The sequence below is a fragment of the Archangium lipolyticum genome, assembly GCF_024623785.1.
Lineage (GTDB): Bacteria > Myxococcota > Myxococcia > Myxococcales > Myxococcaceae > Archangium > Archangium lipolyticum.
On record NZ_JANKBZ010000008.1, the window covers coordinates 285729 to 343399 of the forward strand.

Consider the following 57671-nt stretch of genomic DNA (forward strand, 5'->3'; position numbering starts at 1 on the left):
GTGTACACGCGCGGCAGCATGCGCCTGTTGCGCTACGCCGCGCCCCGGCGCCGCCACCGCACGCCCATCCTCTTCGTCTACTCGCTCATCAACCGCTGGTACATCCTCGACTTCCTGCCCGGGCGCAGCCTCATCGAGTACCTCACCCGCCAGGGGTATGACGTCTACGCCATCGACTGGGGCACCGCCGGCCCGGACGAGCAGAACCTCAGCTGGAGCGAGCTGCTCGGCGGCCACCTGCGCACCGCCGTGCGCTGGACGCTGCGCGTGAGCGGCAGCGAGGACCTGACGCTCTACGGCTACTGCATGGGTGGCACCATGGCGCTGGCCTACACGGCCCTCTACCCCGAGGGCGTGCGCAACCTCGTGGTGCAGGCCACCCCCGTGGACTTCAGCAAGGGCGGCATCTACTCGCTGTGGACGCAGCAGCGGCACTTCGACGTGGACTCGCTGGTGGACGCCTACGGCAACGTGCCCACCTACGTGCTGGAGAGCGGCTTCTTCATGGCCGGCCCCGTCCAGCGCATCACCAAGTGGCTCGACGTGTGCCGGCAGATCGATGACCCGGGCTTCGTCACCACCTTCCTCGCGCTGGAGCGCTGGGGCTCCGATGCCGTGCCGTTCCCCGGTGAGGTGTACCGGCAGTACATCCGTGACTGCTACCAGCAGAACCTCTTCTGCCAGAACCGCATGGAGGTGGGGGGCGAGCGCGTGGACCTGGGCAGCATCCCCTGCCCCGTGCTCAACATCATCGCGGAGCAGGACAACATCGCTCCGCCGGCCATGAGCGAGCCGCTGCCGGACCTGGTGAAGGAGTGCGAGACGATGCGCTTCCCGGTGGGCCACATCGGCCTGTCGGCTTCCAGCAAGGCGCCGGTGAAGGTCTGGCCGCGCATCGCCGCCTGGATCGGGCAGCGCTCGCGGCCGATGGAGGGAGGAGAATGAACGAAGTGCGAGCACGGGAAGACGGAGCCCGGGTCCGGGAAGGTTCCCTCCGGCTGCGCGATGGGCGCCGGCTGGCGTACGTCGAGTCCGGGAACCTGGAGGGCCTTCCCGTCATCTTCATTCACGGCAATCCCGGCTCCCGCTACATGCGGCACCCGGACGACGAGCTCACGGCGAGCCTGGGCGTGCGGCTCATCACCCCGGACCGTCCCGGCTACGGGCTGTCCGACTTCCAGCGGGGACGCACGCTGCTGGACATGCCGTCGGACATCGAGCAGCTGGCCAACGCGCTGGGGCTGGGCCGCTTCGCCGTCATGGGCGTGTCCGCGGGAGGCCCCTACGTGGCGGCCTGCGCGTACCGCCTGGGCGAGCGGCTCACGGGAGCGGCCATCATCTCCGGCTCCGCGCCCTTCAACCGCAGCGGGGCCGTGGAAGGCGTCAACCGGGACTACCGCACCGCCTACGCCCTGGCCACCTGGCCGCACTGGCTGCTACAGCCCATCATGACCCTCCACGACAGGTCCGTGCGCCGCCGGCCGGACAGGGCCCTCGCGGCGGTGCTCGCGCACTGCTCCGCGGATGACCGCGCCGTGCTGTCGGACCCGCTCATCGGCGCGCAGGTGCAGGGCTTCCGCGTCGAGGCCACGCGCCAGGGCGTGCAGGGCATGGCGCGGGAGGCCCGGCTGCTCACCACCCCCTGGGGCTTCCCACTCGGGGACATCCGCGTGCCGGTGCACCTCTGGTACTGGGAGGGAGACTCCATCGTGCCGCAGCAGATGGGGCGCTACCTGCACGCGCGTATCCCCCACACGGTGCCCCACTTCCTGCCGGGTGGAGGGCACTTCTCCATCTATACGCATTGGAAGGACATCCTCAGGGAGCTCGTCCTCCGCTAGCGTAGGGGGCGTGAGCGACGACACTTCCCTGCCAGCGTTCCGCACCGTGCCCCGCACGGGCGTCATCTACGTCACCGCAGAGGCCATGCGCCGGGGCTACCGAGGTGGAGACCCCGAGTGGTGCAACCTCGGCCAGGGCCAGCCCGAGACGGGCGAGCTTCCCAACTCGCCCCCCCGCGTCAGCAGCGTCACGGTGGACGTGAACGACCTGGAGTACGCCCCCGTGGCCGGCCTCTGGGAGGTGCGCGAGGCCATCGCCTCCCTCTACAACCGGCTCTACCGGCGCGGCCTGCCCAGCCAGTACAGCGCGGAGAACGTCTCCCTCTCCGGCGGTGGCCGGGCCGCCCTCACCCGCGCCGCGGCCAGCCTCGGTTCCGTCAACCTCGGCCACTTCCTCCCGGACTACACCGCCTACGAGGAGCTGCTGGACGTCTTCAAGGCCTTCACCTCCATCCCCATCCTCCTGGAGGGCGAGCGCGGCTACGCCTTCACCCACGAGGATCTGCGCCGTGAAATCCAGGGCCGGGGCCTGTCCGCCCTCCTCTTCTCCAACCCCTGCAACCCCACCGGCAAGCTGGTGCAGGGCGAGGAGCTCGCGCGCTGGGTGTCCGTGGCCCGGGAGCTGGAGTGCGGCCTGCTCATCGACGAGTTCTACTCGCACTACATCTGGACGGGCCGCCCCGGCCAGCTCCCCGTGGAGAGCGCCGCCCGCTACGTGGAGGACGTCAACAAGGATACCGTCGTCCTCTTCGACGGCTTCACCAAGAACTGGCGCTACCCGGGCTGGCGCATGACGTGGACGATTGGCCCCCGCCAGGTCATCGACGCGGTGTCCAGCGCGGGCAGCTTCCTGGACGGCGGCGGCAGCCGGCCCCTGCAGCGCGCGGCCATTCCCCTCCTGGACGAGCAGGCGGTGGTGAAGGAGACGCTGGCCATCAACCACCACTTCCGCGAGAAGCGCGACCGCTTCCACTCGCGCCTGGAGCGGTTGGGCATCCGCACGGACCGCCCGCCCGATGGCACCTTCTATGTCTGGGGCAATGTCTCCGGACTGCCTCCGCCCCTCAACGATGGCATGGGCTTCTTCCGCGCCGCGCTCGACCAGAAGATCATCACCGTGCCCGGCGAGTTCTTCGACGTGAACCCGGGCAAGCGGCGCGCCCGCCCCTCGCGCTTCCGCAGCTACGTGCGCCTGTCCTTCGGCCCCTCCATGGAGGTGCTGGAGAAGGCGCTGGGCCGGCTGGAGGCGATGGTGCTGCGCTACACCGCCGGCTGACCCGCGCGTGTCCTCCCGCCCGCTGACCGGGCGGGCCTGGACCCGCATCACGTTTTTCGTCCGTCACATCTTCGCCGCCCATCACAAAAATCAGCTCGGGAACTCCAATCCTGACGAGTGGCAAGGAACGCATCCCGCGCCGGCCACTCATCAATCCCACACAATTGGAGCATTCCAAGATGAGTATGATGAGGTGGAACGAGGACGAGGCTCGGCGGCTGGTCCTCGGGCAGCTGGTGTCGCTGGTGGACGGTGTGCGGACGCTCGCCATCCGCACCCAACAGGGCAAATTCCGCAAGCACGAGCCCATCACCGTCTTCCGCCCCCAGACGCTCCAGGAGCTGATGGGCCAGGTGGAGGAGGAGCTGAAGAAGCTCGCCACCGAGCACGGCGAGCTCCGGGACTTCGCCGACGCGATGCGCGCCCTGTTGCACCGGCTCCCCGACACCAGCCCCCGCGAGATGTACGACGCGGTGATGGACGCCTCGGAGCAGTGGCTCGGCGACGTGGCGGACGAGGACACCGATGGCCTGCGCTCCGACTCGCAGCACCCCACGCAGCTCGAGGAGGTGTCGCTCCTCATCGACGACCTGCGCCGCGAGCGCCGCAAGCCCACCCGGCGCGAGAAGCTGGCCATCCACATGGCGCACGAGGAGCTCGCCAATGGCTCCCGGTTGCAGCTGCCCTACAAGCCCCTGCCCATCCCCGGCTTCGGCGACACGCAGACGTACATGTCCGTGACCGACCCGGGCGAGGGCCACATCGCGGGCACCACCACGCGCGAGGAGTGGATGCGCGGCGTGCTCGTGCACGTGGAGCACCTGGAGCGCGGACACCAGGACCGCGAGTCGGTGGAGTCCTACCGGATTCCCCGCATCCTCAACGTGGCCAAGGTGCGGCTGCACGTGGCCGGCCGCGCGCCCGTCACCAGCTTCATCGGGCGGCCCATGTTCGACAGCGGCAAGTTCCACCTGGACCTGTGGAAGACGGTGCAGACCATGGCCGGCACCTGCACCGCCATGTTCCAGCTGGGCGTGGCCGAGTGCAAGGTGGCCATGGAGCGCATGACGGCCTCGCAGATCATCGAGTTCATGCGCGGCCTGCGCGGCAACATCCTGCGTGACGCGCGCACCCAGCTGCTGTCCGCGGCCTTCAACCTCAACTCGCCCATCCTGGATGACCGCGACGGTGGCACGCGGCTCGTCACCGGCCGGCGGGAGATCGGCCTGCTGGGCATCGAGCTCGTCAAGGCAGGGGGCTTCGACAAGGTCACCTGGGACGGCTCGACGGACACGTACCCCAGCGTCCCGGTGATGGAGCAGCTCACCCATGCCGAGGCGCTGGAGCTGGTGCACCGGGCACACGAGCGCGGGCTGCGCACCTACTTCTCCGCCGGCTTCCGCTTCCCCCACATCCCGCTGGCCGTCTACACCGGCGTGGACGGGGTGGGCATCGGCGGCGCGCAGATCCTCCGGTACATGGACTCGAGGACCGGCTACCACGGCCCCTTCCAACCGGAGAACATCTCGCGCATCCTCGCCATCCGCGACGAGGCCGCCCGCAGCCCCCTGGGCCGCGCCGCCGCCCAGCTCGCCCGGCTCGACTGGCTGTCCTCCCAGCGCCGCCTGGATGACCGCCAGGAGCAGTTCCGCATCGAGCTCTACGAGGCCCTGTCCCGCCAGCAGGTGGACGGCCTCCTGGAAGACACCGACGCCCGGTCCGCCGCCTGAGACGCCCCACTCCCCCTTGAAGAACCGCAGTGCCCGCCGGGCGCGAGCCCGAGCAACTGGTCCGATGATCGGACCAGTTCGCGCGAAGCGCGCCCGGCGGGCGCATCCCCCTTTCAAGAGCACCCGAGGAGGGCGCTCATCTCCCTGGAGAGACACCCGATGCAGACCGCCGCCGTGACCCTGGAGGAGCCGCGATATACGGAAGCCATCGCTACCGTCCGGGCCGAACCGTGCACCTTCGTGCTCTTCGGCGCGTCCGGAGACCTGGCCCGGCGCAAGCTCCTGCCCGCGCTCTATCACCTCGCCCTGGAGGGGCACCTGCCCCCGGAATCCGCCATCATCGGCGCGGCGCTCCCAGTAATGAGCACCGAGCAGTTCCGCGCCAGCATGCGCGAGGCCATCGAGTGCGCTCCCGGGGCCCGCCCGGTGGACGAGGCCGCCTGGCGCACCTTCTCGCGCAGGCTCCACTACCTGTCCATGGATCTCTCCAGCGCCGAGGACTACCGGCGCCTGGGGCACATGCTCGAGCGCGTGGACCGCGAGCATGGCACGCACGGCAACCGCGTCTTCTACCTGTCGCTCGCGCCCACGCTCCACGCGCAGACGGTGCACCACCTGGGCGAGACCGGGCTCACGCACGGCCGGGGCTGGGCGCGGCTCGTGGTGGAGAAGCCCTTCGGAACGGACCTGGAGACGGCCCGGTCCCTCAACCGGCACATCCACCGCTACCTCGACGAGTCGCGCGTGTACCGGATGGACCACTACCTGGGGAAGGAGATGGTCCAGAACCTGCTCGTGCTGCGCTTCGCCAACCGCATCTTCGAGCCGCTGTGGGACCGCGGGCACATCGACCACGTGCAGATAACGAACGCCGAGACGGTGGGCGTGGAAGGGCGTGGCGGCTACTACGAGAAGGCGGGCGTGGTGCGTGACATGCTTCAGAACCACCTGCTCCAGGTGCTCGCGCTCGTGGCCATGGAGCCCCCTTCGAGCCTTTCGCCGGAGGCGGTGCACGACGCGAAGATGGAGGTGATGGCGGCGGCGCGTGCCTTCTCGCCCGAGCGCATCCGCACCGAGTGCGTGCGCGGCCAGTACGGCCCGGGGCTCCTCGGTGGACAGCTCGTGCCCGGCTACCGGCAGGAGCCGGGCGTCGCCCCCGACTCGCGCACCGAGACCTTCGCGATGCTGACGATGCGCTTCGACAACCCACGCTGGGCCGGCGTGCCCTTCTACGTGCGCTCCGGGAAGCGGCTGTCCCAGCGGCTCACCGAGGTGGTGGTCCAGTTCAAGGAGGGGCCGCTGGGCCGGGGCTCTCCCAACCAGCTCCACCTCCGCATCCAGCCCGACGAGGGCATCGCCCTGCGCTTCGCCACGAAGGCACCGGGACGGGCTGCGCACCCCCATGAAGTGGCCCTGGACTTCCGCTATGGGAACACCTTTGGCACCCGGCTCGCCGAGGCCTACGAGCGCCTGCTGCTGGACTGCATGCTCGGCGTCTCCACGCACTACGTGCGCAACGACCTGGTCGAGCGCGGCTGGGAGCTCATGATGCCCCTGCTGGAGGCCTGGGGCTCCAAGCGCGACGAGGTGCCCCTGCACACCTACGCCGCGGGAACGTGGGGCCCCACCGCCGCGAGCGGCCTGTTGGAGGCCAACGGCCGGCGCTGGAGCGGATGCTGAGCCCCTCAGCGCTTTCGAGGGCGTGCGAGAGCCAGGCGATGCACGGCCTCGCGCAGCTCCTGGGGAGCCAGCGAGGCGAAGCCCAACCGGAAGGCGGAGGGGCCCCGCCCCTCGAGCGCGAAGGAGCGGCCCGGAGTGACGTGCACGCCGTGGGAGGCCGCGCGCGCCGCCCAGTCCGCCGTGTCGAGCGTCTCGTCCACCCGAGCCCAGAGCGCGAGTCCCCCAGCGGGAATCTCGAAGTCCACGGAGCCGCCGAGCTCGCCGCGCAGCGCCTCCACGAGCGCGTCCCGGCGGACGAGGTACTCCCGGCGGGCCTTGCGCGCGTGACGCTGAAGCTCGCCCTCCTGTAGCAACTCCGACAGGGCCCGCTCCAACGGCGCATCGCCCTGGCGATCCACCACCGTTCGCAGGGCCGCCAGGGCGCTCACCAGCGGCGCCGGGGCCACCACGTAGCCGAGCCTCAATCCCGGAGCGACCAGCTTGGAGAGCGAGCCCACGTAGACGATGCATCCGGCGCGGTCCGAGCTCGCCAGGGGCAGCACGGGCCTGCCCTCGTAGTGGAACTCGTGGTCGTAGTCGTCTTCCACCACCGCCACGCGGGCCTCGGCGGCCAGGCGCAACAGCTCCATCCTCCGGGCTGCGGTGAGGGTGACGGTGGTGGGGTACTGGTGGTGCGGCGTCACATAGACGGCACGCACCGGCCGCTTCGCCATCAACGCCTGGAGCGCGTCCACCTTCACCCCCTGGGCATCCACCGGCAGGCCCACGAGCCGGGCTCCCGCCAGGCGCAGCGCGTCCCAGGCCGGCCGGTACCCAAGCCCCTCGACGGCCACCACATCCCCCGGGCGGATGAGCGCACGCGCCACGAGGAAGAGGGCCATCTGGCTGCCCCGCGTGACGAGCACGTCGTCCGCTCCGGCGGCGAGCCCCCGCGTGCGGCTGAGCATCCCGGCGAGGGCCTCGCGCAGACCGGGCTCTCCGCGCGCATCTCCCACGCCCAGCGTCGTCCGGGCCCGGCTGGTCAGCACCCGCCGGAAGGCACGCGCCAGCGCCACCGAGGGAGCCAGCCGCACGTCGGGAGCACCATCGTTGAACTCCAGCGTCCCCCTGGGTGGCGGAGCCCCCCGCTCGGGAGCCACCTCCTCTTGAGGAAAGGAAAAGCCCGGCCGCGAGGGCATCCGCTGACGGGGCGTGCCACCAAACCCCTTCGGTGCCGCCACCGGGAGCGCCGTGGAGACGAAGGTGCCGCGAGACGGCTCGGCGGAGGCCCACCCCTGGTGGATGAGCTCGCGATAGGCCGCGTCCACCGTGTTGCGGTGCACCCCGAGCGACTGGGACAGCGCCCGCGTCCCAGGGAGCGCATCGCCCGGGGACAACCTCCCCCGCTCGATGTCACGGACGACGGCGCGCGCCACCTGGACGAAGAGCGGCACGGACGAGGATGGATCGACCTCCAGGGTCAGCTTCCAGGTACGCAGCACCGGCCCAGTGTACTTCGCCAAACCGGCTCTTTCGAGGGTGCCGGCCGCTCTCTACCTTTCGCCTCGCTCGACGCGCGGAAGGAACCGCGCCAGCCACACGAGGAGGCCATTCCATGAGCCAGAGCAGCCATGCCCAGGTCACGAAGTACCACTCCGCGGATTTCGACAAGACACCACCCCGCCCGCGCGTGGTGATGCCCGACAAGCTCTTCCACCCGGCCGTGGAGGGCGCCGGCCAGAACGAGGGCTACTCGAAGGAGCGCAAGCACCCCGTCTTCTTCGTGGACCTGCCCTCGCACGCCATCAGCATGACGATCGGCTGGCTGGAGCCGGGCCAGTCCTCCAACCGGCACCGCCACACCTACGAGACCGTCCTCTACGTCCTCGAGGGCGAGGGGTACTCGGACATCCACGGCAAGCGCATCCCCTGGAAGGAGGGCGACGCGCTCTACATCCCGGTGTGGGCCTGGCACAACCACGTCAACACCCACCCCACGAAGCGCGCGCGCTACCTCGCCTGCGAGAACGCCCCCATGCTGCAGAACATGGGAGGCATCGCCCTGCGCGAGGAGGTGCCCGAGAAGGGCCACACGCTCGCCCACGCCGACGGGGAGGAGGCCTGACATGAGGCGCAACGTCCCGCTTCACGGCATCATCGGCTACACCATCACCCCCTTCCGGAGCGACGGGAAGGTGGACCTCGACACGCTGCGCACGCTCACCACGCGCATGGTGGCCTCGGGCGTCCACGCCATCGCGCCGCTCGGGAGCACGGGCAGCCTGCCCTATCTGGATGACGAGGAGCGCGAGGCCGTCGCCGCGACGACGGTGAAGGCCGTCGCGGGCCGCGTCCCGGTGATGGTCGGCGTCTCGAGCCTCACCACCGAGCGGACCGTCCACCACGCCCGCTTCGCCGAGCGCGTGGGCGCGGACGCCGTGATGATCATCCCGATGAGCTACTGGAAGCTCACCGAGGAGGAGATCTTCCGGCACTTCGACACGGTGGCGCGGGCCACGTCCCTGCCCATCATGGCCTACAACAACCCGGCCACGGGTGGGCTGGACATGACGCCGGAGTTCCTCGGGCGGCTGCTCGAGATTCCCAACGTCACCATGGTGAAGGAGAGCACGGGGGACATCGGGCGGATGCACCGCCTGCGCCAGGTGGCCGGTGAGGAGGTGGCCTTCTACAACGGCTCCAACCCGCTCGCCCTGGCGGCCTTCGCCGCGGGAGCGCGGGGCTGGTGCACCGCCGCGCCCCACCTCATCCCCGGGCTCACCCTGGAGCTGTACCGGGCGGTGGTGGAGAAGGCCGACCTCGCGGAGGCACGGCGGGTGTTCCAGAAGCAGCTCCCGCTCCTCCAGTTCATCGTGAAGGGAGGTCTGCCTCGCACGGTGGCGGCGGGGCTGGAGCTGCTCGGGACCGAGGTGGGGCCCCTTCGCGCGCCCCTGCTTCCGCTCCCCAAGCAGGAGGTGGAAGCCCTGCGGCGCATCCTCACGGCCCTCGAGGCGTGAGGAACGCGCGCCTCACAGCCACAGCCGCCAGAGCAGACCGAGACGGGTGGTGTAGCCGACGACCGCCCGCTCGACGCGGCCCTCGGAGGAGAGGAAGAAGGTGGTGGGGAACTGGTCGACCTGGAAGGCCCGCATGCTCTCCGGACCCCCCAGGTACACCGGATAGTCCACACCCTGCTCCCGCATGAACCGGCGTACGTCTTCCTCGTCCTCGTAGGCCACCGCCACGGAGACGACGTGCGCCGAATCTCCCGCGGTGCGCCGGAGCGCCGAGACGTTCGAGGACTCGACCTTGCACACGCCACACCAGGGCGCCCAGAAGGTGAGCACCACCGGCTTGCCGCGCAGCTCGGACAGCCGCACCTGCTCACCAGAGAGGGTCCGCAAGGCGAGCTCCGGCGCGGCGGTTCCCGCCTTCGGCAGGCGCCGCGTCTGCCAGGCCGCCACCGCCACCATGACGAGCACCACCAACGTCAGGTCCACGGTCCAGCGCACCCACCAGCGGGTGCGTACTCGATTCCAGGATTCCCTCAGGCCCACCCGTGTCCGTCCTCGGTTCCGGTTGCGACGGAAGCACTCCGTCCTCCGGACAGTCTACGCCGGGAAAGGGGCCAACGGGCCCACCACGGACCCCTCCCCCACCAGCCGGCCAGACAGCCGGGTGAGCAGATAGGCTCTTCCATCCGCACCCTCCTCGGAAAAGAGGACCGGATTGCGATACCCGAAGCGCCTTCTTCATCCCAAATACCTGTGGGACCTCTTCGTGACCTCCGACCCGGATCTGGGCCGGTTGCGGATGGGGCTGCGCTCCGTACTGGGCGCCGGCCTGTCCGCCCTCATCATCTCCCAGCTGGCCAGCCTGCTGGGCGAGCCGCCCACCGTCACCATGGTGGGAATCATGATGGGGATGATGGGGTCCCAGCTCGCGACGGACCCATCCCCTCGCGAGCAGCGCCGCACCACCCTCCTCATGGCACTGCCGGCCATCGCGGCGATCCTCCTGGGGACACTCACCTCGCACATCCCCCTGCTCGGCGCGGCGGCCTTCGCGGTGACGATCTTCATCGCCACCTTCGTGCGGCGGTTCGGGCCCCGGGGGCTCGCGCTCGGGATGATCGGCTTCTTCGCCTTCTTCAACGCGCTCTACTTCCACGCGCAGGCGGCGCAGGTGCCGGCCCTCGTTGGCGCCATCGTGGTCGCGATCTGCATCGCCTACGCGGTCCGGTTCGTGCTCATCCGTGACCGCCCCAGGCTCGACCTCCACCGCTTCGTCCGCTCGTTCCGCAAGACGGTCGGCATCGTGCTCTGGGAGCTCACGGACGTCCCCGCCCACCCGCGATTGACCCGTTCCCTCATGCGCCGGTTCCGCCGAGAAGCCGATCGCCTGAACGACGCGGCGCTCGCGGTGGAGGATCTGCTCGCCCGCTGCCAGCCCGCCCTCCGGCTGCGGATCTTCGATCTGGAGCTCGCGACCGACCGGGTGATCGCCGCGGTCCGCCAGATCGTGGAATCGGGCGCGCTGGCGCGGGAAGCGCGCAAGGAGGTCCGAGCGGCCCTCGTCGCCGCGCACACCGCCGTGCGGAATGGAGACCCGGCCGCGCGGCGCTTGATGGAGGAGCACCTCGAGCACCTGCGTGCGTTCGTGCCGGGCGCGGCCGACCCCGAGCAGGCCCTGGCGGATGCCCGGCGCTTCGGCACCTCCATCACGGACCTGGTGGAGGCCGCGGCCAATCTCCCGGACGAAATCCCCCGGCTCGCACCGGGACAGACCGCCGCCCCGAATGCCCCCATCCCGAAGGCGGGCACGGGCCCGGCAACGGCGCCTCCGGAGAATGGCTTCCATCCCTCGACGCGCCAGGCGATCCAGGCCACCGTGGCGAGCGTGCTCGCAATGGTGGTGGGCCATGCGGTGTCCCCCGAGCGCTGGTACTGGGCGGTCATCACCGCGTTCGTCATCTTCACCCGGACGAGGACGCTCGGAGAGACCCTGCTCCGAGGCTGGTCCCGGGTGCTCGGGACCTTCCTGGGGGTCATCGGTGGGGTGCTGCTCGCGGGGCTCGTCAGCGGACACCGCGTCGTCGAGCTCGTGAGCGTCTTCGTCTGCGTCTTCTTCGGCTTCTATCTGATCCGCATCTCGTACGGGTGGATGGTCTTCTGGTTCACCATGATGCTGTCGATCCTCTACAGCCTGCTCGGCCGTTTCACGCCCGACCTCCTCTACCTGCGCATCGAGGAGACGGTGATCGGCGCGGGCCTCGGGATGCTCATCGCCACCTTCCTCTTCCCGGAGCGGACGACGGTGTACATCCACGCAACCGCGAAGCAGGTCCTGTCCGCGGTCAGCGACTACCTCGAGGAGGCCGTGGTGAACCGCTCGACGGACTCCGACCCGGCCCGGTTGATCGACTCGGCGCGGACCCTCGATGCGCGCCTGCGCGATCTACGCACGGCGGCACGTCCCCTCACCGGGCCCTTCGTCCGGTTCGCGCCAGGGACGGCGCGCAGGGTCCATTCGGTGTCCGAGCTCGCCGTCTTCGTCCGGCACCTCGCGATGGGCAAGGGCGTCCTGCAGGTGCACGAGGAAGTGCGCGGATTGATCCGCGAGGCGGGGGCCAGGCTCGCGGGCAATGCGCGTGCGCTCGCACAGTCACTGGGCGAGGATGAACAGCCCGCGTTGGAGTCCGCGGCCGGGCTGCTCGCGAAGGCCCGGAGCTCGCTCGTGGGAGAGGAGACACTCCGGAAAGGTCCGGCGAGCCCGCCCGTCCTGCTGCACTGGCTGGCGCGCGTGGATGACACCCTCAACGTCCTGGCCAAGACCGTGGGCCCCCTCCCCAGGGGCCCCGTGCCACAGCGGGCATAGAACGTCAGAGTGACTTCAGGTACTCGAGCAGGTCGCGCTTCTCCTCGTCGGACAGGGAGGTTCCATACTCGTGCCCCGCGTTGCCGTTGCCGGGCATCGACACGTCGAAGACGAAGCGCGGCGTGCCGGAGACCTCGGTGACGTAGCCGACCCGCTCCGGGTCGTACTCCTGCTGGCCGACGGGGAAGCGCGCCGGACGCGCCGAGGCTGGCTGGAGCAGGTGCCACAGCGTGGGCACGGAGCCGTTGTGCAGGTACGGCGGAGTCGCCCAGACGCCACCCAGTGGCCGGGCCACGTACCCCTCGGGAGCGCGCCAGTAGATGAGGCCAGGGTCCAACGGTTGGATCTCCTCGGCCTTCATCCCCTCGCGCGCATACGCCCGTTGCTTCACCCGCGCGAGCAGGTCCTGCAGCGCGGAGGGGAACGGCAGACCCTCCACCTCCGCCCCGAAGCTCCGGGCCCGGTTCCCATCGGTGCGCACCTCGGTGAGGGGCACCACGCTCCCCGTGGGGCCATGGCAGCTCTGGCACTCGCGCGCGAAGAGCTGGCCGCCGCGCTCGATGCGCGCCGGGTCCAACCTCCCGAAGACGTCCCCAGGCCACCGGGGCGATTCAATCTTGCGCGAGAGCCGCTCCAGCTCCGCCAGGTTGCGCGGAAGCACGGAGGACGCGAAGGTCTTCGGATCGACCGTCGCGCCCATGCCGAGCGCCTGGCCGATGTTGCGCTCCATCATCGCGTTGGTGTTCCCGTCCCAGTGCAGCCACGGCTGCGTCTGGAACTCCCAGAGGCAGGGGAAGCTCACCGGGGACACGAGCACCCCCGCCGCCCTGGGCCCGAAGAGCACGCCGCGCGCCACCCCGAAGGCGTCGACCCGGCCAGGGCCCGCGTAGGTGCCGAACTTCAGCTTGCCCAGGCGCATGAAGTACAGCAGGTGCCCCCGCAGCAGACGGATGGCATCCGGAACGGTGCGAACCTGCTTCTGGCTCAGCTCATGGACGTACTGCGTGAGCTGTTCATCGAACTCCCGCACACGCTCCGGCTCCGGCCCGAGCGTCGGAGGCGCACAGGGCGACGGCGTCTGGGAACCGCAGTACCACTCCACCTGGGCCACGAGCTTCTCCTGGGCGCTCGAGTCCCCATCCGGCGTCAGGTCCGTGTCGGGATAGGCCGCCTGCAACCGCGCGGCGTCCACCGGTCCGCCTCGCTTCTGCCCGGGCAGGTGCAGGGCCAGCCGCTGGAGGAAATCCAGGAGCCGCGTCCGCTCCGCGAGCGTCCTGGACATGACCTCCACTGCTTCCCGGTTGAAGTCCTCCATGCTGAGGAGGCCCGGCGCACCATCCACCCTCACCCGGGCCCCCCGGTAATGGAACTCGCCCACGTGGCAGGCGGCACAGTTGACGCCCACGCGCGCCGCGGGCTGACGCTCGCTGGCCGGGACGAGCGCCATTCCCACCGGCAATCCCTCGGGGTTGTCGGGGTCCGCCAGCAGACCGAAGCGCTCGGGCTCATCCAGGAAGGACTGGAACCCGTTCACCCTCCCCTCCAGGGTGCCGCGGTTCGGAAGCGCGCGGAGGACCGCGAGCCAGAGCAGCTCGTTGCCCTGGGGCAGGTGGTAGAACTCCTGGCGCTCGCGCCGCGACAGCCCGCCCTCTCCGCTGCCGCCCGTTCCCGTACCGGGCCCGGGTGACGGAGGTGCGCGTGGCGCCGAGGCACAGCTCCCCATCACTCCCGCGAGGACCAGCCAGACGAGCACCCCCCGGACCTTCTTGCCGTCCATACCGCCACCTCCGCGTCTCCGCCGAGTGAGAAACAGGCCCGCCCTACTTGGGAAGTCCCTCGACGCGGTTCAAGTGAGAAAGGGGCCACCCAGACCCGGGAACGATGGAAGGCCCCAGTGTCCGACAGTGGCGTGGTCCAGAAGGGAGGCTTGCCCGGTTCGATTCCGCTCGAGCCACGCGGCTCAGGGTCCCGTGCGCGACGGTGGAGCACCGAAATCCAGCGTGTACTCGCGCGTCACACGGGAGAGCTTGCGCTCCAGACGCTCGATGCGGCGCCGCGATGCGTCGGCGCCCTCGGCGGACGCGGCGAGCCGCGCGTGTTGCAGGGCTCGCGGGAGATCCTTGAGGTCATGCTCGTACAGCTTGGCCAGCGAGAGGTGCAGCGGCGCCGCCTTCTCCCCCCGGGCCGAGGCGAGCGCCTTGTGCAGGTTCTCCGCCGCCGTCTGGTCATCCCCCACCCGGCGAGACAGACGGGAGGCCAGCGCGAGCGCCTCGACGCCCACCGCCCCCGGGTCTCCCGCGGCGGCGGCCCGGGCGAAGGCATGGGCGCGCTCGTAGTCCCGTGCCCGCAGGGCCACCCCCGCGAAGCCGAGCAGGTCGCGCGGATCCTCTCCCTCCGCGCCGCTCGCCCGGAAGCGCCGCACCAGCACGCCCAGCAGCGCCGCCAGCAGCAGGAGGTCGTTCGCGTTGTGCTCCAGCACCGGCGTCAGGGCCGAGCCGTCCGAGCCGCGCAGGAAGCGGAAGTAGAGGTCTGGAATCAGCGCGCCGTCCACGTCATCCACCCGGTGGTAGCCGAGCACCTGCTCCTCCAGGTGCACCAGCCGCGTCCCCGAGCCGCGGTACTTGAAGACACGGCGCGCGCAGTGCAGCAGGTCCAGGTGCGGCAGCTCGGCGGGTGGAGGCACGCGGTTGAGCACGAAGCGCGTGCGCAACAGCGGCCAGTCGAAGCTCTTGCCGTTGAACGTCACCAGGCAGGAGGACTCCGCCATGCGCTCGGCCAGCACGCGCAGCATGGGCGCCTCCTCGCCCAGCCGGCGAAGGAAGAGCTGGTGCACGCGCAGCGAGCGGCCCTCGAACCACGCGAGCCCCACCAGGAACGGCACGGTGCCCGTTCCCCCCGCGAGCCCGGTCGTCTCCGTGTCCAGGAAGAGCATCCGCTGGAAGTCCACGCCCGCGAGCCCCGGCTGGAGCGCGAGGCTGGCCACCAGCGGCGCCTCCACGTCCAGGGCCTCGGCGAGCGGCGCGCTGCCGTGCTGGTGGTCCGGTGGGAGCACGCGCTCGGCGACGTGGACCACGCCGTGAGGCGTCGTGCGCGGCTCGGCGGGCAGAGGGCCCGGACGCGGACGCGGCGCGGCGGAAGGACCCCGGCGCGCGACCGCCGCATCCTGACGCTCGGCCCAGTCGCCGAGCATCCGGCGCAGCGCGACGATTCGCGGGTCCGGCTCCTTCCGGGGCGGCTCCGGAGCGGGAGGTGCCTCCACCGGAGCGGCGGGCACATCCACCGCTGGAGCAACGGACGCCTCCGGCTCCGGGGCTTCCGGAGCGGGAGACGGACTGGCTCCCGGCTTGCCACCGGGGCCGATACCACCGAGCCGTGCCAGCTTGCGCTTCAGGTCCACGGCACGCCTCGCCTACTGGAGAGCCACGACGCCGAGTGCCGAGAGGATCTCGAGACCCAGCCGCTTGCGTGGATGAGAATCGACCGGCGCGCTCCCGGGCATGGCGCCCGCGGCCGGCCCGATGCAGGCGGGGCACCCGTCCTCGCACGCGCACGACTCCAGCAGCCTGCGCGCGCGCCGCAGCAGCTCCTCGCGCTGGTCGAACAGCCGCGCGGCCAGCCCCACGCCGCCGGGCACGTTGTCATAGAGGAAGATGGTCGGATCGAAGCCCACGCCTCCGTCCTTGCGCGGTGGCCCGTCCGCGTCGTCCTTGCTCCCGAGCGTCTTGCCGAGATCCCTCGGGTCGATCATCAACCCCACGCAGGCCACGGTGCGCAGCGCGCTGGCGATTCCCCGGAGCGCGTCGATGACGGCGGGCCGGGGCGCGCCCAGCGAGCGCACCACGGTCTCCGGCACGGTGAGCCAGAGCGACGTGGTGTGCATCTGCATCTCGGGCAGGCGCACGTCGCCGTAGCCCACGTTCTCGTGCGTGTGGAACTTGATCTTCTTGTAGCCCACTACCTTCTCGATGACGCTCACCTCACCCATGCCCGCATGGAGATCCGGACCCATGGGGGCCCCCTGGTCCTCCTGGATGACGTTGACCCGCACGTACGTCATCGCGTCGGTGAAGTAGTCCGGCGCTACCTTGCGCACGTAGGCCTTGTGGTTCTCGTAGTCGAAGCGCTCGACCTGGTACTGCTCGGCCTCGTGCTGGTAGATGGCCTGCTCGTGCAGCATGGTGTGCGCCGAGCGGAAGTCCATCTCCGCGAGCGTCCTGTCCGTGCCCAGCTCGATGATGACCACGTTGTCCCAGCCCACGCTGCGCAGCGAGACGTGGTTGGCCGGATACGCGTCCGCGGACCAGTGGAACATCTTGCGGCCCTCGGGGCCCGGCGTGGGGTGCACCACCTCGTGCTGCGCGAGGAACCCGAGCGCGTCCGTGGTGGACTCGGCCGGCACGTCCCCGAAGGTGTCCCCCTCCTCGAAGGGCAGCTCGAAGGCGGCGCACTTGAGGTGCTGGACGAGGATCTCCACGTTGTCCGGATCGATGCGCGCGTGCTCCACCGGGGCGCCGGTGAGGTACTTCGGATCACCCGCGAGGTACTGATCCAGCGGCGCGCTGGAGGACACGAGGAGCGCGAGGCTGCCCGCGCCCCGGCGTCCCGCGCGGCCGAAGCGCTGCATCAGCGCCGCCACCGAGCCCGGGTAACCCGCGCACACCACCGCGTCGAGCGAGCCGATGTCGATGCCCAGCTCCAGCGCGTTGGTGGCCACCACGCAGCGCACCTCGCCCGCGCGCATGGCGGCCTCGGTGGCCCGGCGCGTGCCGGGGAGGTAGCCGCCCCGGTAGCCCTGGATGAGGTTGGGGTCCATCTTGTCCGCGATGAACTGATCGCGGAGGTACTTGAGCATCACCTCGATGTTGTTGCGCGACTGGCCGAAGAGCAGCGTGGACACCTCGGCGCGCACCAGGTCGGACACCAGCCGCACCGCGCTCTTGAGGTAGCTGGCGCGGATGCCCAGCTCCGCGTTCACCACCGGCGGGTTGTAGACCATGACCCGGCGCTCACCGGCGGGCGCGCCACTCTCGGAGACAAGCGACACCTCGCGGCCCAGCATCCGCTCGGCGTGGGCCTTGGGGTTGCCGATGGTGGCCGAGGCCAGGACGAACACTGGCGACGAACCATGGAAGGCCGCCACGCGCTGCAACCGGCGCAGCACGTTGGCCAGGTGCGAGCCGAAGACGCCCCGGTAGGTGTGCAGCTCGTCGATGACGACGTAGCGCAGGTTGGAGAAGAGCCGCGCCCAGTTGGCATGGTGCGGGAGGATGCCGGTGTGCAGCATGTCCGGGTTGGTGAGCACCACGCCACTGCGCTCGCGGGCCGCGCGCCGGGCATCCCCCGGCGTGTCTCCATCGAAGGTGATGGCGCCGTGCTCCAGACCCGCCTCGCGCATGAAGACGCGCAGCGACTCCTCCTGGTCCCTCGAGAGCGCCTTGGTGGGGAAGAGGTAGAGGGCGCGCGCCTGCGGCTCCCGCGCGAAGCGGTCCAGCAGCGGCAGGTTGTAGCAGAGGCTCTTGCCCGAGGCCGTGGGCGTGGCGATGACGAGGCTCCGTCCGGCGCGAGCCAGTTGGAAGGCCTCGGCCTGGTGGGAGAAGAGCCGGTCGATGCCACGGCGCTGGAGGGCCTCGCGCACCTGGGGCGCCACATCCTCGGGGATGGGCGCGTATGAACCGGCCCGGGCCGGTGTCACCTCGTCGAGGACGAAGTTGGGCCAGAGTTGCTTGTCCTCGCGCCACCCCTGGAGGACGGCATCGAGACCACGAGGACCCGCCCAGGGCTTGCGCCGGGCACCGGCGAAAGCCCCTTCTTCCTTCTCACGCTTCATGGAGCGGGGCACTGTACAGACGTGCACCCGGCGAGGCAACGCGCGAGCGCTCCCCTCCCCCACCGGGACTCCGGCGAGCGTCGTGACGTGGACTTCCGAGGGCAACCCCCCATTGCGGCCCCCGGAGCCCCAGCGCACGTTGTGCGCAAATGGATGCCCCCTTCCGTCACCGGACCCAGGCAGGAGAGACGTTGGCCCGATCACTGGCGCGTTTCGCCGGGCGCGAGGAGGTCATCGTGCTCGCCCTTCCCCACGGGGGCGTTCCCGTGGCCTTCGAGGTTGCCCGTGCGCTCGGGGCCCAGCTGGATCTGGCCATCGTCCAGCCGATCATCCACACGATGGAGCCACCCCGGCGGGATGTGACGCTCGGGCTGCTCGGCGATCCCTCGGCGTTGCAGCTCCACGATGCCACCCTCAACGCCTTGAACCTCTCCGATGAGGCGCTCGACCGGGCCCTCCAGCTCGCTCGCCGGAAGCTCCGCCAGCGCGTACGGGCCATGCGGCCGAACGTGCCAGTCCCCTCGCTCGAGGGCCGCACGGTGGTGGTCGTGGATGACGGCACGGCCACGGGAGTGGTGCTCCGGCGTGCGGCGGGACTCCTCCGCCGGGCCGGCGCGCGGACCCTGGTGGCCGCCGTTCCCGTGGGCGCCGAGGAGGGATTGCGCCTGCTGGCCGGTGACTTCGAGGAGGTCGTCTGCCCGTTGCGGCCCGAGCCCTTCGTCGCCGTGCCCACCTGGTACGAGCGCTACCCGGAGGTCACGGATGCGCAGGTGCGCGAGTTGCTGGCGCGGGCATGGAGCGAGAGGACGCCTCGGGAGGCCGTGTCCCAGGCTTGAGGGGCACGACTGACGCGCTCACCTCGCCGATCTCCCAGAAGGAGCGGACTTGAGGAGATCCAACGAGCGCCACAGGTACCAGCTCGCCACCGTGCGCCACGGGCGCCAACGCTCGCCGTGCGCCAGCAGCTCCTTGGGGCGCGGGAGCTCGGAGAGTCCGTACGTGAGCATGAAGCCCTTGCGGATGCCGTAGTCGTCCACCGGCAGCACGTCCGGACGGCCGAGCCGGAAGATGAGCAACATCTCCACCGTCCACTGCCCGATTCCGCGCACCTTGATGAGGTGCTCCACCAGTTCGGCGTCGCTCATGCGCTTCGCCCGGGCCAGCGTGGGAACCTCGCCATCCAGCGCCTTCGCCGCCAGGTCTCGCAATGCCGCCGTCTTGGCGCCGGAGAGTCCGGCCTCGCGCAGACCCTCCACAGGATGAGCGAGCACCGCCTCTGGCGTGAAGCGCTTCCCCGTCCCCACGCGCTCACAGACCCGGCCGAAGATGGTGGCCGCCGCCTTGCCCGTGAGCTGCTGATAGACGATGGACTCCGCCAGCGCCAGGAAGGGGCTCTGGATCGAATTCACCTTCATGCGGAAGGGCCCCACCCGCTTCATCAGGTCGCCGAGCACCGGGTCGGCCTTCGCCAATGCTCTCCGAGCAGCGGGCGTGAAGCCCTCCGGCAGGAGACTCTCGGTGGAGGGAACGGCGTCGGTGGTGGGAAGGGCACGAGCATTCGCGGCGGGCATGGACCCATCGTGCCATCCGCGCGGGCGCGGCGCAGCACCGCTCGACGTCCCCTACTTCGAGGGCAGGGGGAGGAAGGCCACGCCATCCAGACCCAGGCGCTGGCAGGCGTCAACGAAGCGCTCGGTGCAGACGATCACGCCGGAGAAGTCCTCCAACCGGAACAGGTCCCGGTCGTTGGGAAGCGTGCTGGCGTCCAGCAAGAGGTCATCAGGCAAGGAGATGCCAAAGCGGTGACAGCGCGAGCACAGGGGTTCGCGTTGGGGAGGCAAGCAATCCGGGTGAGCACGCCCCTTGGGGAGTATTTCCAATTCGACGAAATCAGGCGAGTTGCGCTGGCGGAAACGGAGCTCGGTGCGGCACGCCTTGAGACCTCGCAGCCCCTCGGCCTCGAGCTTCTCCAGCGCCTCGCGCTGTACCAACAACCACCAGGGGTCGGGGGATACGAGTTGTCCGAAGCGACCCCGGGCATTGCCCTTGAGGGGGCCCAGACCCGCCCCAGGCTCCAGCACGGCTCCCGGGGGCAAAAAGGGGCGAACCAGCTCACAGAGCCGTTCGTATTCCTCGAAGGGCTCGGCCCGCGCCTCCTCGAAGTCGGCCAGGGAGAGCACCGGGGTCAAGTCCACCGAGGGGTACGTCTTGGAGCCGCCTCCCCAAGTGAGCCCACATCCAGGGCAGTTGATGATCCCTGGAAGAAGCCATTTGTGCACGGCGTCAATGCGACCCATGTAATCCACCGACCTGTCTTGCTCGATTCTAAAATGGTGCATCCGTGTGGCTCCACGCATCACTCTTCAATCACAGTAGTAGGGCACGAACGGGCCATTCACTCCGAACCGCAGCATGAGTTCGCCCGCGAAGCGCCAGAGTTCCTCCGGGGGAGCTGAGTTTTTCTGATCCTTGAACCGCCTCCAAGCCTCATTCCACTGACCACCATCGGTCCCTCCACTGTGCAGCCAGGTGTGGAAGCTCTTGGGGAGACGAATGGTGAAGGCGTGGATGTCGATGCCTTTGCTCTTGAACCACAGAGCCAGCACTGGCTGCTGAGGGAAGATGTGGTGTTTCTCGAAGGGTTCACGTGCGATGAGGCACTGGTGGAGGAAGAGCCTGCGCCCGCTCGACTCGCGAGTCTTCCAGTTGTGCCAGGGGATCTCGAAGATGGGGGCCGCGTGGCTGCGCTCGGACAGCGGGTGGCCCCACCAGCGGCTCGCACCAGGCCCCTCCCCCAGCGGCGCGCGGAACATCGGGGCCGGAGCCGGAGCCACGGCCTGCGCCAACACCACCGAGTGGGCCTCCACCTCCACCACGTCCTGACAGCGCCAGATGGCGCAGCGCTTCTCGTCGCACAGCGGCACCACGCAGGTCGGATCCGCGCGGGCTTCCTCCCATGAGGAGGACACGACCTCTGGCGCCTCAACGTCCTCGCGCACGTCGGGTGCCGAGGTGACACAGCCGCTCAGCAGCACGCCGAGAAGCGCGAGACTCATCCAGGAGCGCGGGAAGCCCATGCGGCCTATTCTACCCGCCACCTCGATGCCTACTTCGACGGCACGGGGAGGAACATCACACCCTCCAACCCCAGGCGCCGGCAGGCGTCGACAAAACGCTCGGTGCAGACGATCACGCCGGAGAAGTCCTCCAACCGGAACAGGTCCCGGTCGTTGGGAAGCGTACGGGCGTCCAGCAAGAGGTCATCAGGCAAGGGGATGCCAAAGCGGTGACAGCGCGAGCACGGGGGGTCGCGATGGGGCGGCAGGCAATCCGGGTGGGTACGACCCAGAGGAAGGATTTCCAGCTCAAGAAACTCGGGTGAGTTACGCTGGCGGAAGCGGAGCTCAGTGCGGCAGCCCTTGAGTCCTCGCAGTCCCTGGGCCTCGAGCTTCTCCAGTGCCTCGCGCTGCACCAGCGGCCACCAAGCATCGGGAAACGCAAACGACCCGAAGCGGCCCTGGGCATTGCCTGCCAGCGGGCCCAGACCCGCTCCCGGTTGCAATATCGCGCCCGGAGGCAGCAAGGGACGAACCAGTGCACACAGCCTCTCGTATTCCTCGATAGGCTCGGCCCGAGCCTCCTCGAAATCGGCCAGAGCGAGCACCGGACTCAAATCCACCGAAGGGTACACCTTGGCTCCACCGCTCCAGGTGGCCTTGCAAGCAGGACAATTGAGGATGCCGGGAAGCCCCCATTTGTGCACGGCGTCAATGCGGCCCGTGTAGCCCGATGACCTGTCTTGCCTGATTCTGAAATGGTGCATCCGTGTGATCCTCGCCCCCCTTTTAGTCGCAGTAGTACGGAACAAGAGGCCCATCCACTCCGAATCGCATCATGAGCTCGCCCGCGAAGCGCCAGATCTTCTCTGGGGAAGCCCCTTCATCCTGCTCCTTGAACTGCCGCCAGGCCTCATTCCACTGACCACCGTCAGGCCCTCCACTGTGCAGCCAGGTGTGGAAGCTCTTGGGGAGACGAATGGTGAAGGCGTGGATGTCGATGCCTTTGCTCTTGAACCACAGAGCCAGCACTGGCTGCTGAGGGAAGATGTGGTGCTTCTCGAAGGGCTCACGTGCGATGAGGCACTGGTGGAGGAAGAGCCTGCGCGCGCTCGACTCGCGGGTCTTCCAGTTGTGCCAGGGGATCTCAAAGATGGGGGCCGCGTGACTGCGCTCGGACAGCGGGTGGCCCCACCAACGGCTCGCACCAGGCCCCTCCACCAGTGGCGCGCGGAACATCGGGGCCGGAGCCGGAGCCACGGCCTGCGCCAGGACCACGGGGTGGGCCTCCACCTCCACCACGTCCTGGCAGCGCCAGATGGCACAGCGCTCCTCGTCACACAGCGGCACTACACAGGTCGGGTCCGCTCGGGCGTCCTCCCATGAAGAGGACACGACCTCGGGCGCCTCAACGTCCTCGCGAACATCGAGTGCCGAGGTGACACAGCCGCTCAGCAGCACGCCGAGAAGCGCGAGACTCATCCAGGAGCGCGGGAAGCCCATGCGGCCCATTCTACCCGCGGCCGCATGCCTCCCACTCCGCTCTCGAATAGTCCCCGCCCGTAGGCTCAGCGGATCTTCTTCGACTGCAACCCCTTCACCGCAGGCCCGTTGAGCACCTCGCCCGTCGGGCTGTAGCGCGCCCCGTGGCAGGGGCAATCCCAGGAGCGCTCGGCCTTGTTCCAGTGCACGTGGCATCCCAGGTGCGTGCACACCGGGCTCACCGCGTGAACCGCCCCGCCCTCCTCCTTGAACACGGCCACCTTCTTGCCGTCCACCTCAAGGATGCGGCCCTCTCCGGGCGGCACCTCGGACAGGTCATGCCCCTCCGGCTTCGACAGCCGGTCCGCCACGAAGTGGAACGCCACCTCCGCGTTCTCCTGGATGAAGTCCTTCGCTCCCGCCTTCGGCTTCACCCGCGTGGCGTCGTAGAGCGCCGCGTACGGGTTCTGCCTCCCGAGGATGAGGTCCGTGAGGATCATCCCCGACAGCGTCCCGAACGTCATACCCGTCCCCGAGAAGCCCGTGGCCACCCAGACGTGACGCGAGCCGCTGTTGCGCCCGATGTACGCCAATCCGTCCGCCGGCTCGATGACCTGGCCGGACCAGCGGTACTCGATCCCCGTCACCGGGAAGCGCCGCCGCGTGTATGCCTCCAGTGCCTCGTAATGGCGTTCGGTGTCCTCCTCCGCCCCCACCTTGTGGTCCTCGCCCCCGACGATGACGTAGTCCACCCCGTCCACCTTCTGGGTGCGGATGTAGTGATACGGATCCTGGCTGTCGTAATAGAGCCCCGCCTCCAGCGGGCCCTCCAGCGGACCCGCCACCGCGTAGGTCCGGTACGGGTACAGCTTCGTGTGCAGGAAGACGCGGTTGAGCGGCGTCGTGGTCGCCTCCACCACGTCCCGGCACGTGATGACGCCATGCGGGGTGGTCACCCGGCACGGCACGCCCTCGCGCAGTTCCGTCACCTGCGTCTCCTCGAAGACGTAGCTGCCGTCCCCCTGTATCCCCTCGGCGAGCGCCAGCAGGTACTCGCGCGGGTGGAACTGCGCCTGATCCTCCACGCGCAGCGCCAGCTTCACCGGGTACGGCAACGGCACCTCGTTCGTCAGCGTGCACATCAGCCCCGCCCGCCGGGCCGCGTTCGCCTCGCGCTCCAGGTCCCGCGCCTCCCGCTCCGTCTCCGCGTAGCGGTACCCGGGCACCCGTTGGAAACCACACGAAATCCGCAGCCGCGCCACCAGCCCGGCGATCTGCTCGATGGCCGCGCGAGTGGACGCGGCGGCCATGCACGCCCCCTTCTCCCCGAAGTCCGAGGCCAGGGTGTAGTACGGCGTGTCCAACAGCTCGGTCAGATGCGCCGTGGTCTGCCCCGTCTGCCCCGTCAGCAGCCGGTGCATCTCCACCACCGCCACCCGCTTGCCCTCCTGTTTGAGCAGGTACGCCGTGGTGAGACCCGCGATCCCCCCACCCATCACCACCACGTCCACCTCGAGGTCCCCCCGCAGCGCCGGGTAGCGCCGCGCAGGGGCTGTCACCGTCCACAGCGACTTGTTCGTGCGCTCTTCCACCATGTCCTACACGCTAGGAATGCGACCGAGGGGCGGGAAGGCGAGCCACCAGGCGGCCTCGCCCGCCTGCCTGTCCTCCATTGAAGCCTTGAGGTGTGCACGAGCCAACACCCCTGCTGGGGGGGAGTTGGCCATTGCCGCCGGGTGACGCAGAACCATGGTGATCCTCGGCTTCACCGATCCGTAACTCCCGACACCGTACCCCGAGGACACCGGAGCGACGCGTCTTGCCATCCACCGCCGCCCTGCCGTCGCCGTCCGCGCCCGGCTCCGAGGCGCGACTCGCGTTCGCCGAGTTGCTGCTCGGTTGCGACGACGCACGGACCTGCGCCGAGGCCGCGGTGGCGTGGCTCGTCCACAACGCGGGTGTGCAAGAGGTGCTGTGCCTCGCACCCGATGAGTCGGACTCGCACTGTTTCGTCCCGCTCGCCTGGCATGGCCTGTCCAGCGCCGAGAGCTTCGTGCTCGCCCTGCATGACGCGAAGCACCCCCTGGTGGAGGCGCTGCAGTGGACCGAGCCCCACTGGTTCCATCCCGGACAGCTCCCCATGGAGCTGCCCATGGCCAGGACGGGCCTCTTCACCCTGTCGCTCGGCAAGGCCTCCTCGGGCACGCCCTCGCCCGGGCTGCTGCTGGTGGCATCGCCCGTGCCGGAGCTGTCCCCGGACGTCCCCTGGCTCGCCGGTCACCTGGGCATGCACCTGACGCGCCTGTACAAGGGCCGTCAGCTCACGCGGCTCGAGGCGGCCTCCACCGAGCTGGCCGCCCGGGTGAACGCCGCCACCGAGGAATTGGCCACGCAGAACGAGTTGCTGCGCCGCCAGGCCATCCAGCTCGAGCAGGCGAGCGCCGCCAAGTCGCAGTTCCTGGCCAACATGTCCCACGAGCTGCGCACGCCGCTCAACGCCATCCTCGGCTACACCAACATGCTGCTGCAGGGCGTCAACGGCGAGCTTCCCCCGCCCCAGCGCCGCAGCCTCAGCCGCATCGACTCCAACGGCCGTCACTTGTTGGAGATCATCAACGAGATCCTCGACATCACCCGCATCGAAGCGGGCCGGATGCCGCTGCACCTGTCCGAGTTCCGCCTCCCCGAGCTCATCCAGGAGGTCATGGCCGAGCTGGATCCCATCATCGTGAGATCCAAGCTGGCGGTGAGCACCTCGGTGGAGCCGAACCTGCCCCCCGTGCACAGTGATCGGCAGAAGGTGAAACAGATCGTCGTCAACCTGCTGTCCAACGCCCTGAAGTTCACCCACGAGGGGTCCATCAAGGTGTTGGCGTCGTACGAGTTCGCCACCGCCACGATCCACATCGCGGTGGAGGACACGGGCATCGGCATCGATCCCTGCAACCAGGAGAAGATTTGGGAAGACTTCCAGCAGGTGGACAGCTCACCCACCCGCGCCTATGGAGGCACGGGCCTGGGACTGTCCATCTGCCGCCGTCTGGCCACCATGCTCGACGGTCGCATCTCGCTCAAGAGCGCCCCGGCCCAAGGTTCGACGTTCACGCTGCAGCTTCCCCGACGTACGAGGCGGACATGAACAACATGGCTCGAAACGACACCTCGCCCCTCGTCCTGATCGTCGACGACTACCAGGATGCCCGGGAGATGTACGCGGAGTACCTCGAGTTCTCCGGCTTCCGCGTGGCCGAGGCCCGCGACGGCCAGGAGGCGGTGGAGAAGGCGGTCGCGCTGCACCCCTCCGTCATCCTCATGGACCTGTCCCTGCCGGTGATGGATGGCTGGGAGGCCACCCGGCGGCTCAAGAACGATGTACGCACGCGCTGCATCCCCGTGGTGGCCCTCACCGGCCACGCGCTGGACGCGAACTCGCGCGAGGCGCGGGAAGTCGGCTGCGATGCCTACGTCACCAAGCCCTGCCTGCCGGACGCGCTGGTCCGCGAGGTCGAGCGGGTGCTGGCGGCCGTATCCCCGGCCGCGTAGCACCGCCCGCCCGCCTGCCCGGCAAGCGGGTCTCGTTTTTCGCCCTTGAGCCTCACGTGACGTGAGGGTGTACCCATCCTCGCAGCCACACACCGGTGTGGTCGAAAGGAGCGTGCCTCATGCGGCCCGAGACCCTGAAGGTGGGCGAGCTTGCCCGGAGGACCGGGCTGTCCATCCGCACCCTGCACCACTACGACGAGCTGGGCCTGCTCACTCCGTCGCTTCGCACGGAGTCCGGCTACCGGCTCTACACCCCGGAGGATGTCGCCCGGTTGCAGCGCATCCTCTCGCTCCGCCAGCTCGGCTTCTCGCTGGAGGAGATCAAACGCTGCATCGACGAGCCCGGCTTCTCACCTGTCCGGGTGCTCGAGCTGCACCTCGCGCGCGCTCGCGAGCAGCTCGCCCTCCAACAGGAGCTGTGCCGGCGTCTGGAGTCGCTCGCCACGCAGCTCCGCTCGGCGGAGACGCCCTCCGTCGAGCAACTCGTTCAAACCATCGAGGTCATGACCATGTTCGAGAAGTACTACACCCCCGAGCAGTTGAAGGAACTCGAGGCGCGCCGGCAGGCACTCGGCGAGGACGCCATCCGCCAGGTCGAGCAGGAGTGGCCACAGCTCATCGCCCAGGTGCGCGCCGAGATGGAGAAGGGCACCGACCCGGCCAGCGAGCCCGTGCAGCGGCTGGCCCGGCGCTGGGGCGAGCTCGTCCGCGCCTTCACCGGCGGCAACCCCGGCATCGAGAAGTCGCTGGGCACCATGTACCAGCAGGAGCCCTCGGCCGGCGCCAGGTTCGGGCTGGACCCTCAGCTCTTCGCCTACGTGAACCGCGCCATGGCCGCGGCGAAGAAGCCCGAGTAGTGACAGGGCCCCTCAGCGCCTCGCGGCGACCTTCTCCGCTTCGAGGACGATGGAGTCGGCCCAGGGTGGGAGCTTCGCCCAACCGGCGGTGTACTCGGTGCGTGCGTAGAACCCACCGCCCGCGCCTCGTGCCACGATGAGCTGGCCGAGGCGCTTGTCCCCACGCCGGTATTCCACGCGGAATACCTCGTGGGGTGCCCCCCCGGGCGGCTCCTCGCCACGGCCGAGGAAGTCCGCCTGGGCCGGTGCGAGCAACCAGACGCGCTCGTGCCACTTGCGGGCCGCCTCGTCAGGCGCGTCTGGCGCCTCCTGGGGCACGAGCTCCGCCGGACGCCGCGCCCGCTCGCGGACGAGGAAGGTGCGCGAGGTGTCCCCCAGCGTGACGGTGAGCGCGTCGTACTCGCCGGCTCCGAAGGCATGCAGTGTCCGGTCCACCAGGCGGTTGGCGGCGTTCTCCAGGTCCGGCAACAGCGAGGGGCCGAGGAGGAAGACGCGCCCATCCGCCTCGCGCCGCAGGTACGGGCTGCCCCAGCCGATCGAGGCTCCCGCCAGGGTGAAGACGTGCTCACCACTGCTCAGCTTCACCACCAGCTTCCGGGGGCTGTCCTTCAGCCCCACCTCGGCCAGGGTCTCCGCGTCCAGCACGCCCAGGCCCCGCGTGGCCCGCAGCGGCGCGAAGCGGGTGAAGAGCTGCCAGGCGATCTCGTTCGCCCGCAGCTCACGGGGAGCCGAGCCGGGGCCCGGCTTCGTTCCCAACCGCAGCCACAGCGCACCGTCCCCGGTGCCTTCGCGGAACAGCTCCACCCAGCCGGACGCGTCCTCGTAGCGCACGCGCTCCAACGCCTGCTTCGGCGCGTCCAGCACCACCTCTTCCCCGGGGAGGCCCGTCGGCTCCCGCTGCCAGACGAAGAAGGCCGCGACCAGCCCCGCCGCGGCCAGGACGCCCTGGAGCACCACGCCCCGAGCCCTCATGACGCGCCTCCACCCGGAGCCCGGGGCGCACGCCGCCGGCCCCGGCGCCGTGTCACGAGGAAGCCCGCCCCCAGCACCATCGCCGGAGCCAGGAAGACGGCCGAGTAGAACCAGACGACGTCCTTCTGGCGGGTGTGCTGCAGGGGCACGTCCTCCTCGTTGGACACTTCTCCCGCCAGCGCCTCCTCGCCGAGCAGCCAGAGCACCGTGTCCATCAGCAGGTAGGGATTGCCGTAGCCCCGCGGGCCTCCGTCGGTCATCACGTCCGAGTCGCCCATGGCCACCACGCGCGCGGGCGAGGCGCCCGAGACGCCCGCCTTCTCCACCGCCACCACCAGGGGCCAGGCCCGCCTGGACTCTCCCTCATTCGGGATGAAGTCGTGGTTGGCGTCCTGGAACGTCTCCGCGGACGCCCGCACCGAGACGGCGTGCTTCACGCCCTTGGGCAGGGGCTCCACCGACTCCAACGCCGCCGCGCCAGGGAAGACGATCGACGCCTCACTGCCCAGCGAGGCCAGTGTCCCGACGGAGGCGTGCGAGGAGACGCTCGCCGTCACCAGGTTGCCCCGGTCGTTCTGCTGGTGGCTGATGCGCAGGTAGCGCTGGTCGTTCGCCAGCGGTGTACGCAGCAGCTTCAGCCCCAGGGGCTCCAGCAGCGGCTCGAAGCCCGGCCCATCCGGCTCCAGCGCGAGCCACAGCCGCCCACCGTGCTCCACGTACCGCCGCAGCGCGGCGAGCTCCTCCGGGGTGAAGTCGCGCTCGGGCCCCATCACCGCCACCACCGCCGCGTCGCGAGGCACCTCCGTCTCCAGCCCCTCGGCCACGCCCAGCGTGCGCACCTCCACGTTCAGCACACGCAGCCACTCCTCGAGCTGTGACAGACCGGGCCGTGCCTTCTCCAGCGCCGTGGCGGACTGGGGCATCAGTCCCCGCTCGCCATGGCCCACGGTGAGGTACAGCACCCGGCGAGGACGGGCCACCACCCGCAGCCGCCGGTACACGTCCTCGTCCAGCCGCTGCAACTGCCCTCGGGCGCGCTCCAGCTCCAGCGGCACCTTCAGCCGCTCGTGGCGCTGGCCCCGGCTGAACACCACGGAGCCGTTCTCCCCCACCCCCATCGCCTTCGCCCGCGCCGGCTCCACCGCCTGATCCAGCACCTCCACCTTCAACAGACCGGACTCCCGCGACAGCTCCCGGAAGTACTGCTCCAGCGCCTGCCGTACGTCATTCGCGGGCGGGAAGAAGAGCGTCACCTCCACCGGCGCGTTGAGGCCTCGCGCCAGCTTCCGCGTGGCCTCGCCCGGCCGCGCGGTGCGGAAGTACGCCAGGTCCCACGAGACGTCCGCCTGCGTGGCCACGTACATGGTCGAGAAGGCGAAGACGAGCGCGAAGGCCAGCCCCAGCCCCGAGTGCAGCGCGGCGCGCACCCGGCCCATCTCCAGCACCGGCCCTCGCGCCATGGCCGCCACCGCCAGTTCCACCAGCACCAGCGGCAGCAGCGTGGCGGCCAGCAGCGCGGGGAAGAGCGCCGCCAGCACCACCGCCAGCCTGGGCGCCTGCTTCTTCAACGACACGCCCCACGGCGCCACGTCCGAGGAGAGCACGTAGAGCGCCAGGCCCAGCCCTCCCAACAGGAAGAGGCCCAACAACCACCGCTCCAGCCGCCGCCCATCACCCGAGGCCCGCACCGTTCTCGACACGCGCCACGCCACCGCGAGCAATACCAGCGCCAGGCCGAGCCCGCTCAGCACGAGCCGCTCCGTACCGGCGCCCGCCACGCGCTCGCCGAGGAACACGGACACCAGCCCCACCACGTACAACACGGACACCCAGGGCGAGGGCCGGAGGCTCATCGCCACCTCCGCGCCTCGAGCACCCGCGTGGCGGCGAACAGGGCCACATAGGTGACGAGCAGGTAGTAGACGACGTCGCGCACGTGCACCACGCCCGCCTGGAAGGGTTGGAAGTGCTGGTTCCACAGCGCCAGCGCGCCGAAGACGTCCGAGAGCGGCTGCTCGGTGATGCGGGCCAGCAGCCAGCACGTCAGCAACGCCACCAGCATGCACCCGGAGAGGACGGCGGCCAGCACCTGGTTGCGCGCCAGCGCCGAGCCGAACGTGCCAATCGCCAGCGACGCGCTGCCCAGCAGCAGCAGCCCCAGGTACCCGGCGGCGATGTGCCCCACCGACAGCTTGCCGTGCACCATCACCAGCAGCGGCATGAACACCGTGGCCAGCGTCATCAGCGACAGGAAGGCCAGCGCCGAGAGGAACTTGCCCAGGACGATCTCATGGTCCTTCACCGGCGAGGAGTACAGCAGGGGCAACGTGCCCGCCTGGCGCTCCTCGGCCAGCAGCCGCATGGAGATGAAGACCGAGGCCACCAGCGTGGTGCCGCTGGAGAAGAAGAAGAAGAGCGAGAGCACTTCCGAGGAGCGCTTGCTCACCCCGCCCAGCGCGTAGGCGTTGAAGAGCAGGCCGTCCACCGCCAGCACCACGGCGATGATGATGTACCCCTGGAAGGTGCGCAGGTAGGCCGCGAGCTCCCGGCGCGCGATGAGCAGCGTGCGCATCATGACGTGGCCTCCTCCTGGCCCCGGGTGAGGCGCAGGAAGAGGGACTCGAGCTTCTCCGCACCCCGGTCCAGCCGGAGCAGCTCCAGGCCCGCGCCCACCACCGCCTGGGCCACCCTCGGCCGCAGCTCCGCCGGAGCGTCCACCCGCAGCGTCATCACCCCCTCGGCCTCGGCCACCACGTGCACCGGCCCCACGGCCGCGAGCGCCACCAGCACCCGCTCCCGCTCGCCCCTCACCTCCACCTCGATGAAGCCCCCGCCGCCCAGCCGCTGGCCCAGCTCTTCCTCGGTGCCCTGCGCGACGAGCTCCCCGTCCTTGATGACGAGGAGCCGGTCACACGTCTGGCTGATCTCCGACAGCAGGTGGCTGGAGACGAGCACCGTGTGCGCGCCCCGCAGCCCGCGGATGAGCGCGCGCATCTCCACCATCTGCCGTGGATCCAAGCCGCTGCCCGGCTCGTCGAGGATGAGCAGCGCCGGCCGGTGCACGAGCGCCTGCGCCACCCCCACGCGCTGCCGGTAACCGTGGCTCAGCGACGAGATGGGCGCGTCGTCCACGTCGCGCAGTCCCGTCTTCTCCTCGGCCTCGGAGACCCGGGCGGACACCTCGCGCGAGGGCACGCCGCGCAGCCGCGCCACGAAGGCGAGGAACTCCCCCACCATCATCTCGTCGTAGAGCGGCGGCGTGTCCGGCAGGAAGCCGATGCGCTGGCGCACCTCGTGCGGATGGCTCACGACGTCGTAGCCGTCGACGACGGCCCGCCCCGACGTGGGCAGCAGCACGCACCCGAGGATCTTCAGGGTGGTCGTCTTGCCCGCCCCGTTGAGCCCCAGGAAGCCGATGACCTCGCCCCGCTCGATGCGGAAGGCGAGCTCCCGGATGGCCGCGTGGCTGCCGTAGTACTTGGTCAGCCCCTCGACGTGGATCATCGGGGCGTTCTTTCGTGAGCCCCGGGCGAAGTCAAGGCGGGCCGTCCCTCACCCGTGGCGGAAGCGAGGCCCCTCGGTCGTCTTCCCGAGCGTGAAGCGCAGGGCCTGCTCCAGCGTGGGGTGGACGAAGGTGAAGCCCTGGCGCTCGGCGGCCTCCGGGCGGAGGTGGGCGCCGAGGAGGAGCGTCTCCTGGCCCATCTCTCCGAAGAGGGTCCGCACCGCGCTGGCGGGCAGTGGAAACAGTGCCGGCCGGGAGAGCACCTGGCCCAGGGTCCGGGCGAACTCCTCCTGCCGCACGGCGTTCGGCGCCACCGCGTTGACGGGCCCGCGCAGCCCCTCGGTGAACAGAGCGAAGTGGATGAGGCCGATGACGTCCTCGATGGAGACCCAGCTCATCCACTGCTGGCCATCTCCGATGCGGCCGCCTCCACCCGCCAGGAAGGCGGGGAGCATCTTCGCCAGCGCGCCCCCCCGGGAGCTCAGCACCACGCCCAGGCGCAGGTGCACCACGCGGATGCCGGCCTGCTCCGCCGGAGCGGTGGCCGCCTCCCACTCGCGGGTGACATCGGCCAGGAAGCCCTCTCCGGACGTGCTGGACTCGGTGAGCACCTCGTCGCCCCGGTTGCCGTAGAACCCCATGGCCGACGCGCTCACCAGGACCCTCGGCGGGCGCGCCAGACGCGCGAGCGACTCGCACAGCACCCGGGTGCCCTCGACACGGCTGCGGCGGATGAGGGCCTTTCGCTCCTCCGTCCAGCGCCCCTCGGCGATGGGTGCCCCGGCCAGGTGCACCACCGCGTCCACGCCCTCCAGCGCGGCCACGTCCATCTCCCCCTGGCCCGGCGCCCAGGCGATGTCCCCGGCCTCGGGCTGGCCGCGCACCAACCTCCGTACCCGGTGGCCTCCCGTGGTGAGGAAGGGAGCCAGCGCGCTCCCCACCAGCCCCGAGGCGCCGCTCACCGCCACCGTCAGCGGCTTGAGCCTGGCGAAGGCCGCGTGCCGCCGCAGATCCTCGCGCGTCACCGCGTGGCGGTAGGCGAACATCCGCTCCAGCCGGTGCCGCGCGTAGCCGCCCCCCATCACGCGCCCGAGCGCCCCCACCGGCAGCGCGTACTCCACCTCGTCCTCCAGCACCGTGCCGCCCGAGGGCTCGTCCCACATACGGTGGGTGTGGATCCACCGGGAGAAGGGCCCCGACTCCTGCACGTCCTGGAAGAGCGAGCCGGGCACATACCGGGTATGCCGGGCCACCCACCGCAGGGGCACGGGCCCCACGTTCATGCGCAGCACCACCCGGGTGCCCTCGCGGATGCCGTCGCCCTGCTTCTCCTCCACCTCGACCGGCTCCCAGGGAGGCGTCAGGCGCTGGAAGGCCCCCTCGCGGGCATGCCAGGCGAACACATCCTCGGCATCCACGGGCATCTGGCTGCGAGCCTCGAACACCTGCGACTTGCTCATCGTCCCCTCCGGAGGCCAGATTGCGCTCTACAGGTATGCTTACCTCGGACCTCCTCGCACGGGCAGTGGAAATGCTGAAACGCGGTGGCGTCATCGCGCTGCCGACGGAAACCGTCTATGGCCTGGCGGCCAATTGTGAGGACGAGCTGGCCGTACGCCGCGTCTTCGCCATCAAGGGGCGCCCCGCCACCCACCCCCTCATCGTCCACGTGGCCCGCGCCGAAGAGCTCCCCTCCTGGGCCCGCCACATCCCCGAGGACGCCTGGAACCTCGCGAGGGCCTTCTGGCCGGGGCCGCTCACCCTCGTGCTGCCGCGCACCGCGCGCGCCACGGACGCCGTCACCGGAGGCCAGGACACGGTGGCGGTCCGCGTGCCCAACCACCCGCTCGCCCTGGCCGTGCTGGACGCCCTGGGAGGCGGCGTGGCCGCGCCGAGCGCCAACCGCTTCGGCAAGGTGAGCCCCACCACGGCGGAGCACGTGCGGGCGGACCTGGCGGACGAGGTGGACCTCATCCTCGACGGCGGCCCATGCACCGTGGGCCTGGAGTCCACCATCGTCGACCTGAGCGGCAGGGAGCCGGCGGTGCTGCGCCCCGGAGGCCTGCCGGTGGAGGAAATCGAGCGCGTCCTGGGGCGCAGGGTGCCGGTGAGGACCTCGGCCACGGTGCGGGTCTCGGGAAGCCTCGCCTCGCACTACGCGCCCCGGGCGGGGGTGGTGCTCGCCGAGCCCCGGGACGTGGTCTCCCGCGTGGAGGCCCTCCGCGCCCAGGAGCAGAGCGTGGGCGTCCTGGGGCCTCCGAGCCTCATCCTCCCCCCGGGAGTCCCCCGCTACGACGTGCCGGAGGACCCGGCCGGCGCCGCGCGCGTCCTTTATATGCGGCTGCGCGAGGCGGACCAGCGGGGGCACGACGTGCTGGTGGCCTGTCTCCCACGGGCCGAGGGCCTGGGCATCGCCGTGAGGGATCGCCTGGCCCGCGCCGCCGCCCCCCGGCCCGCTGGGGGCTGACCGCCATACAAGCCACGCAGTGGGCGCTCCTCCGAGCCGCAGGGTACGGCACCGGCACCGTGCGGCTGCACGCATTCACCTGCTGGTATGATGCGCCACTCCCGTACCACGAAAGGGGGGTCGCCTTGAGGTCCGGTCCATTTCTCCTGCCGCTCTGGGTGGTATGTGTTTTGTCAGCCGGGATTTCCTGCTCGAAGTCCAGCACCGATCCGGCCTCTGTTCAGTCATCGGATGGCGGGACGGTCGCTTCCGCTGATGGCGGGACAGTCACTTCCGCATGCGAGAGGTGGAGGTCCGGGAGAAAGGAAGCCCCGGCGAATACTCCGTACACCGTGTTGGAGGCACACTGCACGGAGCTCGAAGGCCGGGCCTGGGTGGTGGAGCTCCGCCAACAGACCGCCACGCCCCTCTTCAGCGCTGTCTTCCAGGCGGAGCCCGCCTCCGCCACGCGTGAATACCTGTTCTCGACCGGCTTCGTGAAAGAGCCGCTCGCACGTCCGTTCCAGTCAGTGTCGGCCATCGACATGGATGGAGATCAGCACCCGGAGTTGTTCATCCGAGCGGGTCAACAGTTGGCAAGCGGAGAGAGACAGTCCGCCGGAACCCTCCTGCGGGCCGAGCACGATGCGATCCGCGAGTACCTCCCCGCCCACGATTATACGATCGATGACGTGCAGGACTTCGATGCGGATGGGCGACCGGACCTGCTGCTCGGTTTCGTCCTACGCGGAGACCCGGCCATCAAGCGATGCGCGCCGAGGCAACAATCCTGGGGGACCCTGGTCTTCCTCGGGCACACCCTGCCGGACGGAGGGCTCTCGCTCACGGATGAGGTGGCCGTGCGCTACGCGCGCCAGCAGTGTCCAACCCGACCCGAGCCGCCCTACTACCGTAAGGGACAGTCACTCGCCGACGTCACGCATGCCTATTACTGCGCGCGCCTGTGGCAGATCGACTCCGACACGCTGAAGAAGAGCTTCCAGGATGCTTGCCGGTCACAGACTCGGCAGATGGCGCGATGCGAAGGAGCTTGCGGCGCGCTCCAGGGCCACATCCCACATCTCGCGGAGTTCCAACCGCCGCTGTCCCTGTAGCCCTGAATCGAGGCGGTAGCAGCTGCCCGCCCATTCAGGACGGCGGATAGCACAGGTACTTGAAGGCGTCGAAGGTCCTCGAGCCGAGCTCCGATCGTTGGAAGACCGCTTCGGCGCGGTTCTGCGTGAGGTTGATGTACAAGATGCTTCCGTCGATGTTGTTCTTCAGCCCCTGCGGGATGCCCTGAACACTGTCATACCTTCCAACGTCGGCCCCCCACCCTGGAGGGCCCCCGTAGGTTTTCCGCCGCGCGAACTGGGCGAAGAGGCTCATGTAGGTCTCATTGGCCATCAGTTCTTTCAGATAGGTGACCACTTCCGCGCGTGTCATCTGCAGGGGCAGACCCGCGGCGGCGTTCTGGGGATGGCTGAATTTTTCCCGGGTGCCCGTCGGCTTGTCCCTGATGAAGAGCACCATGGCCTTGAAGAGCGTCGTCGCGAAGCAGCCCCAGATGTGGATTTCACCCGAGACGGGGGTGAACGCCAAGGGGAGCTGCGGGTACTGACGGCTCATCTGCGATTGGCGGGTCAACGGATCCAACGTGAACTGCTCTGTCCGCAGATCGAAGTCCGCTGGATCCGGCTGTAGGGTGTTGAAGAGGATGGGCCCGCCATGCCATGCATGGCTGAACACGCTGTAGTTCTGGACTGTTCCGGGACGCGTCCGCCCGATGGTGTCGAGATAGCCGTGCGCGTAATGCCCGGTGATGTATTGCGACTCATTCCGGGAGGAGTTCAACCAGTTGACATACGCGGTGACCGAGTCCCAACTGGCGGTCTTGCGGCTCTCGAGGATGGCCTGGGCCCTATACCCCAGCACCTTCATGCCATTTCGCACGCGCAGCCAGGTGCTCGCATCTCCTCGTTCACAGTCCAGGAGGGTCACCGGAGAGCTGACATTGATTGCCTTGCTGAAATAGAGATGTTGGGCATAGGTGTGGGCACTGTTGCGGAACGGCAGTCCGGACCTATGCGCACCAGGCTCAGAGCGCGAGGTCACCGCTCGTCAGCGGATGCAGGAACTCTTGAGCTGGCTGATAGGGGATGTCAGCGCCATTCACCTGGACGTGGTCGTCCGCGCCCGGCTTCCGCGTGGCTCCTTTTTCATCAACGACCTTGATCCGCAAGAAAGCGTTTTGGGTAGGCATCGGATGGACCCCCTGACAGAACCGACGCTGTCAAGATGTTACCACGGGTTACCCCGCCTTCACGTTGCATGGGGCCGTCCGGCTCCGTTGAATGGGGTTCTCGGCGCGCACCCGGCCACCCCTCTCTTCAACCCCTCACCACAGTGCCGTAGACTCCTGGACACCGTGAAGCGCAAGTCCCTGCTTCCCTACCCAGGAGTCCCTTCGTGAACCGGCGCATCATCGGCCTGCTCGCAGCCCTCTGCCTCACCCCCGCCTGCAAGGACGAGCCTGTCGGCAAGATGGAGCCCATCGCTCCCACGCCGGAGATGGCCGCCAACCTGCGCAAGGCCCAGCAGGCCGAGAAGAAGCCGGCCCCCGCGCCCGAGCCGCCGCCAGATCCCTCCAAGGTGACGCTGCGCTGGAAGCTCGACGCCCCCACCGCCTTCCGCCTCACCACCACCTCCGAGTCCGCCGCCCCCTCGGAAGAGACGTCCTCCATCTTCGTCCTCGAGAAGACCGGGTCCGGCGACTACGCCTTCCGCATCGTCCCGCAGGGCCAGGGCGGTGAAGCGGACCAGGGCACCATGAGCGAGCGCGGCTTCGTGCTGGACGGGCTCTCCGGGCCGCTGCGCAACACGGCGGTGCTGGTGCTGGAGCTGCCGAGGGATCCGGTGGGCCAGGACTCCACCTGGGCGCTCGGCACGGATCTGGTGGACCTGGGCGCCGTGCCCAACTTCGTGGAGAAGAAGGCCGAGCGGAAGAACCAGGTGAAGCTCACCGCGCTCGCCCCCGCCGAGAACGGCGATCAGGTGGCGACGCTCGAGTACGACCTCTCCGAAACCGTCTCCGGTCAGCTCCGTCCGACGCCCCCGGCCCGGAAGCCGAAGGAAGCGCCCGGGAAGAAGGCCTCGGGCGGGCACGACCACGAGGACGAGGCCGCACACGCCCCGACGGCCCAACCCGCCTCCGCCGAGGTGCGGATGACGGGCCGGGGCGAGTTCCTCGTGAAGGCGGGCCGCTGGCGCTCGTGGGAGGGCACCCTCACCACGCGCGTGGAGGGCACCACCCTGCCTGGCGCGGCCAACGGCGAGCGCAAGCTGCGCCTCACCCCGCTCGATCCGGTACCGCCGGAGCTGCTGCAGCCGCAGGCGAAGAAGTAGCCGCGGCGGCCTCCGACTCGCGGACGAGCCGCACCACGGCATCCGCCCAGACGGGGGACGCGTTGAGCGAGGGGACGAGGGTGAGCGACTCGCCCCCGCTCGCGAGGAACTGGTCGCGCCCGCGCATGGCCACCTCCTCCAGCGTCTCCAGGCAGTCGGAGACGAAGGCCGGGCACATCACCGCCAGGCGCTTCACCCCGCGCGCGGCCAGCTCCGGCAGCACCACGTCCGTGTACGGCCGCACCCACGGCGTGCGCCCCAGGCGGGACTGGAAGGACACGCTCCACCCCTGGGGCTCCAGTCCCAGCCGCTTCGCCAGCTCCCGCGCCGTGGCGAAGCACTGGGCCCGGTAGCAGTGGCGGTTCGCGTCGGTGATGGCGTCGCAGCACCCGCCCGAGGCCAGGCAGTGCCGCCCCGAGGCGTCCGTCCGGCGCACGTGGCGCTCGGGCACACCGTGGAAGCTGAAGAGGACGTGGTCCGCCCGGGCCTCGGTGATGACGGGGCGCGCCACCCGCGCGAAGGCGTCCAGGAAGGCCGGGTGGTCGTAGAAGGCCGGCACGGAGCGCACGTTGGGCACGTCCCAGGGGTCGGCCAGCACCTCGTAGGTACGCGCCAGCGAGGAGCCCGAGGAGGACGGCGCCTCCTGCGGGTAGAGGGGCATCACGGTGAAGTCACTCACCCCTCGCGCCCGGAGCCGCGCCACCGCGTCCGGCAGCGACGGGTTGCCGTAGCGCATGGCCAGCTCCACCTCGTACTCACCGGCCAGCCGCTCGGCCACGGCCTCCGCCAGGCCCCGCGAGTACACCAGCAGCGGCGAACCCTGCTCCGTCCAGATGGTGCGGTAGGCGTGCGCGCTCTTCGGCGAGCGGAAGGGCAGGATGATGAGGTTGAGGAGGAACCAGCGCCCCACCGGGTGGATGTCCACCACGCGCGGGTCGCTGAGGAACTCGCGCAGGTAGCGGCGCACGGCGCCGGTTTCAGGCGCATCCGGCGTCCCCAGGTTGACCAGCAGCAGACCCTTCCGCTTGGAGCTCATGGCCTAGTGCAGCGCGTGGGGCAGCGTGAGGGCGAACTCGCCGATGCGGGCCTCGAACTGCCGCCCGTCCGCCCGCTCCATCGTGTAGGTGCCACGCATGGAGCCGAAGGGGGTGCGCAGCTGCGCCCAGCTCGTGTACTCGAAGCGCTCCCCAGGAGCCAGCCGGGGCTGCTTGCCCACGACCCCCTCGCCCCTCACCTCCTCTATCTTCCCGGTCGCGTCGGTGATGATCCAATGGCGGCTGCGCAGCTGCGCCGGCTCTCCGCCCTCGTTGAGGATCTCCACCGTGTACATGAACGCGTACTGGTGGGACTCGGGGGCGCTCCGCTCCGGCCAGTAGGCGGGCTTCACGGTGACGCGGATGCCTTCAGTGGTCGTGGACGACATGCCTCACAATTGGCTGTCTCGCCGCCCGGACGCAAGCCAAACGAGCCAACCCCCCAGGGGCTCAGGAGTTGGCGCCTTCCCGGTCCCGCCGGGGCTGCTCCAGTTCCGCGGGCACCTGCGGCTTCGGCCAGATGAGCGAGGCCACGATGGAGGCCACCAGGATGCCACCGATGACGCCCAGCGACAGGCCGATGGGGACGTGGATGTCGAAGAAGACGACGAGCATCTTCATGCCCACGAAGCCGAGGATGGCGGCCAGGCCCAGCTTGAGCAGGTGGAACTTCTCCATGAGGCTCGACACCACGAAGAAGAGCGAGCGCAGGCCCAGGATGGCGCACACGTTGGACGTGTAGACGATGAAGGGATCCTGGCTGATGCCCAGCACGGCGGGGATGGAGTCCAGGGCGAAGAGCAGGTCCGTGGCCTCCACCACCATGAGCACCAGGAAGAGGGGCGTCACCTTGCGCCGGCCGTCCTCGATGGTGAAGAAGTTGCTGCCCTCGCCCTGCCGGGCCACCGGCAGCATGCGCCGGGACAGCTTCACGATGAAGGTCTGCTCGGGGTCCGCGGCATCGTCGTCTTCCTTGGAGAAGGCCATCTTCGCCGCGGTGAAGACGAGGAAGGCGCCGAAGATGTAGAGCAGCCAGTGGAAGCGCTGCACGAGCGCGGTGCCGGCCAGGATGAGGACGGCGCGCATGATGAACGCGCCCATGATGCCCCAGAAGAGCACCCGGTGCTGCACCTCCAGGGCCACCCGGAAGTAGGCGAACACCATGAGGAAGACGAAGAGGTTGTCGACCGAGAGCGCGTACTCGATGACGTAGGCCGTCACCCACTGCATGGACTGGGCGGTGGTCCAGTAGCCGAAGTACCAGAGACCCCCGCAGAACAGCAGGCTGAGGGCGATCCACACGATCGTCCACCCACCCGCCTCCTTGGGCGTCACCACGTGCTCCTTGCGATGGAAGAGGCCCAGATCCAGGGCCAACATCGCCAGCACGAAGACGTTGAAGCCCACCCAGAGCGCGACTTGTATGTTCACGAGCGTGTTTCCCTGATCCGGCTGGAGACAGCCGACCCCCCCGTATAGCGGGAGGGAGCCCGGCAGTCGACATCCTTGCGGCTATTCCGTCGCCGGGCGGCGCAAGACCACCAGGGCCCGTCCCGCCACCACCACGGTGCCACCCGCGGGCGTATGGGTGTGCAGGGACACGCGCGACTGCCCGGTGTCCGCCACCTCCTCCCAGTCCGCGCCCCATTCGATGGCCGGGAGGTGGAAGGTGATGGGCTCGTGGTGCACGTTCATCAGCACCAGGAGCGTGTCCCCGACGATGCGGTTGCCCTCGTCGTCCGGCGTGGCGATGGCATCGCCGCCCAGCAGGAAGCCGATGGAGGGCAGATAGGGCTTCTCCCAGTCCTCCTTCTTCATCTCCTGCCCGTCCGGGCGGAACCAGGCCAGGTCCTTCAGCTTGCTGTCCCAGATGTGGGAGCCGCGGAAGAACTTGCGCTTGGTGAGCACCGGCTGCTCGCGGCGCAGCCGGCTCAGGAGGATGGTGAAGTCCAGCAGCTTGAGCTGGGACTCGGTGAGGTTCCAGTCCACCCAGGACAGCGCGTTGTCCTGGCAGTAGGCGTTGTTGTTGCCGCGCTGGGTGCGGCCCATCTCGTCGCCGGCCAGCAGCATGGGCACGCCCTGGGACAGGAAGAGCGTGGCGAGCAGGTTGCGCTTCTGCTGCTCGCGCAGGGTGTTGACCACGGGGTCCGTCGTCTCGCCCTCCACGCCGCAGTTCCACGAGTGGTTGTCGTTGGCCCCGTCCCGGTTCTCCTCCAGGTTCGCCTCGTTGTGCTTCTGGCTGTAGGTGACCAGGTCGTGCAGGGTGAAGCCGTCGTGGGCGGTGATGAAGTTGACGCTCGCGGTGGGCTTGCGGCCGCTCAGCGCGTACAGGTCCGAGGAGCCGGTGAGCCGGTAGCCGATCTCCGCCGCCTGCCGCTCATCGCCCTTCCAGTAGCGGCGGATGGTGTCGCGGTACTTGCCGTTCCACTCGCTCCACAGGACGGGGAAGTTGCCCACCTGGTAGCCGAAGTCGCCCACGTCCCAGGGCTCTGCGATGAGCTTCACCTGGCTGAGGACCGGATCCTGGTGCACCATCTGGAAGAAGGCGGCGCGGGTGTCGTAGCCGTGCCTGTCGCGCCCCAGCGTGGTGGCCAGGTCGAAGCGGAAGCCGTCCACGTGCATCACCTGCACCCAGTAGCGCAGCGAGTCCATGACGAGCCGGAGCGCGTACGGGTGGGTGGCGTTCCACGAGTTTCCCGTGCCGGTGAAGTCCTGGTAGTAGCGCGGATCCTTCTCCGACAGCCGGTAATAGGCGGAGTTGTCCAGGCCCTTGAAGGACAGGGTGGGCCCGAGGTGGTTGCCCTCGCAGGTGTGGTTGTAGACGACATCGAGGATGACCTCGATGCCGGCGCGGTGGAACGCCTTCACCATGGACTTGAACTCGGCCACCTGGCCGCCGCGCGAGCCCGAGGAGCTGAAGCGCGAATCCGGGGAGAAGTAGCCCAGGGTGCTGTAGCCCCAGTAGTTGGTGAGGCCCTTGTTGACGAGGAAGGGCTCGTCGACGTGGGAGTGGATGGGGAGCAGCTCCACCGCGGTGACGCCCAGCTTCTGGAGGTGCTCGAGGATGGCCGGGTGGGCCATGGCCGCGTAGGTGCCGCGCAGGTGCTCGGGGATGGCGGGGTGCAGCTTCGTGAGGCCCTTCACGTGGGCCTCGTAGAGGAGCGTCCGGTTCCAGGGCACCAGGGGAGGGCCGTCCCCCTCCCAGTCGAAGTCGTCGGTGAGCACCACGCCCTTGGGCACGCCGGGGGCGCTGTCACGGGTGTCGAAGCCGAGATCCTGCTCCTCGTGCCCGGGCACATAGGCGTACACGGGAGAGGAGAAGTCCACCTTCCCGTGCAGGGCACGGGCATAGGGGTCCACCAGCAGCTTGTTCGGGTTGAAGCGCAGACCGCGCCGGGGCTCGTAGGCGCCATGGGCGCGGAGGCCATAGAGGGTGCCCGTCTGCAGCCCCGGGATGAAGCCGTGCCACACGTGCTGGGTCTGCTCGGGCAGCACGTAGCGGCGCAGCTCGCGCGAGGGGTCCTGCGAGTCGAAGACGCACACCTCCATCTTCCGCGCATGCTCGCTGAAGACGGCGAAGTTGACTCCGTTACCAAGGTACGTGGCGCCCAGGGGATACGGCTTGCCCGGTAGCACCTCCGCCCGCTTCATCCATCGCTCCTCTCCAACAGCACCAGCGGGAAGCCCACCAGCAGGGGGGCCAGGGGCAGCACCGCGCCACCCGCCTGACGACCCGGCCGGACTTCCTGCCCGGTGAACACATCCCGGAACGTCATGCTCGCATAGGAACCGGGCAGCTCCAGCGACGTTTCTTCATACGCCCCCGCGAGCCCTCCGGGGGCGGCCAGGGCGGAGAGCGTATAGCGCGGTGCGGCGGCGATGACGACGGACTGTCCGTGTTCCCGGGCCAGGGCGATCACCGCGTTCGCGCGCGGGCCCGCCAGGGAGAGTGCCCGGTACCCGCCCTGCCGGAAGAGGGCCGCCTGGCGCTTGCGCAGGCGCAGGCCTTCGGCCAGCACGAAGAGCTTGATGCGGCCATCGTCCATGTTCGCCGTCAGCCGGGTGCACAGGCCCGGACGGTCCGCCGCCGCCTCCCGGTCCAACTCCTCCAGCAGCCGGGCCCGTAGGGTGTAGTCCACCGGCCGGCGGTTGTCGGGATCCACCAGGGACAGGTCCCACAGCTCGCAGCCCTGGTAGGTGTCCACCACCCCGGGCGAGGTCAGCTTCATCAGCTGTTGACCCAGCGCGTTGTGCTGCCCGGCCCGCTCGATGTGGCGCTTGAAGGACCGGATGTCGTCCAGGAAGGCGCGGCTCCTGGCCGGGTCCAGGCAGGCCTCCACGAAGCGCGACACGCCCTCCTCGTAGGACGGATCCGCGTTGGTCCACGAGGTGCGGACCTTGGCCTCCTTGATGGCCTTGAGCATGTAGTCGCGGACGCGGCCGCGGAACTGGGCGAGGGCCTCCTCGGAGAGGGAGGGGCCCATGGGCCAGGCGCCCACGACCGTCTGGTAGAAGAGGTACTCGTCATTGGAGCTGGGCGCGGGGCCCTCGGGCAGCGAGGTGCGGTGGGCCTCGGTGAGCTTCGACCAGCGAGCCACCCGCTGGCGCCACTCCTCGGGTACCTCCGAGAGGACATTGATGCGCGCGCGCACGTCCTCGCTGCGCTTGGTGTCGTGCGTGCTGGTGGTGAGCATGCTCGCCGGCCAGTGCTCGGCGCGCTCCTGGTTGCGCGAGTGGAAGATGTCGTCGGTGGTGCCGAACTGCTCCGGCTCTCCACCCACCTCGTTGAGGGAGACGAGCCGGTTGTAGACGTAGAAGACGGTGTCCTCCAGCCCCTTGGCCATGACGGGGCCCGTCACCTGCTGCACCTTCATGGCGAAGGCCAGCATCTCCGCCCGCTCGTGCGGCCCCAGGTGCTCCGGGTAGCGCCGCAGCAGCACGTCTCCCAGGAAGTCGAAGATGCTGGCGTTGAGGGTGGCGTTGCGCGCCTTGGCGTGCCGCAGGGTGTCGCGGATGTAGCGCACGTCGCGCGCGTCCAGCTCCGGCCGCCAGTCGTCCACGTAGGTGCGGTAGACGGGGAAGAGCGCGATGAACTCCGCCAACGCCCGCCTCAGGCTGTTGAGGGTGAAGTCGCGCGAGCGCCGGTTCATCTCCGAGACGCGGTTGAGCCGGTGGGCGAGCATGTTCAGCTCGCTGGCCATGAAGTCGCGCAGGATGAGGCGCTTCTTCTCGTAGACCAGCTCCTCGAAGTCCAGCGTCTTGCCAATGAAGCGGTAGTACGTCTCCGTCAGCGACGCCTCGGCATCCGGCCGCACGAAGATGCCTCCCACCGCGTTGGCGAAGCGGTAGCCGGTGGTGCCATGCACCGCCCAGCCCTCGGGGATGCGCTCGCGGCCGCCTTGAATCTTCTCCACCGCCACGAAGAGCGCCTTGCGCAACGGCGAGTCCACGTGCGCCCCCGCCTCCGCCTGCCACCGCTCGCGCAGCCGCCGCTCCACCTCCGGCCACCGCGCGGACTGCGCGCCATGCTCGGCGTCGAAGAGGGCCCTGGCCCGCTCCACGAAGTACTGCTCCTGCAAGTTGAGGAAGTAGGCCGTCGGATCATAGAGCCCGTCCGGGTGGTCGATGCGCAACCCGGTGACGCACCCCTGACGCAGCCAGTCGAAGATGCGCTGGTGGGCCTCGGCGAACACGTCCGGGTCCTCCACCCGGATCGCGGCCAGCCCGTTGATGTCGAAGAAGCGGCGGTAGTTGATCTCCTCGCCCGCCACGCGCCAGTCGGCCAGCCGGTAGCAGCACCCCTCCAGCAGCGCGTCCAGCTCGTCGAAGGAGCGCGGGTTGCCCGGAGTGCCGTTGATGGCCCGCACGTTGGTCTCGATGTGGGCGGCCACCTCGGGGCTGGCCTCGACCAGGGCGGCCAGGCGGCGCTTGATGACCTCCTTCTCCCGGTTGCGCTCGATGACCAGGGAGCGCTCGGTCTCCGTGCGCGAGGGCAGGTTGCGGATGGCGGTGAGGATGGAGTGCAGCTCCAGCAGGTGCGGATGCTCCAACCCCACCCGGCTCTCCAGTCCCTCCAGGTCACGGCGCAGCACCCGCCCGTACTGCCCGGGAGCCACCGGCAGGACGCGGTCGTAGTAGTGGACCACGAAGGCCCCGTCCCGGAAGCCCAGCTTCAGCTCCCCCCGCTCCAGCACCACCCCGTACTGGTCCCCCAGCACCGGCAGGAGGACCTTGTCCTTCAGCTCGTCCTTCACCGGGGCCCAGTCGATGTCGAAGAAGCGCGCGAACAGCGACGAGGGGCCGTTCTCCAGCACGTCGAACCACAGCGGGTTGAAGGCGTCGATGCCCATGTGGTTGGGCACCACGTCCAGCACCTGCCCCAGCCCGTGCTCACGCACCGTGGCACAGAAGGCCGCGTGCTCCTCGGCCGAGCCCACCTCCGGGTTGAGCAGCTTGTGGTCCACGCAGTCGTAGCCGTGGGTGCTGCCCGGGCTCGCCTTGAGGTAGGGCGAGCAGTAGATGTCCGTCAGCCCCAACCGCGCCAGGTAGGGCACCATCTCCCTCGCGGCGGTGAAGGGGAAGCCCTTGTGCAATTGGATGCGGTAGGTGGACAGCGGCGTGGCGCGACCCAACAGCTCCTCACGCACGCGCCCGTACAACGTCCCAGCCAGTGTTTCCACGCCCGCCTGCCCCATCGTCCCTTCTCCTGCCGACACTGCAGTCCCCTCGAGTCGCATATGACATGCAGTCGTAGGGCCGACGGGCGCTTCTGACCACCACGGAGGCGCCGTTCCGCACGCTAGCCAACGCTCTCCCGGCCGTCCGCCCCCTGAAATGCAGAGGGCCCGCCACTCAGGTGACGAGCCCTCCAGGCCTCGCGGCCGACGAAACCGGTCCCTGATCAGGTCAGGTTCTTGTTCACCAGCGCCGTCATCTCGAACATGGTGACGGACTTCTTCCCGCCGAAGATGGGCTTGAGCTTGTCGTCGGCGTTGATCTGCCGCTTGTTCTTGGCATCCTGGAGGTTGTTCTTCTTGATGTAGTCCCAGATCTTGCTGACGACCTGGGTGCGGGGCAGCGGCTTGTTGCCGACGATCTCCGCCAGAGCGGCGGACGGAGTCATCTCCTTCATGAACGCCGCGTTCGGCTTGCGCTTGCCAGCCGCGGACTTCTTGGCGGCGGGAGCCTTCTTCGCGGCGGGAGCCTTCTTCGCGGCGGTGGTCTTCTTGGCGGCCATTCTGTTCGGATCTCCTCCCCCTGATTCCAGTGTCCAGGGGCGTTGCACGGCTTGTTCACACCCTGAGCCGTCGAGCGCTCCTAGCACGCCCGAGGCCGAAAAACAGCCCTCCGCTGCATTTTTCCCTCTGAGGGCCGAGGGGAAAATAGTGGTTCTCCCTCGGAAGGGAAGAGTGTTTTCTCGGGGAAAGCACACCATGTTGAACACACTCATCACTGGCGCGAACGGTTTCCTGGGCTCCTGGCTGGTGCGCGCGCTCACCGCGAGGGGACATGTAGCAACCTGTTTCATCCGTCCCGGAAGTGACGTGTCGGGTCTGATCGGGTTGGAGTACGAGAGGGTGGACGGAGACGTGACGGACGCGGCCAGCCTGGCCCGCGCCGTCCAGGGACGGGACGTGGTCTTCCACCTGGCGGGCCTGCGCCGCGCCGCCACGCGCGAGGACTTCCTGCGCGTCAACGCCGAGGGGACCCGGCTGTTGTGCGAGGCCCTGGTGGCCTCCTCCGGGAAGAAGCCGCGGCTGGTGCTGGCCGGCTCGCTGGGCGCCTCGGGGCCCTCCACGCCGGAGAGGCCCCGGACAGAGGAGGATCCGCTGCGGCCCGCGGAGTGGTACGGCGAGAGCAAGGCCGAGGCCGAGCGCATCGCCTTCTCGTACGCGGATCGGCTGCCGGTGACGGTGGTGCGCCCGCCGCGCATCGTGGGGCCGGGGGACCGCGAGAACCTCCTCATCTTCAAGCTGGTATCGCGGGGTCTGCGGCTGGAACTGGGCGGTGGACCCCGGCCACTGACGCTGGTGGACGTGGAGGACGTGGTGGACCTGCTGTTGCTGCTGGCCGAGCGAGAGGAGGCCCTTGGCCAATCCTTCTTCATAGGTCACCCCCGGCCCTTCACGCTGGAGGAACTGCAGGACCTCGCGGCCGCGGAGCTGGGGGTGAAGCCGCGCACGGTGCGACTGTCGCCTGGTGTACTGACGGCGCTGGCGACCGTGGCCGATGGGGTGACGCGGGTGACGGGCCGACGCCTGCCGCTCAACCGGAAGTTCGCGCGGCAGCTGCTGGTGCCGGCCTGGACGTGCTCGAGCGCCAGGGCCGAGCGCCTGCTGGGCTTCCGCGCCACGAGGGACCCGGCCGACTCCATCCGCCGCAGCGCCCGCTGGTACAGGGAGCAGGGCTGGTTGTGAGCGCGGCATCCGCGCGTCTGGTTCTGTCGTACGCCCCACGAAGATCGCGGAAATCCATCAGGAGGGCTCACGGTCCCTGGGATTTCCGAGTCACCTGCCACACAGAGCCGTCAGACGTCCCGTGTGAGCACGCGTTGGAATGGCCACTGCATCGCGAGACGGTGGAACACGCAGGAGGAGGCACCACCATGCGCTTGCAGTGGCTCTTGCTCGCTCTCGTCGTCACGAGCTGTGAGCTCACACACCTGGAGCAGCCGGATCTGCGGCCAACGGACTTCGTCTGGACGATGGCGGGCTGCGAGGATCTCACCCTCTACCTGGGCGGTCATGCGGAAGAGAGCGCGTTGAGCTTCACCGTGGAGGATCTGGTGAGACAGGCGGCCCTGGCCCACCAGACGACCACGACCACCTTCGAGCTTCCCGACCCGCGCGCGGAGTTGGCGCAGTGGAGGGGGCAGATCCTCTTCAACACCATCTGCGGGGAGAACCCGAGACGCATCAGGCCCTACAGGAAGTACCTGGCCACGGCGGGAACCGTGACGGTGACCATCAAGCTCGAGGACGACGTGTCCACGCCACACGTGGACATCCAGATGAGGGACGTGGTCTTCGACATCGACGGAACGCCCCAGCGCCTCCCGTGGTTCGAGGCCCACGGCATCCCGGTCGGCAAGTCCTCGGAGTGAGGGCCGCGGGTGGAGTCGGTCCCATCTGATGTATCCCAAAAACCCACAGCGGGCGGCCCAGGGCCGTGCGCCGTGTCGGCTCGTGCGCACCGGGCAGGCGGTCGGTGAAGGCCCCGCGGCCGCGCATCGATGAGCGCGCGAAGCCCTCAAGCTACCCGGGGAAAGCGCAGGTTGCTCGACTGCTCCGCTCAGCGGCCCCTGCCCGGCCTTCTCCGTCGCATTCGGCGAATTCAGCGGCCATTAGCGCGGTTGACACACGCCGGACTCCAATGTCAGGAAGCCCGCCTTGTCCATGCCCGCGAAAGCTGCCTTCTACGATGTCGACGGGACGCTGGTGAAGACCAACGTCGTCCACGTCTACGCCTATTACGCGATGAACCGGGGCTCGCTGCTGGGAACCCTGGGGAGGACCCTGTCCACCGCCGCGAGCGTGCCCCTCTTCGCCGCCATGGACGCGGTGAATCGCAAGGCCTTCAACGAATTCTTCTACCGGTACTACGCCGGCCTGTCCGAGGACCGGCTCGTCTCCATCGCCGAGGACATGTTCGAGGACGTGCTCAAGCCCGCCCTCTACGAGCAGACGCGTGACCTCATCGATCAGGCGCGCCGCGTCGGCTGCCGCATCGTGCTCGTCACCGGAGCGCTGGACTTCAGCATGCGCCCGCTGGCCCGCTACCTGGGCGCGGACGACATGATCGCCAACAAGATGCAGTTCGTCGGCGGCAAGGCCACCGGCAAGGTGATTCCCCCCATCATCGAGGGAGCGAACAAGGCCAACGCCATCCGCTCCTACTGCGTGCGCGAGGGCCTGGCGCTCGAGCAGTGCCACGGCTACTCCGACAGCGCCTCCGACTACGCGATGCTGTCCGTCGTGGGACGGCCCACCGCCGTCAACCCGGACATGCGCCTGCGCTCCATCGCCCGGGCCTACAACTGGCCCATCCTCGACCTCAAGTAACGGAAAGCCCCCTTCGACATGCGCCCGCTCAAGACGCTCCAGAAGCTCTACGACGAGGAAAGCCAGGTGGTCATCACCGAGAAGGGCAGCCCCCCGCGGGCGCTCTTCTCCGGGGAGAACTTCCTCCTCGAGAACCTGCCCGTGGGCACCCGGGTCATCTTCCCCCGGCCGCCCCTGGCCGGTGTGCCCAACGTCAAGGCCGCCATCCGCTGGGCCATCAACCACCCCGAGGGCATGGAGCCGCTGCACGCCCTGCTCCGCCCGGGGATGAAGCTCACCTGCGTCATCGACGACATCTCCGTCCCGCTGCCCCCCATGGCCACGCCGGACGTGCGCCAGTCCATCCTCGAGGTGGTGCTGGAGCTGTGCGCCGACTCGGGCGTGGACGACATCCACCTGGTCATCGCCAACGCCCTGCACCGCCGCATGACGGAGGGCGAGATGCGGCGCATGGTGGGCCAGAAGATCTACGACGCCTACTACCCGGACCGGTACTACAACCATGACGCCGAGGATCCGGACGGCATGGTGGAGCTGGAGCGCACCCCGTGCGGCTCGCACGTGGTGGCCGTCAACCGGCGCGTGGCCGAGAGCGACCTCATCGTCTACGTCAACGTCAACTTCGTGCCCATGAACGGCGGTCACAAGTCCATGGGCACCGGCGTGGCCAACTACGCGAGCCTCCGGGCGCACCACAACCCGAAGACGATCCGCGAGTCCAAGAGCTACATGGAGCCGGGCCACAGCGAGCTGTACCGGCGCAACGAGCGCATCGGCAAGGCGATCGACAAGCACCTCAAGGTGTTCCACATCGAGACGGCGCTGAACAACCGCATGTTCGGCCCGGGCGTGGACTTCCTCCACAAGAAGGAGGAGGACTACACCGAGGGCGACCGGCTGAAGTTCCACGCCATGCGCTACGCGCTGTCGAAGATGCCGCGCGCGGCGGCGCGCAAGGTGCTCAACTCCATCCCCGCGCCCTATGACGTGACGGGCGTGTTCGCCGGAGCCACCGAGCCCACCCACGCCAAGACGCTGGAGAAGAGCTGGCAGCAGTACGTGGTGCCGGTGCAGGGGCAGAGCGACATCGTCATCTTCCCCATCCCGTTCATCTCGCCCTACAGCGTCAACTCCATCCTCAACCCGCTGCTGGTGCAGGTGATGGGGCTGGGCTACTTCTTCAACCTCAACCGCGGCGTGCCGCTGGTGAAGAAGGGCGGTGTGCTCATCCTCACCCACCCGGCCTTCGACGAGTTCGATCCCGTCCAGCACCCCAGCTACATCGAGTTCTTCAACCGGGTGCTGCCCGAGACGCGTGACGCGGTGCAGATCGAACAGAAGTACGAGCGCGAGTTCGCGGAGAACCCCAGCTACGTGCACCTGTACCGCAAGGGCAACGCCTACCACGGCGTGCACCCGCTCTACATGTGGTACTGGGGCGAGAACGGCCGCCAGCACGTGGGCAAGGTCATCGTCGCGGGCGCGGAGAACAACCACGTCCCGGCCCTGCTCGGCTGGGACCGCACCGACACCCTCACCGAGGCCATCGAGGAGGCGCGCGGCTTCATGGGCCGCTCGGCCAGCATCAGCCTGCTGCGCATCGCCCCCACCGTCATGGTCGACGTGAAGTAAGCCCCCCGGATTCCCCACGATGAGTCTCCCCGAGCTGAACGTCACCCAGGTCTTCACCGGCAAGCGCCTGCTCTTCGCGGGCTCCACCGGCTTCGTGGGCAAGGTCACCCTGTCCATGCTCCTGTCGCGCTACGGCGAGGTGCTGGACAAGCTCTATGTGCTGGTGCGCAAGGGCAGTGCCCCGTCCGCCGAGCGGCGCTTCTTCGACAAGGTGGCCACCAGCGAGCCCTTCCAGCCGCTGCGCGACACCTATGGCGAGGCAGGCGCGCTGGAGTTCATCCGCCGCAAGGTGGAGGTGCTCGACGGCGACATCACCGACCCGCTCATGGGCCTCACCCCCGAGCAGGCGGACGCGCTCACCGGCAAGGTGTCCGCCATCATCAACTGCGCGGGCCTGGTGTCCTTCAACCCGTCGCTGGAGGTGGGCCTCAACGTCAACACCCACGGCGTGAAGTACACCGTGGAGCTGGCGCTCAAGTGGGGCGTGCCGCTGGTGCACATGTCCACCGCCTTCGTGGCCGGCAACCGCAGCGGGCTCGTCTTCGAGGACGAGGACGTGGTGGGCTACTTCCCGCGCCGGGACGAGCTGGACGGGCGCGACTTCAGCCTGGAGCAGGAGCTCGCGGACGCGGAAAAAATCGTGGCCCGGCTGCGCGAGCAGGCGGATGACAAGGCGCTGGCATCCCTCTTCCGCAAGAAGGCGCTGGAGCGGCTGGAGCAGGAGGGCCGCGACGCCACGGACGAGAAGACGCTGCGCCTGGCGGTGGGCCGTGAGCGCAAGCTGTGGCTCTCCGGCGAGCTGGTGCGCGCCGGCATGGAGCGGGCGAAGCACTGGGGCTGGCCCAACACGTACACGTACACCAAGAGCCTGGGCGAGCAGGTCATGGCCAGTACGCCGGGCCTGCGCTACGCCATCGTCCGGCCCTCCATCGTGGAGTCCGCCCAGCACTTCCCCTTCCCCGGGTGGAACGAGGGCTTCACCACGTCGGCGCCGCTGGCCTTCGCCGGCATCAAGGGCCATCGCAACATCCCCGCGGGCGAGCGCGCCATCCTGGACATCATCCCGGTGGACCAGGTGGCCGGCGCCACCATCGGCATCACCGCGCACTCCATGCAGGTGGAGGAGCGGCGCGTCTACCACCTGTCCAGCGGTGACGTGAATCCGTTCTACGCCAGCCGCTCCATCGAGCTGGTGGGCCTGTACCGGCGCCGCTACTACCGCAACAAGGAGACGGGCAACGCGCTGCTCAACGAGCTGCGCTCGCGCGTCGAGCCGATGCCGGTGAGCCGCCCGGTGTTCGAGAACCTCAGCGCCCCCATGTTCGTCAAGGGCGCGCGCTTCCTGCGTCAGGTCATCGACGAGGTGAAGCCCGCCTGGGGCGCGCCCTCGGTGCAGGCCGTGCTGGAGCGCGCCCGAGAGAAGCTGGACGACGTGGAGAACCAGGCCATGAGCCTGGTGGGGCTCATCGAGCTCTTCCTCCCCTTCCTCTACGACAACCGCTACGTCTTCCGCTGCGACAACACCCGCTCGGTGTACGCGCGCATGGCCCACCATGACCGGGTCCGCATTCCCTGGGCCCCGGAGGCCATCGACTGGCGCGTCTACTTCCTCGACACCCACCTGCCCGGCCTGGAGAAGTGGGTGTTCCCGGGCCTCGAGGAGGAGACGAAGAAGCGCACCGTCATCCCCGCGCACAGGGACTTGCTGGAGATGCTCGAGGCCAGCGTCAACGCGTGGCGCCACCGGGTGGCCTTCCGCTACGCCGCCGACGAGAAGGAGGAGCGCCTCACCTACGGCGAGGTCAACCGCTACGCCAACCGCGTGGGCAGCTTCCTGATGAAGGAAGGCGTGAAGCGCGGCGAGCGGGTGATGATCCTCTCGGAGAACCGGCCCGAGTGGCCCGTCTCCTACTTCGGCATCCTGCGCGCGGGCGCCACCGCCGTGCCGGTGGACCCGAGCCTCACCGAGTCGGAGGTGGTCAACATCGCCCGGCGCTCCGAGGCGAAGGTGCTGCTGCTCTCGGAGCAGACGGCCGAGGACCTCCCCGGCATCCAGGCGTCGCTCACCGCGGCGGGCCTGTCCACGCGCGTGGCCAGCCTCGCCGAGGCGATGAGTGGAGATCCGGCGTACCCGGACAGCATCGGCCCGGTACGCCGCACGGCCGCCGCGGACGACGTGGCCAGCCTCATCTTCACCTCGGGCACCACGGGCACGCCCAAGGGCGTGATGCTCACCCACCGCAACTTCGCCTCGCTCATCGCGAAGCTGGCGGGCGCATTCGACGTGGGCGTGGGCGACGGCGTCCTCTCCGTGCTGCCGCTGCACCACACCTTCGAGTTCTCCGCCGGCTTCCTCACGCCCTTCTCGCGCGGCACGGAGATTACCTACATCGACGAGCTCACCTCGGACCGGCTGGGCGAGGTGTTCGAGACGGGCCGTGTGTCGGCCATGATTGGCGTGCCCGCGCTGTGGCAGCTGCTGCACCGCAAGGTGACGCAGGAGATGGCGAGCCGGCCGCCGCTGGTGGAGCAGGCGCTCAAGTCGCTCATGGCGGCGCACGGCGAGCTGCGCAACCGCAGCAGCCTCAACCTGGGCAAGCTGCTCTTCTGGCCGGTGCACCGCAAGTTCGGCGGGAAGATCAAGTTCCTGGTGTCGGGAGGCTCGGCGCTGCCGGACGACGTGCACAAGGCCTTCCACCAGATGGGCTTCAACATCATCGAGGGCTATGGCCTCACCGAGGCGGCCCCGGTGCTGACGGTGTCCGAGACGAACGTCAACAAGCGTCAGCCGGGCACGGTGGGCAAGGCGCTGCCCGGCATCGAGCTGCGCATCCTCGAACCGGACAACGAGGGCATCGGCGAGGTGCTCGCCCGCGGCCCCAACGTGATGACGGGCTACTTCGGGGACAAGGAGTCCACCGACGCCGTCCTCAAGGAGGGCTGGCTGTACACCGGCGACCTGGGGCGCCTGGACGCCGAGGGCCGGCTGTACCTGATGGGCCGCAAGAAGGACGTCATCATCGACGCCAACGGGAAGAACGTGTACCCGGACGAGCTCGAGGAGGTGTACGGCCCCCACTCGCACATCAAGGAGCTGTCCATCGTCGGCCTGCCCGACGAGGCCGGCGGAGAGAAGGTCGCCTGCCTGTGCGTGCCCGACTACAAGGAGCGGCCGCGCGAGGAGGTGCGCCGCGAGCTGGAGGAGCACTTCCGCAAGACGGGCATGGAGATGCCCTTCTACCGCCGCGTGAAGGTGCTGCGCTTCTGGGACGGCGAGCTGCCGCGCACCTCGTCGCGCAAGGTGAAGCGCAAGGTGGTGGTGGAGGAGCTCAAGCGGCTGGAGCGGCTGGCCTCCTCGGGCGAGAAGGCCCGCGAGAAGGTGCAGGGCACCGGCGGCGTCGCCGACTGGCTCTACCCGCTCATCGCCGAGGTGGTGAACAAGCCCCTCACCGACATCCGCCCCGAGGCCCGTCTCTCGGTGGACCTGGGGCTGGACTCGCTGATGCTCACCGAGCTGTCCGTGGCCCTGGAGCAGGCCGGTGTGCCGCTGCCCGCGGTGAACGATCTGACGCACGTGCAGACGGTGGAGGATCTGCGCAAGCTGGTGGTCGCCAGCGGGCGCCGCCCCGCCGTGGAGACGCGCGCCAAGGACATCTCCCGCGAGGCCGAGAGGTCCGAGGAGGTCGAGATTCCGGTGCCGGAGCCGCTGGTGGCGGTGGGCCGGCAGTTGGTGCGGCTCGGCCAGCAGGCCCTCTTCGGCGGCATGTTCGACGTGAAGGTGACGGGCGAGCCCTTCATCCCGATGAACCGCAACTTCCTCGTCATCGCCAACCACACGAGCCACCTGGACATGGGGCTCATCAAGGTGGTGCTCGGCGAGCAGGGACAGCGGCTCACCACGCTCGCGGCGCGCGACTACTTCTTCGACACGCCGCTCAAGCGCGCGTACTTCGAGAACTTCACGGACCTCATCCCCATGGACCGGCACGGCTCGCTGCGCGAGTCGCTGCGGTTGGCCGGCAGCGCCCTGCAGCAGGGCTTCAACCTGCTCATCTTCCCCGAGGGCACCCGCTCGACGACGGGAGAGCTGCTCGAGTTCAAGCCCACCCTGGGGTACCTCGCGCTCACCTACAAGGTGGACGTGCTGCCCATCTACGTGAAGGGCGCCTACGAGGCGCTGCCCAAGGGCCGCATGCTGCCCAAGTCGCGCGAGCTGGGAGCCCACATCGGGCCCGCGCTGACGTACGAGATGCTGCGCGCGAAGACGCAGGGCATGGCGCGCTCGGAGAGCTACCGCTACGCCACGAAGCTGGCCGAGGACTCCATCCGGGCGCTCGCCGCCGGCCGGGTGCTGAGCTTCGCGGAGTCCGCCACGGTGGAGGAGCAGCGCCGCGCGCTGTCCTCGGGAGGGAGTGAGTCGTGAAGCTGCTCGTCACCGGAGGCACCGGTTTCCTGGGCGCGCACCTGGTCCCGCGGTTGGTCGCCGCGGGCCATGAGGTGCGCCTCATCGGCCGCTCGAAGCCCGCGGGTCCCGCCTTCGAGAAGGTGGAGTACGTCCGTGGGGATTTGAAGGACCGCGAGGCGGTGCGGCGCGCGCTCGGGGGCGTGCAGGCCGTCTACCACCTGGCGGGGCTCGTCTCCTTCCAGGACAAGGACGCGCGGCGCATGTACGAGCTGCACGTGGACGCCACGCGCGAGCTGCTGCACGACGTGCGCGAGGCCGGCGTCCAGCGCGTCATCCTCGCCTCCACCTCGGGCACCATCGCCGTGTCCAAGGAGGAGCGCGTCGGCACCGAGGACGACGACTACCCCATCACCGTCGTGGGCCGCTGGCCGTACTACCTGTCGAAGATCTACGAGGAGAAGCTCGCGCTGGAGTACTGCCGCAAGCACGCCATCCCCCTCGTGGTGCTCAACCCCAGCCTGCTGATGGGCCCGGGGGATGACCGGCTGAGCTCCACCTGGACGGTGATGAAGTTCCTCCAGGGCGAGATTCCCGCCATGCCCGGCGGGGGCATGTCCTTCGTGGACGCGCGGGACGCGGCGGACGCCTTCGTGAACGCGCTGACGCGCGGCGAGGTGTACGGCCGGCACCTGATGGGCGTGAACCTGTCCATGTCGGACTTCTTCCACCGGCTGGAGCGCCTGTCGGGCGTGGCCGCGCCGCGGCTGAAGCTGCCCGCGCAGGTGAACGTGCTCGGCGCGAAGCTGCTGGAGCGGGTGGCGAAGTGGCGCGGGACGAAGCCCACCCTGGATCCGCAGGAAGTGGACATCGGCGAGCACTGGTTCTGGCTGGATGCCTCGAAGGCCGAGCGCGAGCTGGGCTTCCGGGCGCGCGACGTCCACGAGACGCTGCACGACACGGTGCAGTACCTGTACACGCGCATGGCGCCGGGCCACCTGCCGGGCACCAAGGGCCGGCTCGAGGATCTGCGCGAGGGAACCTGAGAGGGAAGACCCTCACCCTGGCCCTCTCCCAGAGGGAGAGGGAACTCGAGTCAGACCCTCTCCCCCTGGGAGAGGGACGGGGTGAGGGTCTACTGGAGCACTACCCGACCACCCGGTTACGCCCGGTCTTCTTCGCCTTGTACAGGTTGGCGTCCGCCACCTTGATGAACTGCAGGGGCTCCACCATGTCCGGCGTCATGTCCGCCACGCCGATGGACAGGGTGACGGGAATCTCCTGGTTCTCGAAGGCGAACTGCTTCTCCTCGATGGACCGGCGGATCTTCTCCGCGAAGATGCGCGCCTTGTCCCCACCGTCCTCGGGGACCACCAGCGCGAACTCCTCGCCGCCGTAGCGCGCGAAGCACTGCTCCTTGCGCACCAGCCGCTTGATGGTCTGCGCCAGCTCGCGCAGCACGTAGTCACCCGCCAGGTGCCCGTGCACATCGTTGATCTTCTTGAAGAAGTCGATGTCGAACATCGCCAGCGTCAGCGGGCGCCCGTAGCGGTGGCAGCGCCCCATCTCCCTCTCCAGGTACTCGAGGAAGTAGCGCTTGTTGTTCACCCCGGTCAGGCCATCCACGATCGTCAGCGTGTAGATGGTCTCGTGGTACTGCAGCTCCACGTTGTCGCCCGTGAGGAACTTGAAGATGGAGCCGCCCACCTTGATGAGGTCGCCACTGCGCAGCGGCGTCTCCTGCGTCACCTCCTGGTCGTTCAGGTAGGTGCCGTTGGTGGAGCCCAAGTCCTGCACGAACATCCTCCCCTGCCGGCGGAGGATGCGCGCGTGCTTGCGCGAGACGTTGTCGAGGTCCACCACGATGTGGTTGCCCTCTTCACGCCCGATGGTGAACTCGCTCTCCTGGAGCGTGTACTTCTTCCCCAGCTCCGGCCCGTGAATCTGCACGATGCAGCATTCCGTCTCGACCGGGGCGAGCTCCTTGATCGAGGAGATCTTGGTTACTCGGGTTTCGTCGCCAGCCATCGCCTGGAAGACATAGCACGGCTCCCCAGGTGGAAGCCACGAGGGCCCGCCGTCCCCCGGTTTGGGTACTCAACGAACGCCCTCCAGCGGCCTTGCAGGGCTCGTACCCACGGGTAACTTGCCGGGCCTATGGCCAAAACGCTGGCAATGATCCTCGCAGGGGGCGCCGGAACCCGGCTGGAACCCCTCACCCGTGAACGCGCCAAGCCAGCCGTTCCCTTCGGCGGGCGCTACCGCATCATCGATTTCGTGCTGTCCAACTTCGCCAACTCCGGCATCTACCGGATGAAGGTGCTCACCCAGTACAAGAGCGACTCGCTCAACAAGCACCTGTCCCGGGCCTGGCGGATGACGGCCTTCCTCGGCCACTACGTGGAGACGGTGCCCGCCCAGATGCGGACCGGCATGGACTGGTACAAGGGCAGCGTCGACGCCATCTACCAGAACCTCAACATCATCACCGACGAGGAGCCCGACTACATCTTCGTCTTCGGTGCCGACCACGTCTACCGCATGGATTGCCAGCAGATGCTGGACTTCCACATGGAGCGCAAGGCCACCTGCACCGTGGCCGCCATCCCCGTCCCCATCGAGGAGGGCAAGGAGTTCGGCATCATCGACGTGGGCCCCGACGGGCGGATGCGCGGCTTCGTGGAGAAGCCCAAGAACCCTCCCCCCATGCCCGGCAACCCCCGGATGTGCCTGGCCTCCATGGGCAACTACCTCTTCTCCACCGACTCGCTCGTCAAGGAGGTGGTGCGCGACGCCGCCGACGAGGCCAGCGCCCATGACTTCGGCAAGTCCATCATCAGCGAGCTCTACAAGCGCGAGCCCGTCTACGTGTACGACTTCGCCCAGAACGTCCTCGTCGGCCAGGAGGAGAAGGAGCGCGGCTACTGGCGGGATGTGGGGAATATCGACACCTACTACCAGTCCAACATGGACCTGGTGGAGGTGGACCCCGTCTTCAACCTCTACAATGACCGCTGGCCCATCTACACCCAGCCCAACAACTTCCCCCCGGCCAAGTTCGTCTTCGCC

General features: G+C 69.1%; 47 protein-coding genes (2 of these 47 cut by a window edge). 22 read left to right on the forward strand and 25 right to left on the reverse strand.

Going from position 1 to position 57671, the window contains the following annotated elements; all coding sequences use genetic code 11:
* The 5 genes from NR810_RS19795 to zwf all read left to right on the forward strand — a co-directional run.
* A protein-coding gene (locus tag NR810_RS19795) for an alpha/beta fold hydrolase (RefSeq protein ID WP_257454535.1) crosses the window boundary here: on the forward strand, nt 1-945 show its 3' portion. It extends 186 nt beyond the left edge of the window; 945 of the gene's 1131 nt are visible here — the last part of the coding sequence; its start codon lies beyond the left edge, outside the window; its stop codon occupies nt 943-945.
* A complete protein-coding gene (locus NR810_RS19800) occupies nt 942-1841 on the forward strand; it encodes an alpha/beta fold hydrolase (protein WP_257454537.1) in 900 nt (299 codons plus the stop codon). Before NR810_RS19795 ends, NR810_RS19800 begins: the two co-directional genes overlap by 4 nt.
* Nucleotides 1842-1851: 10 nt before the next feature.
* Nucleotides 1852-3117: a pyridoxal phosphate-dependent aminotransferase gene (locus tag NR810_RS19805; RefSeq protein WP_257454539.1), complete on the forward strand. Its 1266-nt coding sequence runs from the start codon at nt 1852-1854 to the stop codon at nt 3115-3117.
* Nucleotides 3118-3296: 179 nt separating this feature from the next.
* Nucleotides 3297-4847: a hypothetical protein gene (locus NR810_RS19810; RefSeq protein ID WP_257454542.1), complete on the forward strand. Its 1551-nt coding sequence runs from the start codon at nt 3297-3299 to the stop codon at nt 4845-4847.
* Nucleotides 4848-5006: 159 nt separating this feature from the next.
* Nucleotides 5007-6527, forward strand: a complete 1521-nt coding sequence (zwf, locus tag NR810_RS19815) for a glucose-6-phosphate dehydrogenase (RefSeq protein ID WP_257454545.1) — start codon at nt 5007-5009, stop codon at nt 6525-6527.
* Nucleotides 6528-6532: 5 nt separating this feature from the next.
* Here zwf and pdxR read toward each other — a convergent pair whose 3' ends face one another.
* On the reverse strand, nt 6533-8029 hold the full coding sequence (gene pdxR, locus NR810_RS19820; protein ID WP_257454548.1) for a MocR-like pyridoxine biosynthesis transcription factor PdxR: 1497 nt from the start codon (nt 8027-8029) through the stop codon (nt 6533-6535).
* 92 nt (nt 8030-8121) lie between these two features.
* Here pdxR and NR810_RS19825 point away from each other — a divergent pair, with 92 nt between their 5' ends.
* The gene (locus NR810_RS19825) at nt 8122-8631 is read left to right on the forward strand and encodes a cupin domain-containing protein (protein ID WP_257454551.1); all 510 of its coding nucleotides are present in this window, start codon (nt 8122-8124) and stop codon (nt 8629-8631) included.
* 1 nt (nt 8632) lies between these two features.
* On the forward strand, nt 8633-9523 hold the full coding sequence (locus NR810_RS19830) for a dihydrodipicolinate synthase family protein (RefSeq protein ID WP_257454554.1): 891 nt from the start codon (nt 8633-8635) through the stop codon (nt 9521-9523).
* Between the two features lie 12 nt (nt 9524-9535).
* Here NR810_RS19830 and NR810_RS19835 read toward each other — a convergent pair whose 3' ends face one another.
* The gene (locus tag NR810_RS19835; RefSeq protein ID WP_257454557.1) at nt 9536-10006 is read right to left on the reverse strand and encodes a TlpA family protein disulfide reductase; all 471 of its coding nucleotides are present in this window, start codon (nt 10004-10006) and stop codon (nt 9536-9538) included.
* Between the two features lie 229 nt (nt 10007-10235).
* Here NR810_RS19835 and NR810_RS19840 point away from each other — a divergent pair, with 229 nt between their 5' ends.
* Nucleotides 10236-12383 carry an FUSC family protein gene (locus NR810_RS19840; protein WP_257454559.1) on the forward strand — a complete coding sequence of 716 codons (2148 nt, stop codon included), beginning with the start codon at nt 10236-10238 and terminating at the stop codon, nt 12381-12383.
* A gap of 4 nt (nt 12384-12387) precedes the next feature.
* Here the strand turns inward: NR810_RS19840 and NR810_RS19845 are convergent, their stop codons facing one another.
* The 3 genes from NR810_RS19845 to NR810_RS19855 all read right to left on the reverse strand — a co-directional run bounded on the left by NR810_RS19845 (nt 12388) and on the right by NR810_RS19855 (nt 18210).
* Nucleotides 12388-14160 (reverse strand): di-heme-cytochrome C peroxidase, encoded by a 1773-nt coding sequence (locus tag NR810_RS19845; protein WP_257454561.1) that lies wholly within the window; start codon nt 14158-14160, stop codon nt 12388-12390.
* 183 nt (nt 14161-14343) lie between these two features.
* Nucleotides 14344-15780 (reverse strand): ribonuclease H-like domain-containing protein, encoded by a 1437-nt coding sequence (locus tag NR810_RS19850; RefSeq protein WP_257454564.1) that lies wholly within the window; start codon nt 15778-15780, stop codon nt 14344-14346.
* A 12-nt stretch (nt 15781-15792) separates the two neighbouring features.
* Complete coding sequence (locus NR810_RS19855; protein ID WP_257454566.1) at nt 15793-18210, reverse strand: DEAD/DEAH box helicase; 2418 nt, start codon at nt 18208-18210, stop codon at nt 15793-15795.
* Between the two features lie 191 nt (nt 18211-18401).
* Between NR810_RS19855 and NR810_RS19860 the strand changes: the two genes are divergently transcribed.
* Nucleotides 18402-19046 carry a phosphoribosyltransferase gene (locus NR810_RS19860; RefSeq protein ID WP_326522511.1) on the forward strand — a complete coding sequence of 215 codons (645 nt, stop codon included), beginning with the start codon at nt 18402-18404 and terminating at the stop codon, nt 19044-19046.
* Nucleotides 19047-19064: 18 nt separating this feature from the next.
* Here NR810_RS19860 and NR810_RS19865 read toward each other — a convergent pair whose 3' ends face one another.
* The 6 genes from NR810_RS19865 to NR810_RS19890 all read right to left on the reverse strand — a co-directional run bounded on the left by NR810_RS19865 (nt 19065) and on the right by NR810_RS19890 (nt 24343).
* Nucleotides 19065-19781, reverse strand: a complete 717-nt coding sequence (locus NR810_RS19865) for a DNA-3-methyladenine glycosylase family protein (protein ID WP_257454570.1) — start codon at nt 19779-19781, stop codon at nt 19065-19067.
* Between the two features lie 51 nt (nt 19782-19832).
* Nucleotides 19833-20567 (reverse strand): SitI6 family double-CXXCG motif immunity protein, encoded by a 735-nt coding sequence (gene sitI6, locus NR810_RS19870; protein WP_306818327.1) that lies wholly within the window; start codon nt 20565-20567, stop codon nt 19833-19835.
* A 6-nt stretch (nt 20568-20573) separates the two neighbouring features.
* Nucleotides 20574-21287 (reverse strand): SitA6 family polymorphic toxin lipoprotein, encoded by a 714-nt coding sequence (gene sitA6, locus NR810_RS19875; RefSeq protein WP_456062030.1) that lies wholly within the window; start codon nt 21285-21287, stop codon nt 20574-20576.
* 29 nt (nt 21288-21316) lie between these two features.
* Nucleotides 21317-22033 (reverse strand): SitI6 family double-CXXCG motif immunity protein, encoded by a 717-nt coding sequence (sitI6, locus tag NR810_RS19880; RefSeq protein WP_257454576.1) that lies wholly within the window; start codon nt 22031-22033, stop codon nt 21317-21319.
* Nucleotides 22034-22055: 22 nt separating this feature from the next.
* Nucleotides 22056-22769: a SitA6 family polymorphic toxin lipoprotein gene (gene sitA6 / locus NR810_RS19885; protein WP_456062031.1), complete on the reverse strand. Its 714-nt coding sequence runs from the start codon at nt 22767-22769 to the stop codon at nt 22056-22058.
* Nucleotides 22770-22834: 65 nt separating this feature from the next.
* A complete protein-coding gene (locus NR810_RS19890) occupies nt 22835-24343 on the reverse strand; it encodes an FAD-dependent oxidoreductase (RefSeq protein ID WP_257454582.1) in 1509 nt (502 codons plus the stop codon).
* 224 nt (nt 24344-24567) lie between these two features.
* Between NR810_RS19890 and NR810_RS19895 the strand changes: the two genes are divergently transcribed.
* The 3 genes from NR810_RS19895 to NR810_RS19905 all read left to right on the forward strand — a co-directional run bounded on the left by NR810_RS19895 (nt 24568) and on the right by NR810_RS19905 (nt 27148).
* Nucleotides 24568-25887 (forward strand): sensor histidine kinase, encoded by a 1320-nt coding sequence (locus tag NR810_RS19895; RefSeq protein WP_257454585.1) that lies wholly within the window; start codon nt 24568-24570, stop codon nt 25885-25887.
* On the forward strand, nt 25884-26291 hold the full coding sequence (locus NR810_RS19900; protein ID WP_257454587.1) for a response regulator: 408 nt from the start codon (nt 25884-25886) through the stop codon (nt 26289-26291). Before NR810_RS19895 ends, NR810_RS19900 begins: the two co-directional genes overlap by 4 nt.
* Before the next feature lie 119 nt (nt 26292-26410).
* Nucleotides 26411-27148, forward strand: coding sequence for a MerR family transcriptional regulator (locus NR810_RS19905; RefSeq protein WP_257454590.1), 738 nt, complete (start codon nt 26411-26413; stop codon nt 27146-27148).
* A 12-nt stretch (nt 27149-27160) separates the two neighbouring features.
* On the opposite strand, the gene NR810_RS19910 is transcribed toward NR810_RS19905, so the two are convergent.
* The 5 genes from NR810_RS19910 to NR810_RS19930 are packed head-to-tail and all read right to left on the reverse strand — an operon-like array spanning nt 27161 to nt 33082.
* Nucleotides 27161-28120: a hypothetical protein gene (locus tag NR810_RS19910; protein ID WP_257454592.1), complete on the reverse strand. Its 960-nt coding sequence runs from the start codon at nt 28118-28120 to the stop codon at nt 27161-27163.
* Complete coding sequence (locus NR810_RS19915) at nt 28117-29973, reverse strand: GldG family protein (RefSeq protein ID WP_257454594.1); 1857 nt, start codon at nt 29971-29973, stop codon at nt 28117-28119. Before NR810_RS19915 ends, NR810_RS19910 begins: the two co-directional genes overlap by 4 nt.
* Nucleotides 29970-30695, reverse strand: coding sequence for an ABC transporter permease (locus NR810_RS19920; RefSeq protein WP_257454597.1), 726 nt, complete (start codon nt 30693-30695; stop codon nt 29970-29972). Before NR810_RS19920 ends, NR810_RS19915 begins: the two co-directional genes overlap by 4 nt.
* Nucleotides 30692-31624 carry an ABC transporter ATP-binding protein gene (locus tag NR810_RS19925; RefSeq protein ID WP_257454599.1) on the reverse strand — a complete coding sequence of 311 codons (933 nt, stop codon included), beginning with the start codon at nt 31622-31624 and terminating at the stop codon, nt 30692-30694. Before NR810_RS19925 ends, NR810_RS19920 begins: the two co-directional genes overlap by 4 nt.
* 48 nt (nt 31625-31672) lie before the next feature.
* Nucleotides 31673-33082, reverse strand: coding sequence for a TIGR01777 family oxidoreductase (locus NR810_RS19930; RefSeq protein ID WP_257454601.1), 1410 nt, complete (start codon nt 33080-33082; stop codon nt 31673-31675).
* A gap of 71 nt (nt 33083-33153) precedes the next feature.
* Between NR810_RS19930 and NR810_RS19935 the strand changes: the two genes are divergently transcribed.
* A complete protein-coding gene (locus NR810_RS19935) occupies nt 33154-34089 on the forward strand; it encodes an L-threonylcarbamoyladenylate synthase (protein WP_257454604.1) in 936 nt (311 codons plus the stop codon).
* Between the two features lie 332 nt (nt 34090-34421).
* Entirely contained in the window at nt 34422-35183 is a 762-nt protein-coding gene (locus NR810_RS19940; protein ID WP_257454606.1) for a VCBS repeat-containing protein, read from the forward strand.
* Nucleotides 35184-35217: 34 nt separating this feature from the next.
* On the opposite strand, the gene NR810_RS19945 is transcribed toward NR810_RS19940, so the two are convergent.
* Entirely contained in the window at nt 35218-36009 is a 792-nt protein-coding gene (locus NR810_RS19945; protein WP_257454608.1) for a hypothetical protein, read from the reverse strand.
* Between the two features lie 157 nt (nt 36010-36166).
* Nucleotides 36167-36331 carry a hypothetical protein gene (locus NR810_RS19950; RefSeq protein ID WP_257454610.1) on the reverse strand — a complete coding sequence of 55 codons (165 nt, stop codon included), beginning with the start codon at nt 36329-36331 and terminating at the stop codon, nt 36167-36169.
* Between the two features lie 206 nt (nt 36332-36537).
* Here NR810_RS19950 and NR810_RS19955 point away from each other — a divergent pair, with 206 nt between their 5' ends.
* Nucleotides 36538-37473 (forward strand): hypothetical protein, encoded by a 936-nt coding sequence (locus NR810_RS19955; protein ID WP_257454613.1) that lies wholly within the window; start codon nt 36538-36540, stop codon nt 37471-37473.
* On the opposite strand, the gene hemH is transcribed toward NR810_RS19955, so the two are convergent.
* From hemH to NR810_RS19985, 6 genes are all read right to left on the reverse strand, one after another.
* Nucleotides 37418-38509: a ferrochelatase gene (gene hemH, locus NR810_RS19960; protein WP_257454616.1), complete on the reverse strand. Its 1092-nt coding sequence runs from the start codon at nt 38507-38509 to the stop codon at nt 37418-37420. The genes NR810_RS19955 and hemH overlap by 56 nt on opposite strands.
* A 3-nt stretch (nt 38510-38512) precedes the next feature.
* Complete coding sequence (gene apaG, locus NR810_RS19965) at nt 38513-38896, reverse strand: Co2+/Mg2+ efflux protein ApaG (RefSeq protein WP_257454619.1); 384 nt, start codon at nt 38894-38896, stop codon at nt 38513-38515.
* A 61-nt stretch (nt 38897-38957) separates the two neighbouring features.
* Entirely contained in the window at nt 38958-39938 is a 981-nt protein-coding gene (locus tag NR810_RS19970) for a TerC family protein (RefSeq protein ID WP_257454621.1), read from the reverse strand.
* 81 nt (nt 39939-40019) lie between these two features.
* Nucleotides 40020-42158 (reverse strand): glycogen debranching protein GlgX, encoded by a 2139-nt coding sequence (gene glgX, locus NR810_RS19975; protein WP_257454623.1) that lies wholly within the window; start codon nt 42156-42158, stop codon nt 40020-40022.
* Entirely contained in the window at nt 42155-45202 is a 3048-nt protein-coding gene (gene treY / locus NR810_RS19980) for a malto-oligosyltrehalose synthase (RefSeq protein WP_257454625.1), read from the reverse strand. The genes glgX and treY overlap by 4 nt, the downstream gene beginning before the upstream one ends.
* Before the next feature lie 206 nt (nt 45203-45408).
* Nucleotides 45409-45744 (reverse strand): SWIB/MDM2 domain-containing protein, encoded by a 336-nt coding sequence (locus tag NR810_RS19985; protein ID WP_204221174.1) that lies wholly within the window; start codon nt 45742-45744, stop codon nt 45409-45411.
* A gap of 199 nt (nt 45745-45943) precedes the next feature.
* Between NR810_RS19985 and NR810_RS19990 the strand changes: the two genes are divergently transcribed.
* From NR810_RS19990 to NR810_RS20015, 6 genes are all read left to right on the forward strand, one after another.
* On the forward strand, nt 45944-46924 hold the full coding sequence (locus NR810_RS19990; RefSeq protein ID WP_257454712.1) for an NAD-dependent epimerase/dehydratase family protein: 981 nt from the start codon (nt 45944-45946) through the stop codon (nt 46922-46924).
* Nucleotides 46925-47112: 188 nt separating this feature from the next.
* Nucleotides 47113-47610, forward strand: a complete 498-nt coding sequence (locus NR810_RS19995) for a hypothetical protein (RefSeq protein ID WP_257454628.1) — start codon at nt 47113-47115, stop codon at nt 47608-47610.
* Nucleotides 47611-47902: 292 nt separating this feature from the next.
* Entirely contained in the window at nt 47903-48568 is a 666-nt protein-coding gene (locus tag NR810_RS20000; protein WP_257454630.1) for an HAD family hydrolase, read from the forward strand.
* A gap of 18 nt (nt 48569-48586) precedes the next feature.
* On the forward strand, nt 48587-50200 hold the full coding sequence (locus NR810_RS20005) for a nickel-dependent lactate racemase (protein WP_257454632.1): 1614 nt from the start codon (nt 48587-48589) through the stop codon (nt 50198-50200).
* Nucleotides 50201-50219: 19 nt separating this feature from the next.
* Complete coding sequence (locus tag NR810_RS20010; RefSeq protein ID WP_257454634.1) at nt 50220-54623, forward strand: AMP-binding protein; 4404 nt, start codon at nt 50220-50222, stop codon at nt 54621-54623.
* Entirely contained in the window at nt 54620-55648 is a 1029-nt protein-coding gene (locus NR810_RS20015; protein ID WP_257454635.1) for an NAD-dependent epimerase/dehydratase family protein, read from the forward strand. Before NR810_RS20010 ends, NR810_RS20015 begins: the two co-directional genes overlap by 4 nt.
* Nucleotides 55649-55748: 100 nt before the next feature.
* On the opposite strand, the gene NR810_RS20020 is transcribed toward NR810_RS20015, so the two are convergent.
* Nucleotides 55749-56630: a GGDEF domain-containing protein gene (locus NR810_RS20020; protein ID WP_257454637.1), complete on the reverse strand. Its 882-nt coding sequence runs from the start codon at nt 56628-56630 to the stop codon at nt 55749-55751.
* 129 nt (nt 56631-56759) lie between these two features.
* Here NR810_RS20020 and glgC point away from each other — a divergent pair, with 129 nt between their 5' ends.
* Nucleotides 56760-57671: the 5' portion of a glucose-1-phosphate adenylyltransferase gene (gene glgC, locus NR810_RS20025; protein ID WP_257454638.1), read on the forward strand. 318 nt of this gene lie beyond the right edge of the window; the window shows 912 of its 1230 coding nt (coding positions 1-912); the start codon lies at nt 56760-56762; its stop codon lies off the right edge, out of view.

Bases quoted from the DNA above. Each gene is read 5' to 3' on its own strand.
- NR810_RS19800 (WP_257454537.1), top strand. From the start codon at position 942: ATGAACGAAGTGCGAGCACGGGAAGACGGAGCCCGGGTCCGGGAAGGT.
- NR810_RS19810 (WP_257454542.1), top strand. From the start codon at position 3,297: ATGAGTATGATGAGGTGGAACGAGGACGAGGCTCGGCGGCTGGTCCTC.
- zwf (WP_257454545.1), top strand. From the start codon at position 5,007: ATGCAGACCGCCGCCGTGACCCTGGAGGAGCCGCGATATACGGAAGCC.
- NR810_RS19825 (WP_257454551.1), top strand. From the start codon at position 8,122: ATGAGCCAGAGCAGCCATGCCCAGGTCACGAAGTACCACTCCGCGGAT.
- NR810_RS19830 (WP_257454554.1), top strand. From the start codon at position 8,633: ATGAGGCGCAACGTCCCGCTTCACGGCATCATCGGCTACACCATCACC.
- NR810_RS19845 (WP_257454561.1), bottom strand. From the start codon at position 14,160: ATGGACGGCAAGAAGGTCCGGGGGGTGCTCGTCTGGCTGGTCCTCGCG.
- NR810_RS19855 (WP_257454566.1), bottom strand. From the start codon at position 18,210: ATGAAGCGTGAGAAGGAAGAAGGGGCTTTCGCCGGTGCCCGGCGCAAG.
- NR810_RS19865 (WP_257454570.1), bottom strand. From the start codon at position 19,781: ATGCCCGCCGCGAATGCTCGTGCCCTTCCCACCACCGACGCCGTTCCC.
- sitI6 (WP_306818327.1), bottom strand. From the start codon at position 20,567: ATGCGTGGAGCCACACGGATGCACCATTTTAGAATCGAGCAAGACAGG.
- sitA6 (WP_456062030.1), bottom strand. From the start codon at position 21,287: ATGGGCTTCCCGCGCTCCTGGATGAGTCTCGCGCTTCTCGGCGTGCTG.
- sitI6 (WP_257454576.1), bottom strand. From the start codon at position 22,033: ATGCACCATTTCAGAATCAGGCAAGACAGGTCATCGGGCTACACGGGC.
- sitA6 (WP_456062031.1), bottom strand. From the start codon at position 22,769: ATGGGCTTCCCGCGCTCCTGGATGAGTCTCGCGCTTCTCGGCGTGCTG.
- NR810_RS19890 (WP_257454582.1), bottom strand. From the start codon at position 24,343: ATGGTGGAAGAGCGCACGAACAAGTCGCTGTGGACGGTGACAGCCCCT.
- NR810_RS19900 (WP_257454587.1), top strand. From the start codon at position 25,884: ATGAACAACATGGCTCGAAACGACACCTCGCCCCTCGTCCTGATCGTC.
- NR810_RS19905 (WP_257454590.1), top strand. From the start codon at position 26,411: ATGCGGCCCGAGACCCTGAAGGTGGGCGAGCTTGCCCGGAGGACCGGG.
- NR810_RS19910 (WP_257454592.1), bottom strand. From the start codon at position 28,120: ATGAGGGCTCGGGGCGTGGTGCTCCAGGGCGTCCTGGCCGCGGCGGGG.
- NR810_RS19915 (WP_257454594.1), bottom strand. From the start codon at position 29,973: ATGAGCCTCCGGCCCTCGCCCTGGGTGTCCGTGTTGTACGTGGTGGGG.
- NR810_RS19920 (WP_257454597.1), bottom strand. From the start codon at position 30,695: ATGATGCGCACGCTGCTCATCGCGCGCCGGGAGCTCGCGGCCTACCTG.
- NR810_RS19925 (WP_257454599.1), bottom strand. From the start codon at position 31,624: ATGATCCACGTCGAGGGGCTGACCAAGTACTACGGCAGCCACGCGGCC.
- NR810_RS19930 (WP_257454601.1), bottom strand. From the start codon at position 33,082: ATGAGCAAGTCGCAGGTGTTCGAGGCTCGCAGCCAGATGCCCGTGGAT.
- NR810_RS19935 (WP_257454604.1), top strand. From the start codon at position 33,154: ATGCTGAAACGCGGTGGCGTCATCGCGCTGCCGACGGAAACCGTCTAT.
- NR810_RS19945 (WP_257454608.1), bottom strand. From the start codon at position 36,009: ATGAAGGTGCTGGGGTATAGGGCCCAGGCCATCCTCGAGAGCCGCAAG.
- NR810_RS19950 (WP_257454610.1), bottom strand. From the start codon at position 36,331: ATGCCTACCCAAAACGCTTTCTTGCGGATCAAGGTCGTTGATGAAAAA.
- hemH (WP_257454616.1), bottom strand. From the start codon at position 38,509: ATGAGCTCCAAGCGGAAGGGTCTGCTGCTGGTCAACCTGGGGACGCCG.
- apaG (WP_257454619.1), bottom strand. From the start codon at position 38,896: ATGTCGTCCACGACCACTGAAGGCATCCGCGTCACCGTGAAGCCCGCC.
- glgX (WP_257454623.1), bottom strand. From the start codon at position 42,158: ATGAAGCGGGCGGAGGTGCTACCGGGCAAGCCGTATCCCCTGGGCGCC.
- treY (WP_257454625.1), bottom strand. From the start codon at position 45,202: ATGGGGCAGGCGGGCGTGGAAACACTGGCTGGGACGTTGTACGGGCGC.
- NR810_RS19985 (WP_204221174.1), bottom strand. From the start codon at position 45,744: ATGGCCGCCAAGAAGACCACCGCCGCGAAGAAGGCTCCCGCCGCGAAG.
- NR810_RS19995 (WP_257454628.1), top strand. From the start codon at position 47,113: ATGCGCTTGCAGTGGCTCTTGCTCGCTCTCGTCGTCACGAGCTGTGAG.
- NR810_RS20000 (WP_257454630.1), top strand. From the start codon at position 47,903: ATGCCCGCGAAAGCTGCCTTCTACGATGTCGACGGGACGCTGGTGAAG.
- NR810_RS20005 (WP_257454632.1), top strand. From the start codon at position 48,587: ATGCGCCCGCTCAAGACGCTCCAGAAGCTCTACGACGAGGAAAGCCAG.
- NR810_RS20010 (WP_257454634.1), top strand. From the start codon at position 50,220: ATGAGTCTCCCCGAGCTGAACGTCACCCAGGTCTTCACCGGCAAGCGC.
- NR810_RS20020 (WP_257454637.1), bottom strand. From the start codon at position 56,630: ATGGCTGGCGACGAAACCCGAGTAACCAAGATCTCCTCGATCAAGGAG.